This is a genomic window from Kiloniella sp., assembly GCF_965205715.1.
Classification (GTDB): domain Bacteria; phylum Pseudomonadota; class Alphaproteobacteria; order Kiloniellales; family Kiloniellaceae; genus Kiloniella.
Map to the genome: position 1 here is coordinate 1 of NZ_CBDBHW010000013.1, position 57,671 is coordinate 57,671.

A 57,671-nucleotide genomic window follows, 5' to 3' on the forward strand; every position below is an offset into this window, starting at 1 on the left:
ATCGTCGAGCACCGACACGGTAAAGGTCTGGTTCCGCTCGTCCTCGGGCGCGTCGGCCGCGAAGGTCAGCGTGCCGCTCGTTGCGGTGAAATCATCCCCCGCGGTTGCGGTGCCCGCTGCGGTGGCATAATCCACCACCACTACCGCGCCCGCTGCATCCAACAAAGTCACCGTGAAGGTGGCGTCTGCGCCCTCGTTCACGCTGCCGCCGCCGGAAATCGCCACCGTGATGTCATGTACAATGCTGACCGGGTCGCTGGTCAGGCGTTCATTGTTGCCGGCATCATCGGTAAAGCTGACCCGTACCTCAATATCCGCGCCCAAATGCGCCGACGCCAGGACCAGGGTCTGCGCGGTCGCACCGCTAATGGTCCCGCCATCCGCCAGCCATTGATAGGTGAAGGTCGCGTTCGTAAGGCCATCGGCATCCGCAATCGCCCCGGTCTCCGCCGTCAGGATCTCCCCGACCCGAGGCACGCCGCTGATCGTCGGCAGACCAACAGGCGCATCATTGGTGTTGGTGACGGCGATATCGAAGGCGGGCAGCGCGACCGGCGTGGCGATGATGCCATCGGTGACGCTGATCACGATGTCCTCGTAGTCGCCGACATCGGCGTTGACGGGCGTGCCAGTCAAGGCCCCGGTTGTGGTGCTGAAACTGGCCCATGACGGCATGTTTGTAATCGCATAGGTCAGCGTGTCGCCATCATCGTCGGCACCGGTTGGCGTGAAGCTATAGGCGCTGTCTTTGGCCACGCTTGTGGCGGGCGTGCCGCTGATGGTGGGCGCGTCATTGACATTCACCACAGCACTGGTGGCCGCACTCGTCAGGCTCTCTGGAGTGCCGCGATCATCCGTGTAGCTGACGGTGACGCGGATGCCGTTGCCAACCTCCGCCTGGGTCAGAACATAGGTGCCGGAGTCCGCGCCGGAAATATCCACCCCATCCGCCTGCCACTGATAGCTGAAGGTGGCCGATAACAGACCATCCTCATCGGTGATCGCATCGGTCACCGCCGTCAGCGTCTCATCCTCGGTCGCCGTACCGGTAATAGTCGGCAGACCAACAGGCGCGTCATTGACATTCAACACCGGCCCACGAACAAATGAACGTCTCGGTGTCTCAAGGTTACCTCCAGAATCCCTGAAGGTAACTATGACGCCGATATGCTTTCCGACCTCAGCCTGGGTCAGAGTGTAAGTCTTCGTGGTCGCGCCGGCGATTGTGCTGGGATGTCGATCCACAAGACCATCTAGGGCTTGCCACTCATAGGTAAAGACGGGCGGATCAGGCATACCATTCGCATCAGTAATCGCATCGGTCACCGCCGTCAGCGTCTCATCCTCGGTAATCGTACCGATGATGCTCGGGAAACCCTCGTGCCGGATGTTCGCTTCCCCCACTTGCGTTGGCGCACTGGTCACGCTCTCGGGGGTGCCGCGATCATCGGTGTAGCTCACGGTCACGCTGATCGTCTTGCCGACATCGGACTGCTGCACGGTGTAAAATGCGGAGGTCGCGCCGACGATCGGCGTGTCTGTTCCCTGGAAGCGTCTACTCCATTGGTAGGTAAAGGTGGCAGCGCGCAGACCATCCTCATCGGTAATAGCAGAAGTACCAGCTAAAAGTGGGTGCCCAGGTTCCGGCGCCCGACCCGCCCCCGCAAGATTCGTAATAGTCGGAAGACCAACCGGCGCGTCATTGGTGTTGGTGACGGCGATATCGAAGGCGGGCAGCGCGACCGATGTGGCGATGATGCCATCGGTGACGCTGATCACGATGTCCTCGTAGTCGCCGACATGGGCGTTGGCGGGCGTGCCGGTCAAGGCCCCGGTTGTGGTGCTGAAACTGGCCCATGACGGCAGGTTTGTAATCGCATAGGTCAGCGTGTCGCCATCATCGTCTCCGCCGGTTGGCGTGAAGCTATAGGCACTGTCTTCGGCCACGCTTGTGGCTGGCGTGCCGCTGATGGTGGGGACGCGGTTCTGCGCATTGACTGCTGTTCCCGAGATCATCAGGGAGAGGAGCGCCACCGCGCAGAACCGCACGGTGGCTATGAAGGCGGTTGCCTGATTTTGTTGCAAGCCAAGATTGCGCATGCTCTTTCTACCTATCGTTGGACAGAGTTATCGGGTACTGTTTTGGGTTTGGCTCTCTTGGAGTGCCCACCGGCCCTGAACCTCGAAGCGAGATGTCCATGTTTTGTATCCCTAAAATTTGAACACCAGCCCCAGTTGTCCTGAAATGGCCCCTTCACCGCCCGATGTCTTGGCATATTCGATGTCACCCCCCATGGTGACAGCGTCTGCGATTTTGTAACGCATATTAACCCCTGCATAGCCGCCAGGGATGGTCTCATCACCAGGTATACGGTAAGAGATTGGGGCGCCTGTGCCAAGATGTGCCCCTACACTGTCCTCTCCGTAATACGTGAACGTTGCGCCGCCGCGCAGTTCAATCTCTCCCTGAGCATCTAAAAAAGATTGCGCGACCGCCAGTTGCAGGCGACCATCAACAATATTCACGCTCCGGCTATCGAAGTTTATATTGGAGTTTGTCGTGCCGGTCTCGGTGTAGGCGCCATAATACCCATAAGTGTAGCTGATCTTTGCACTAGGACGCAATTCAGTCCCCCAGTCGCCGAGTTCCTCTGACCACTCAAGGGCCAGAGACGGGCTAATATAGGCGCTGTTGTATTCCCCGTCAGCGATTTCATATCCGACCAGATTGTCCAGCACGGTGCGGGCACTGTCATGGCGGGCATAACCGAGAACCACCGAGCCATCAAGGTTGAGCCTACCCATTGACTGTTGACCATAAGCTCCAGCAAAGGCGTAAGTGGCAGAATCCTTGATGGAAGTAACTTCGGTGGTTTTGATCTGGTCCTGACCAATTCCGGCGACTATACCAACCCTCCGGTCGCCGTCCAGAGTGGTGTCGAAACCACCTGTCGCACCATAAAGTCTATGACTCCAGGCTAACGCCAGATCGTCTTCATTACGCTCGGAACGGATGCCGAACAACGTACCCCAGCTGCCACTGCCTTCCATAGATGCGGGATGACGGGCATCCAGGCGCTGAAACACCTGCCGCTGTATCTGCCCTGTCATCGCGCCCAGTGCTATACGGGTTGCGGACGAACCAGTCGGGTCGATTACAGCCACACTATCGCCAGTGTTACTCACTAATTTGGGTAATCGAAGTATCCGCGCGTCTTGATCCGCATTCTTCAGGTTAATGGTCTCTGCCCCGCCGATAGTGAAGGTCGACGAGCTTTGGGTATCATTCACCCAAATTTTGGCGACATCATTATCACCTTCGCTGTCTCCCAGATTGAATTCCCCTTGCGTTTCCGCGCCAGCTGACAGGGTCAGAATCTGGTTGGTATCATCGCCACCGTGCACCACATAGGCTCCCTCACCGCTGACAGACACCTTGCCCTCGATGGTGATCATCGCACCATCGCCGGTTGCCTGAATGCCGTGCGCCTCATTACCCTCCGTTGAGATAGCTCCGGTTGCGCCTAAGGTGATTGTCGCGTTAGCGTCAGCTGCGCGAATGCCGTGAGCCCTCTCACCGCTCGTTGTGATCGAGCCAGTGTTGGAGATTGTCGCGTTAGCGCCAGTTGCGCGAATGCCTTCTGCGTCAACACCGCTCGTTGTCATCGAGCCATCGTTGGTGATTGTTGAGTCATCGCCATTCGAGCGAATGCCGCCCGCGTTCTCACCGCTCGTTGTGATCGAGCCAGTGTTGGAGATTGTCGCGTTAGCGTCAGCTGCGCGAATGCCGTGCGCGCTATTGCCGCTCGTTGTGATGGTTCCAGTGTTGGTGATCGTCGCGTCAGCGCCAGTCGAGAAAATGCCTTTCGCGCCAACACCGCTCGTTGTGATCTCGCCAGTGTTGGAGATTGTCGCGTCAGCGCCAGTTGCGCGAATGCCTTCTGCGTCAACACCGCTCGTTGTGATATCGCCATCGTTGGAGATTGTCGCGTCAGCGCCAGTTGCGCGAATGCCTTCTGCGTCAACACCGCTCGTTGTGATATCGCCATCGTTGGAGATTGTCGCGTCAGCGCCAGTCGCTTGAATGCCGTGAGCCCTCTCACCGCTCGTTGTGATCTCGCCATCGTTGGAGATTGTCGCGCTTGTACCTTCCGAGCGAATGCCGTAGGCGTTATTACCGCTGGTCGTGATCGAGCCCGTCGCACCAACGGTGATTATCGCGTTATCGGGGACTCCATCGTCTGACGACACGTTAGTCGATTGAACGCCGTGGCCCCCCTCGCCGGTCGTAATGATCGAGCCATTGATGGTGATTTTTGCGTTCTCGTGGGTTGACCTAATGCCGTGCGCGCCACTGCCGCCGCCTGAGAGTTCGGCGCTGGTTGTGATCGTGCCGTTTTCACCCAAGATGATTTCCGCGTCATTGCCGGTTGATCGGATACCTGCCGAACGCGATCCGAGCGTTGTGATTGTGCCATTGTTGGTGATTATCGCCTCAGCGCCATCTGCGATAATGCCGTCCGAGGTTTCATCGTTTGTTGTGATTGTGCCATTGTTGATGATTGTTGTTTTATCTTGTGTTGAGCCATCGCCAGTCGAGCTAATGCCGCGAGAGCTAGGACCGTCCGTTGTGATTGTGCCATTGTTGATGATTGTTGGACTCTCACCACTTGAGCTAATGCCTTGTTGTAAGATTCCGCTTGTTGAGATTGATCCCGACTCGGTAATGGTGATTTCCGCGTCACCGCCTGAGCTTGACACGGTGCTCGTTCTGGCATCATCGATGGTTTGTGCTGCTGCGGCCCATGGCAGGGAAAGTATAGATACTGTGGTTAAGGTGGTGAGGTATGACACACCACATCTAGTACGTTTATATTTTGGCATTTATGTTTCCCCACCATGTGTTAATTTTAGAGCATTAGCCTATCTTTAAGCCCTAATCAAAAAAAATATGTATTTTTATTAGATAATATTTGAAATGTATTAGAAAATCTGCTTATCAGCAAAAGATTATTGCCATAATTGTATGTCGAAAGTAATATTAATGGCGTTTATACGATCACACATTGTCGTATAAAGATAAAGAGGTAAATTACAATGTCCATGATGCGAAAAACAATAACCATCCCAAATGCAATGGACGGATGGGTGAAATCCCAGATTGAGAGTGGCCGTTATGGAAATGATAGCGAATATTTTCGAGATCTGATCCGACGTGATCAGGATAAGAATATTGCCGAGTTGCAGCTAGTTTCTTTGAATAAAAGACCCACGCAGAAATATCCGAAAAATAAACCCAAAAGAGTGCTGTGATCGGCTATGCCCGCGTTTCAAAAGCAGACGGCAGCCAGTCGCTCGACTTAGGGTGACTTGCAACACGATGCGCTGACCTCAGACGGCGTTGACGTTGCCAATTGCTATTCGGATCTCTTGGGAACACATCAATATGCTCGGCGAGTATGATTTCTCTGACGAAACGCTCAAGGATTCAATGAATATTCTCCTCCTAAAACGTGATCTGGATTTCGCACGTCATTTAGGAGGAACAAGAATTGATCAAACCAAGGTCAATTAAGGTTGGGTGCAAAATTCGGCACTTCTCCGCTTTGTTGAGTAGATTTAGGATTTCAAATAGAGCATAGATTGATTATCTGGAATGGATGATTGTCTAATTTTGAGTTTGAAGTATTCGGTATCCTTGATGCCTCTGGCTCGCTTACGGATCATTCCTATACTGACATTACCAGCCTCTATCCTGGCGCTTGTGAGCTTGTGTTTGGCGTAGTTGCAGATGCCCACACAATGTTTCCGTAGGGATTTCGCGAACTTTTTTAGATAGAGCATCTGTGACTGATCTGCTATCAGGCACCAACGTTCCAGTTGCTCCGCCATCGCCTCAAATGAAGCGGCACTCCACAGCAGCTGAAGCTGTTCTTTCAAGACGTAAAGTGCATTCAGGTTGCTATTGCTCTCCAGCAACCTTTGCAGCTTGTCACTTTGTTTTTCACTCAACTTATCCGCATTTTTGAGCAACAGATAATGTGTCCCTTTCATCAACTCTTTACCACTTGGATCGGCCTTTCTGAACTCAAGTCGACGCTGATTATGGATAGCTTTGCTGTAGTTTTTCATGACGTGGAAACGGTCAAATACTATGTCGGCCAACGGCAAGGACTCTCTGACAGCCTTTTGGTAGGCAGGCCCCATATCCATCGCTACGGCCTTTATTTTGCAGGCTGTATCTGGTTGCAGTTGTTTCAAAAACCTTGAAAAAACCTCGGCAGTTCGGCCTGCTTCAACCCAGATCAGATGACCGCCAACCATATCGTAGACCACCGTCATGTAGTCATGACCTTTCGCCCGGGCAACTTCATCTACACCAATATATTCCAAGCCAGTTAGCTCTGCAGGATCAAGCGTAGGGAGAGTTTCAATAAGGTATGCCCTGTCGATATTCTTGACCGTTTCCCATCGTATATCCAAATGTCTGGAAACCGCTTGAATAGACATATGCCGACATAATCCACTGATCAGTCGGCAAAATCGGTGAGTGAAACGGCACCCTTTATCAACAAAATCACACCCCTCAATGCGGCGTTCGCCCTTGTTAATATAAACCTGCGCCAGCTCAATCTCGACCACACAAGGATACCCAAAAAGGGGGATGTCGTTTACTTGTCGGCGGACATGCTGGTTGATGCTTCCCTTCTGGCCTGTAGCAGGGTCTATAGCCCTCCTACGCGCGTCTCGGCTGCAGTGAATGACAATCTTAACACCGCCGTCATCCAGTTTAATTTCATTTACACGTTGCCCTTTGAGGCCTAAAATATGCTGCGAGATGTTGATTGTCATATACCTGCTCTATGTAAAGTTATCAGAAACCATACATATCAACAGGTTACTTGGCGGTCGGCATCTTTTTCTACTCAACAAAGCGGAGAAGAGCCTCTTTACAAATCAAAAGCCCTAACCCTGTTCCGGTTTCTCCCTCAGTGCCCGTGGTTGTGAGGCTATTTTCCAACCTAAACAATTGGTCCACTTTATCCTGATCGATCCCTACTCCGCTATCTTTCACACTTATATGAACAAATTCATCAATACACTTGCTACTGATAATGATTTCACCGCCTCGCGCAGAAAACTTAATCGCATTTCCGATTAAGTTTCGCAGGATCGTTTCAGTCATGTCACGATCCCCCACGGCATGAAAGTCGTTGTGAGAAGATACAACCCTCTGGTCTTTACTGTTTAACTGAGACGACAAGTCCCCCAATACTTTGGATATGATTTGGTTAATTCCCAAGTTTACAGAAACAAATTCGGTTTGATTCATCTGAACTCGTGACCATTCCAACAAATTCTCAAGTAGTTCATAAACTTGTTGGCCCGCTGTATGGATAGAACTTGCATAGTCGACGATCTCTTCAGAGGACATATTTTGGGATTTTGTTTTTATATATTCCGAATATCCCAACAGGGCATTAAAGGGGCTCCGCAAATCGTGGGCTATAATCGAAAAAAATCTATTCTTTTGTTGATTTAAGCTCTGGAGATCATCTCTTTGGTCAAGAATTTGCTTTTGGACCATTCGTTGCTCGGTCACGTCAGTCAGCGCCAGAACAAAACCTCCCCCAGGCGTTTTCTTCGAGGTAACCTCGTAATGTTCATTCTTATTGTTCGTGAATTCACTCTTTGTTTCATCACTCTCCAAAAAGAAGTCCAACCTTTTTTGAGCCAATACTTCGGGCTTGCCTGGACCATAGACACCCTGTTTTGCAAAAAAAGTGCCCAATTTAAGATAATGTGCCCCCTTAACCACAAGCTTGCGATCAATTCCCGAGTTTTCAATATACCGGTCATTCCAGATAAGAAGGCGATTATCCTTGTCGAACAGGGTTATACCATAAGCAACGTTCTCAACGATATCTCTCAGTAACATCGCCTGTTCTGTTAGCTGTATCTCTGCATCTGATCGTGCAATTGCATTTTCGCGAAAAACCTCTAGTGCCCGCTCCATCCCCCCGATCTCATCTCGGCGTTCAGAAGATGTCAAATCGACGGAGAAATCCCTGACCGACAAGCGGGTCATTGCATTGGTCATTTCAATGATGGGACGAGATAAACTCCGAGAGATAAATATCCCAAAAAATGTGACAAAAATTGCAATAAAAACAAATCCCACCATCATGGTTTGTTTCATGTGTTGTATAGGGGCCAGGATTTCCAGTTCATCAATTTCTGCAATCAATGCCCAATGGATGTCATTGAAAATGAAAGGCTCAAATGCTGAGAATACACTATTACCATCTCGATTTACGAACGATGCAATCCCACTTTTACCTTTGAGGGCGCGATGAACACTCTCTCTATCAACGATTTCTTTTAAGATTAGGGTTTCATCAGAAAACCTTGAATCGCTACGGCGAAGAAGATCCTTACCGACGATGAAGATTTCACCAGTCTTCTCCATACCAGCATCGACCTGCATGACATCGTTGAGACGATCAATTGGAATTTGAAAAGCTAAAACGCCCATAAAATTCAAGGAATCATCATAAAGCGGACTGGCGATAAAACTTGCTGGAATATTGTTACTAGGTTCATATTTTTCAAAATCTTCAATGATCAGATTCCGTGTTAAACCAAAATCACGTGCCGTTCGAAAAACTCGGCCAAGATTTGTTTGGCTCCAGGGACCATCATTGAGATTAGTTGCAAAATCCAGCTCTTTAGTAACTGTATATATAAGGTCGCCGTGCTCATCGAAAAGGAAGATATCATAGTATCCCCGCTCTTCTTGTAACTTCCGAAATACCGGGTGGTATTTTTCATGTAGGGCGCTGTAATGAGACAGATCATTTGCTCTATTTAGCTTTTTCTTCTGCCCTGGTGGATATGGGTTATCCAAAATATACGATTTTTGAAAATATACTTGTCGGTCACCTTCAATCGCATGCCACGCTGAAGACAGATTTTCCAAGGCCTCGATAACCATAGGGTTTTGAACCTGAACCCGTAAATCTTCCCCAATCAGGCCAAAATAATTTTCCAGTGCTTTTTTACGCGTCTCAAGTAGTGCACTAAGCTTTTTCCCCGCAGAATTATGCAACTCTGCAGATGTTGTCTTATAAGCAACAAACCCGGTAATGACACTTGCCAGTAATGCCAGCGTCACAATGACAACCGGATATTTTGTTGTTATCCGGAGATTTTGAAACATCTACATCCTATTCTTCTTGATGATACATCCTTCCCCTGCACGCCTCGCCTTACTATACGAACATACTCACGTATGTCACAAGAGTACTACCTAATTACCTAAAACTTTATAACGATTTACAATTTTTTGCTTCTCAGCCAATTAATATTTATCGCGCATAAGAATAAGGCATAATTTACCAACTAAAAGATATTTCCCCGAAAGCAATTTTGATCAAGACCCGCTGCAAAGAACCATTTATTCTTGCCGTCACAGGAGTATTTATGCCGATCAATAAAGCCATTTCCTATATGGAGAAAAACCTAGAACAGCATGTTTCACTCAAAGAAATTGCTGAAAAATCTGGCTTATCTCCTTATTACTTTTCCCGACTTTTCCGTGCCTTAACAGGCGAAAGTGTCATGAGTTATTTACGCCAACGTCGCCTGACTGAGGCGGCCAGAAAGTTAGAAACCCACAAAAATATCTCTCTGATTAACCTCGCAATGGATTATGGCTTCGATAGTCAACAGGCCTTTACCCGGGCGTTTAAACGTACATTTGGAGTTCCCCCCGGCAAATACCGCACCGGTGGTCACTCAATGAGTACCAAATTTCAACAACCCCTCAAGCGACCTTATTTCCTCGACCCAGGAGCACTCCCAATGGAACCCACTATTCGTTCAAAAAAATCATTTAAAGTCATTGGGATAAGCAAGGAATTTGGTGAGGAAGCAAGTGATAATCCGGCCAATCATTGGAAATCGGTTATCAACCGAGTGGATGAGATTGAAGGGGTTAAGAAAGACCGCGCATACGGACTTTGCTTGAAGGGTTCGGTAGAAACTTTACATATATGGCTGCTTTCGAGACCGACTCTCTATCAAATATACCCAAGGGTATGGAGGGTCTAACTGTTAACCCTGCAGAATACGCCGTTTTTACCTTTTGCATAAACGACCGTTCTCCCATTGGAGACCAATTCTCAACTGTTTATCAGGGTATATGGGGAAACTGGCTTCCAAACTCAGAATATACTTACGCAAAAACACCGGATTTTGAAATCTACGATCACCGTTTCGATGGCAACAGCTGCACTGGAGAGGTTGATATCTGGATCCCCATTGAAAAGAAAATTACCAATTGAACATCTAAAACTATTTACGGGTTAGGGCATTTCGTATCATTTAATGTCATGAAGTCATGATCAACTTGGTCACGAATCCCCCTCAGAACATCATTACCGAAGGTTTCAAAGTCAGATGACCTTGGGGAATTATTACGCCAAACCAAGCCGATTTGACGGCTGGCTGCTTTCATTCGGATTGGTCGGGCAACAACTTGTGGGTCGTTGACCATTTCAGAGCGAACATAAAGTCTTGGAAAAAAAGAAATCCCCATCTTCATGCCGACCATTTGCCGTAAAGTATCCAGGCTGGTGCCTTCATAATCAGCTTGCACCAACGCCCCGAGCTCAAGGCACAACCGTTGTATTTGTTCAAATAATCGATGCCCAACACCAAGGGAGAGAACCTCCTCATTTTTAAGATCTTCAGGAGTAATTACCTCTTTATCTGCAAGGCGATGCTCTCTCGACATGCCGATAAACAAAGGTTCTTCGTACAGCACCTTAGATTGAAAACTATCATCTTCGACAGGCAGTGCGGTTAATACGAGATCATGCAAGCCTTCACGAAGAGACTGTTCTAAAGCACGGGCTCTGTCTTCGCGTATATGTAATTTTAGCTTGGGATATTTTTGGTGTAACAAAGGGATAACATGGGGGAGCAGATAGGGCCCAACTGTAGGAGCCACCCCCAAACGCAGTCTGCCGCCAAGCATTCCTTTCGCAGATTTAGCTGCATCGCATAAATCGTCGAGATCACGCAAAAGATATCTTGCACGCTCGAGAAGGTCTTCCCCCACAGATGTAAGCTGAACCGCCTGGCGTGATCTTTCCAGCAAAATAACACCTAACCGGTATTCCAACTCCTTAATTTGATCACTAAGGGTTGGCTGGCTCACATTTAGTCGTTCTGCTGCCTTTCGGAAATGAAGGGTTTCCGCAACGGCCAGAAAGTACTCTAATTGTCTAATGGTTGGTTTTGCCATACAAACACTTATAATAGATAAAAACTATCAATACCGAACAATAAAACGATTTTACTAATCAAGCAATAACCACCATTTACTGTGGACTTAAGAATAACTGTAATATCTTGGCACTTTGGGAGCCCCTGTTATGCCATCCAGAATGATTAAAAACTTTTTACAACTGGAATCAGCGGGTGGGATCACCCTCATGCTTGCTGCCTTATTGGCACTTGTCGCCTCAAATTCCCCATTGGCGTCTCTCTATACAGGCATGCTCGAGGTGCCTTTTACCATTGCGTTGGGAGAGTTAGCCCTCTCAAAACCAGTTTTACTCTGGATCAACGATGGTTTCATGGCCGTCTTTTTCCTCCTAATTGGCCTTGAGTTAAAAAGGGAAATCCTGGAGGGGCAACTTTCATCTATGGATCAGATTGCTCTACCTGCAATTGCTGCAGTCGGGGGTATGGTCATCCCAGCGCTGGTCTTTGCCGGTATAAACTGGGGCGAAGGAACAAACATGGACGGTTGGGCTATCCCCACCGCGACTGATATTGCCTTTGCCCTTGGAATTATGGCCCTTCTTGGCAACCGGGTTCCTTTGTCTCTCAAGATATTGCTTACTGCCATCGCTATTTTTGATGATCTCGGCGCAATCATTATCATTGCCTTTTTCTACACAGCTGAACTCTCACTTATTTCACTGGCTTTGGCTGCCGTGGCTCTATTCGGTTTAGTTGTCCTTAACAGATCTGGCGTAACAGCCAAAACACCTTACATTTTGGTCGGGATAATTTTATGGGTCTGTGTTCTTAAATCAGGTGTTCACGCGACACTCGCTGGCGTTGCAATTGGCTTTGCCATCCCCTTGAATGGCAAAACTCCTGAGGACAAGAGCCCGCTCAAGAACCTTGAACACAGCCTACACCCGTGGGTCGCTTTCATGATTTTACCTATTTTTGCCTTCGCCAATGCAGGTGTGTCATTGCAGGGGATTACCATGGAAACAGTCCTCGCACCCCTTACTCTCGGTATCGCGGGTGGTCTGTTTGTCGGTAAACAACTCGGGGTTTTCTCGTTTATTTGGCTCTCGGCAAAAACAAAACTATGCCGACTTCCTGAGGGAATAAACTGGAGTCAAATCTATGCCTTGGCCCTTCTCACAGGTATTGGCTTTACCATGAGTTTGTTTATCGGTGGGCTCGCTTTCGAAGACCCTGCGGTTGCTGGACAAGTTCGAATTGGTGTTTTAAGTGGGTCCATACTTTCAGCGATTGCTGGCTTCTGCTTGCTTCGTTTTGGAGCACAACAAAGATCTCCAAGTACAGCTGACAACCAACTCAAGCCCTAAGGCAAGATCAAGACTTCAGCGCTCCAGAGCCCCAAACATTTGCCTATTGTTTGGGGCTCGATTTGTTTGCAGGTATCACCACCTCACCAGAAAGATTCATTCTCCCTCAGCCCTGTATTTTTCCCAACAACAAACAGGGTAATTCCTTGCTGGATTCTCGATAAAGGTTTAAGCTCCGCATCGGTCTCAACGGGGTGCCCACCAAGGGCTGAGAGGTTTCCCAAAAGGAAATAAACCCGTCGAACCTGAACCGGTTAATACCGGCGGAGGGAATTGAAGACTGGACGTAGATTGCTAACCAATGGTTACTCTCAACACTGTATATTCCAGATTTTTCAGGTCCTTGCCCGCCCCGCACATAAATGGAGCGTCGCATGATCCTGCGAACATTTACAGCTGCTATGGCAGCAACCGCATTCGCCACAGGCTTGAGTTTATCAGCCGTTGCCGATGAGAAAAAAACACTCACCGTTTACACCTATGATTCTTTTGCATCTGACTGGGGTGCAGGTCCAAAGGTAGAGGCTGCTTTTGAAGAAAACTGTAATTGTGATCTCAAATTTGTAGCCATTGATTCATCTGTCGGCATTCTCAGCCGTTTGAAACTCGAAGGATCGGACACATCCGCAGATGTTGTCTTGGGCCTGGATACAAATTTAACTGCCGAGGCTGCTTCAACAGGTCTCTTTGCCTCTAGCAATGTATCTCCTGATGCCCTTTCTCTCCCCATAACCTGGGAAGACAAAACCTTCGTGCCATTTGATTACGGGTATTTTGCCTTTGTTTACAACAGCAAGAAACTATCCAATGTCCCGACCAGTTTAGATCAGTTGGTTGAAGGTAACTCCGATCTAAAAATCATTATTCAAGACCCCCGGAGTTCTACACCTGGCCTTGGACTTATGCTTTGGGTGCAAAAGGTTTATGGTGACAAGGCGGCTGATGCCTGGAAAAAACTCTCGCCAAAAATCGTTACTGTCACCAAAGGCTGGAGCGAAGCCTATGGCCTCTTCAAAGACGGTGAATCAGATATGGTGTTGAGCTATACCACATCCCCGGCTTACCACATCATCGCAGAAGAAGACGATACCTACAAAGCTGCGATCTTTAGCGAAGGTCATTACGCTCAAGTAGAGGTTGCTGCTCAGCTGAAGAACGCTAAAGAGCCAGAACTTGCTCAGGAATTTATAAACTTTATTGCCACAAAAGGCTTTCAAAGCGAAATTCCCACCGGTAACTGGATGTACCCGGTTATTGACCTCGGTGACAAGTTGCCTTCTACTTTTGCGACACTTCCAAAGCCAGCTAAAACACTTCTCTTTAGCCCTGAAGAAGCCCACGCAAAACGGCAGGTATGGATCGATAATTGGCTTGAAGCGATTGACCGGTAAATCGGTATAAATCCATGCGACCAGTATCAAGGTACAACCTGACAAAAAGGTGGCTCGGGCTATTATGGCCAGGGCTCCTTAGCCTGGGGTTCATTTCCTTGATACTGGGCATGGCATTTTCAGGCCTATTCAGTCAAATAAATGAAATCGATCTTAGTCAGATATTTCAAAATAAGTATCTCCTTCGTGTTATTGGCTTTACGGTTTTTCAGGCAATCCTAAGTACATTGCTGGCGACAATTATTGCGATCCCGGTTGCCCGCGCCCTATCTCGCAGACCGCGATTACCGGGCCGTAAGATCTTTCTCCAACTTGCGTCGCTTTCTTTGATTATGCCCTCCATTGTTGGTGTTTTTGGAATTGTTGCTATTCACGGCAGAAACGGATGGCTCAACCAGTTTTTATCTCTTTTTGATATTAGCGCTGGTAATTATCTCTATGGGCTTACAGGCATTTTGTTAGCGCATGTGTTTTTTAATGCCCCGCTGCTATCGCGAATATTCCTTCAAACTCTGGAATCCCTACCCAAAGAATACTGGCGTTCAACAGCTCAACTCGACATGTCTGATCGGGACATATTCCGGTTAATTGAATGGCCCATGTTGCGTCGGGTTATCCCTGCATCATGCGGCTTGGTTTTCCTGCTGTGTTTTACCTCCTTTGCCATCGTTCTTGCCTTGGGAGGAGGCCCCTCAACCAATACGCTTGAGGTTGCCATTTATCAGGCTATCCGGTTTGATTTCGATATCCCAAAAGCCGTAATTCTGGCCGTAACTCAATTATTACTGTGCTTTCTCCTCTTATTTATCGGCAGCTATTTTTCTCGCAATATTCCATTGGGTAAAACAGAAGAACGCCCTTCCGTCCGTTTTGACGCAGCAAAAATTTCAGCAAAAGTAATGGATGCCTTCGCCCTTCTCGTTATGTTTCTTTTGGTCACCCCCCTTTACTGGCAACAATCAGTAAGGCCATGTCCCCACGAATTCTTTCCGTCTTATCAGACGAAAAATTATGGAACGCAGCTTACAATAGCTTGAAAATATCCTTAACCGCAGGGACACTTACCCTTCTTCTTGCGGTTGGTATCGCTCTTATGATTCGCAGCTTTTTACTTCCCACACGTTTGGGTAAATTCAAGATTTCGAAACCTTTAGCAACCGCCTCGGATCTTTCCGGAAGTGTCATTCTGTTGCTTCCCCCCTTTGTTCTTGCCACCGGGTTATTTATTATCCTGAAAGGCTCAACCAGCCTTAATACCTTGGCGCCTTTACTTGTGATCACTGTAAACGCCCTGATGGCATTACCATTTGCGCTGCGGATCATGATTCCCAGCTTTGAAACCTCTGCTCAAAAAAGTGACCTACTCTGTAGCAATCTGGGTATAAGAGGGCTCGACAGATTTCGCATAATCGACTGGCCGCAAAACAGAAAAGCACTTGGGCTTACTCTTGGGCTTTCAGTAGCCTTATCTACTGGTGACTTAAGTGTTATTGCTCTTTTCGGAACTCAGGATTTCACAACACTCCCTTTGTTGATGTTTCAAAAAATGGGGAGCTATCGGCTTGATGATGCGGCAATTATCGCTCTGTTCCTCTGTTTGCAGAGCCTGTTACTTTTCCTTGTTATCGAAAGAGCTATCGCAGGACATTGGCTTCCCCGCTCATTATCAATAGGAAAGAGGCCCGTTATTAAAAATGCCTGATAAAAAGGACTATAATTTGGGATTACATATTTCAAAGCTCTCTTTTCAACATAACGAAGCAAGAGAGACCTTGAACTTTGACCTGAAAATAAACCCGGGCGAACTTGTTGCTTTACTTGGTCCATCTGGTGTCGGGAAATCAACGCTATTAAGCCTGATCGCAGGATTTGAAACGCCCCTATCAGGAAAAATTACCTACAGTGGACAAGACCTCCTCCCTTTTCCTCCGGCAGAACGTCCCATTACCAGCCTGTTCCAGGAGCACAATCTCTTCGCGCATCTGACTGCCGCGGAAAACATCGGCCTCGGAATAAATCCCGGACTTCGGTTATCCCAGGCAGATAAAGAAGCGGTCAATCAGGCTCTCATTGATGTTGATCTATCCGGCTTAAGCAAACGCCTTCCCTCAGAATTATCTGGAGGACAAAGACAACGCGTAGCTCTAGCGAGATGTCTCGTGAGACGGCGCCCCATCCTTTTACTTGATGAGCCTTTCAGTGCTCTTGATCAATCTCTCAGAAAAGAAATGCTCAAGTTAGTAAAAAGGCTCCATCTAGAACATAATCTCCTAACCCTTATGGTGACCCACTTATCAGAAGATGCTGATGAAATTGCAGACCGCTTTATCCACCTTTCTTAAAATGATTCTTGTGATCGTCACAAAACGTTGAAGACCATAGCCTTAAGCAATTATCGCTTATAACTGGTGATCTTTCATAATTTGTTCTACAATCGTTCCCCTAACCCTTCTTTGAAATAGCCGTAAAACCGGAATTCTCATGCTTAAAATTCGCACACTACTTGCCGCAGCGACCCTGCTTGTTGCTGGAGGTTTATCCATTGCCAATGCCGCCGAACCATCCCGCCTGAACAAAATTCTCAATGCTGGAGAACTTCGGGTCGGCACGACGGGTGATTGGAACCCAATGACGGTAAAAAACACCGCAACGGGGAGTTATGAAGGCTTTGACATTGATGTCGTGACCGAACTTGCCAAAGATATGGGTGTTGAACTTAAATTTGTTCCAACCGATTGGAAAACCTTAATTAACGGTGTCGTTGCTGATAAATATGACATGACAACCAGCGCCTCACTCAACCCAAAACGCATGGCGGTCGCAGGCTATACCGACAGTTACTATCACGTTGGTACCGTGCCCCTGACTTTGAGCAAGCATCTCCCCAAGTTTAATTCCTGGGAAGACATCAACAGTTCCGACGTCACTGTGGCAACGACTCTCGGAACGGTACAAGAACAGCAGGCAAAAGATTACTTCCCGAAGGCATCTCTCATATCCGTTGAAGCTCCTGCTCGTGATTTTCAAGAAGTCCTTTCTGGCCGCGCCTTGGTTCACATTACATCGAACGTTGAAGCCGCCACCCTGGTAAAAAAATATGAGCAAATGGCAATTGTCCCTGTGCAAGAACCCCGTTCACCGACCCCCCTTGCTATGCTCGTCGCGCAAGACGATCAGGTCTGGATCAATTACCTGAACCATTGGATTGAACTGAAGAAAACCCGCGGATTTTTCAAGCAACTCGCCCAAAAGTGGAAACTTGCTGACTAAATTCCGTATGACCAATCGTTAAACAAGAAAGCGGGCTATTGCATAAATAGTCCGCTCTTTTACGAGCAAAAATGATGATATTTTATACTGTTGCCGTGAGTAACTACTGCGCAAAAGTAGAGCTCGTACTCGCTCTAAAGGGCATAGAAGCCGACCACCGTTCTCCACCAGGTGGATATGGAGGTGACAGCTATAAAGCCATCGTACCGACAGGGACTGTGCCTGCTCTGGTCGATGACGATCTTGTCTTAAGCGAATCAGAGAGCATCAATGAGTACTTAGAAGAACAGCACCCAAACCCAGCTTTATTACCTCGAGATCTGAAAGAACGAGCGAGCACCCGAATGCTATCGCGCTTTCACGACTTAAAGGTCGAACCCCTGATTAGAGCACTCTTCAAGCACATGACACCTTCTCAACGACAGGAAAGTGTTATTCTGGAAAAGCATCAGGAATTAAACCTACAGCTCAGTATGTTGGATCAAATCGGTCGCTTCGCCCCTTACGTTGCAGGAGATAAAATTTCTCTTGCGGACTGCGGGTTTGCACCGACGCTTCTTCTTGCAAAAATGATGTTTGAGACCGTTGAACAGCCTCTTATTCTATCCGACAAAATGAGCCGATGGCATGACCAGATATTACAACATCCGCTCGCAAAGCCTGTATTAATAAAATACTCGGCTGCGGTAAATGACTGGTTATCCTTGAAGCTAAGCTCTTGAAATAAATAAAGGCGGAGGTGATTTACAACTCCGCCTTTTGTTCCAGGTACGTCAGATTGGAGATCGAACGATATATCCTAGGCTCTAATGATACTATGACCCTGGAGTCTACTGCAAATAACGCTGATCACAACTATGTGATTAACGCCTTAATGAGATGTAAGAATCTTAGTTAAAATTTATTAACCAGACAACCGCATAACTATCATTTCAGTTATGCAATTTGCTCAGGGCTAAAAAAATGGGGCCCACATAATTAAATAGTGAGCCCCATTTATTATTAGAACATAGCTTCGACGACCCGATCAGGCGGCGTATGCCCATCAACAAAGGTTTTAATATTTATGATGACTTTCTCACCCATATCATAACGCCCCTCTATGGTTGCCGACCCCATATGAGGCAACAAGACAACATTATCACTGCGTTGTAGCTTTGGATTTACGGCTGGCTCTTGCTCAAATACATCGAGGCCTGCGCCAGCGATATCCCCTGCGTCAATCAAACGAGCGAGAGCATTTTCATCAATAACTTCACCACGGCTGGTATTCACGATGATAGCACGTTCACTCAATAACTTAAGACGGCGGCTCGATAACAGATGAAAAGTCGCTGGCGTATGAGGGCAGTTTACCGAAATCACATCCATACGGGATAACATCTGATCGAGGCTTTCCCAGTAAGTTGCTTCGAGTTCTTCTTCGATATCAGGGTGAACTCTGCGGCGATTGTGATAGTGGATAGAAAGACCGAAACCCTTGGCCCGTCTCGCAACAGCCTGGCCAATCCGGCCCATCCCGATAATTCCGAGACGCTTTCCCCAAATGCGATGCCCCAACATGCCCGTCGGGCTCCAGCCGGTCCATTCGCCTGATTTAATCAGCTTCACACCCTCTGTCAGACGGCGTGAAACAGCGAGGATAAGTGACATTGTCATGTCAGCGGTGTCTTCGGTCAAAACACCAGGGGTATTTGTTATGGTAATGCCACGTTGGCGGCAGGTTTTGAGATCAATATGATCTACTCCTGTCCCAAAAGACGCGATCAACCTCAAGTTGGGTCCAGCTTGAGCAAGTACTCCTGCATCAACTCGGTCCGTAACCGTCGGCACCAATACATCGGCTTCTTTAACCGCCGCAATTAGCTCTTTTTGTGAAAAAGGTTTGTCATCTAAATTAAGCCGACAATCAAAAAGCTCCATCATCCGAGTTTCAATCGCATCCGGAAGTCGCCGCGTGACGATTACGAGGGGTTTTTTCTGAGTCATGTGCCTATGGGGCCCCGTTGCTGGTACTTACGAGCAAGCCTTATCGTTGTATTTTACTAGCCTGCATGTTTGCTGTGTTAGTTTATGCCGTGAACGAGGGTTTTGCCAAGAGACAGAAACAGTTGTTTCGATAAATTCTAGCCAGTTTGGCAATCAATAGGTAATCTCGCCGACAAGGAACCCATTGTTATTATGTACACAGAATTAACGAGATGATGAAAAGCCTGCGACCTCAGTCACTATTGAGGACAAGAAAACCAACGCCTCAACGTATAAGCGCTCTTGGAAAGACCTTAATTGGTTTACTTTTCACGGCGTCTTTATGGCTCGTAAGCCCTGCAACATTTGCTGATAATTCACTTAGTAATTCAACGATCGAACTTGATAAGCGAAAACTCGGCCCCAGCGGGCTCCCTTTACCGCGATTCGTTAGTTTCCGATCTGGCGAGGTAAACATGCGTGCTGGCCCTGGTACGCGATATCCGATCAGTTGGATTTACCATCGGCGTCGATTACCCATAGAAATTGTGGATGAATTTGATACCTGGCGCCAAATTCGCGATTGGCAAGGAACCGTGGGATGGGTTCATCAAAGTATGCTCAAAGGTCAACGTAGTATGATGGTGACCGGAGCAGTGCGAACCATATTCGACGATCCTGAACCGGGCAGCCGCCCTGTGTTACAAGCAGAAGCAGGCGTTATCGGTGAGCTGGAATCCTGTAATTCAGAAGGTTGGTGCCAGGTTGAGATCAAAGATATAACGGGTTGGCTGAAACGCTCTTCGCTTTATGGCAGCTATAAAGATGAGGTTTTCGATTAACTTAGGTAGATCAGTAAACCGTGACATAAAAACAGGGCCAAACTCCTGAGAATTTGGCCCCACTCATCTCTCGGCTCATTTTATGAGCTCTGTCGTAACATCGGATTTCTTTCACCCAATACGGCAAAGTTTACGCTCGCAATCCCCAGCCTGCAAGATTGCCAAGTACAAACTTTTCTTTTCACGCTTTGAACAAATTGTATGTGTATGAATTACAAAGGAAATAAATTCCCCAATACCTATTCAGCAGCTTGTGATTCAGATTTTTCGTCAATATCAATCACATGCACAACAACCTCAACACGGGAAATTGCTTTGCCTTCGGGTAGCTGAGGCAAGTTTTTAAACTGAACTGTATCACGTGCGATATCAATCAACTCACCGGTTTCTTCATAAAAGATATGATGGTGATCACTGATATTGGTGTCGAAGTAGGAACGCCCAGCTTCGACCAAAACTTCACGTAATAAGCCAGCGTCTTGGAATTGGTGAAGGGTGTTGTATACCGTGGCCAGTGACACACTAACTTTAGAATCCATTGCTTCAACGTGAAGCTGTTCCGCAGATATATGGCGATCACCTCGGGAGTATAACAACTTAGCCAAAGCCAAGCGTTGACGCGTTGGTCTAAGACCTGCGTTTTTGAGGGTATCGATCAGTTCTGTATAAGGGCGTATCTTTTCCATGCTTCTTAATATAAGCCAGAAACCGCTGCTTTAAAGAAAAAAAAGCTCAATTGGCACAAATAATTTAGGGTTTTTGTCTATTCCCCATATTTTCAGAACATGCAAATCACGTAACACCAAGAGATTGGCTCTTCTCCGCTTTGTTGAGTAGAAAAAGATGCCGACCGCCAAGTAACCTGTTGATATGTATGGTTTCTGATAACTTTACATAGAGCAGGTATATGACAATCAACATCTCGCAGCATATTTTAGGCCTCAAAGGGCAACGTGTAAATGAAATTAAACTGGATGACGGCGGTGTTAAGATTGTCATTCACTGCAGCCGAGACGCGCGTAGGAGGGCTATAGACCCTGCTACAGGCCAGAAGGGAAGCATCAACCAGCATGTCCGCCGACAAGTAAACGACATCCCCCTTTTTGGGTATCCTTGTGTGGTCGAGATTGAGCTGGCGCAGGTTTATATTAACAAGGGCGAACGCCGCATTGAGGGGTGTGATTTTGTTGATAAAGGGTGCCGTTTCACTCACCGATTTTGCCGACTGATCAGTGGATTATGTCGGCATATGTCTATTCAAGCGGTTTCCAGACATTTGGATATACGATGGGAAACGGTCAAGAATATCGACAGGGCATACCTTATTGAAACTCTCCCTACGCTTGATCCTGCAGAGCTAACTGGCTTGGAATATATTGGTGTAGATGAAGTTGCCCGGGCGAAAGGTCATGACTACATGACGGTGGTCTACGATATGGTTGGCGGTCATCTGATCTGGGTTGAAGCAGGCCGAACTGCCGAGGTTTTTTCAAGGTTTTTGAAACAACTGCAACCAGATACAGCCTGCAAAATAAAGGCCGTAGCGATGGATATGGGGCCTGCCTACCAAAAGGCTGTCAGAGAGTCCTTGCCGTTGGCCGACATAGTATTTGACCGTTTCCACGTCATGAAAAACTACAGCAAAGCTATCCATAATCAGCGTCGACTTGAGTTCAGAAAGGCCGATCCAAGTGGTAAAGAGTTGATGAAAGGGACGCATTATCTGTTGCTCAAAAATGCGGATAAGTTGAGTGAAAAACAAAGTGACAAGCTGCAAAGGTTGCTGGAGAGCAATAGCAACCTGAATGCACTTTACGTCTTGAAAGAACAGCTTCAGCTGCTGTGGAGTGCCGCTTCATTTGAGGCGATGGCGGAGCAACTGGAACGTTGGTGCCTGATAGCAGATCAGTCACAGATGCTCTATCTAAAAAAGTTCGCGAAATCCCTACGGAAACATTGTGTGGGCATCTGCAACTACGCCAAACACAAGCTCACAAGCGCCAGGATAGAGGCTGGTAATGTCAGTATAGGAATGATCCGTAAGCGAGCCAGAGGCATCAAGGATACCGAATACTTCAAACTCAAAATTAGACAATCATCCATTCCAGATAATCAATCTATGCTCTATTTGAAATCCTAAATCTACTCAACAAAGCGGAGAAGAGCCAAGAGATTAATCCACCAAAAAGATCGTATTTTTACACTTTTCAATTGATCTTTTCCTCTAGAGACTACACATGTCAGCCCAGATTAATGTTTCTGATAACCTGGTGTAAAAAATTCCTTAATAAAGGACCTGTTACAACTTGAAGAACATTGCCACAGCACGGTATGCATGTGTTATAGTCAGCGCGGATTCGGCCGATTAGAGCTGATGTTCGGAAAACAACATAAAAACGGTGGATAAACCTTTGAGCGAACGCCAGAATAGCTATTCCTACGAAGAAATCTTATCTTGTGGGCGCGGCGAACTTTTTGGTCCTGGAAATGCCCAGTTACCTTTGCCCCCAATGCTGATGTTTGATCGCATAACCAGCATCACAGAAGATGGTGGCGAACACGGTAAAGGCCAAATTATTGCCGAGTTCGATATTAATCCTGATCTTTGGTTCTACAAGTGTCACTTCGAAGGCGATCCGGTAATGCCAGGATGCCTTGGCCTTGACGCTGTTTGGCAAATGACCGGATTTTTCCTAGGATGGAGCGGCCTTCTTGGTCGTGGACGCGCCTTGGGTGTTGGTGAAGTCAAACTCAAAAGCATGATAACGCCCGACGTTAAAAAAGTTACTTATAAAGTAGATATGAAGCGCGTTATTAATCGCAGGCTAATTATGGGTGTATCCGATGGGATCATCATGGCTGATGACGATGTCGCTTTTGAAATTAAAGATATGAAAGTTGGCTTGTTCCAATCAGAATCTTAAACTCTATTAACATTATAATCAGCAGCGTAAATTTCTTTACGCTGCTCAACTAACAAAAGGACACTGCAGATGCGTCGCGTAGTCGTCACCGGACTTGGAATTGTTTCCAGCATCGGGAATAACAAGGAAGAAGTGATTGATTCCCTAAAGGAAGGTCGCTCTGGTATTGAATATTGTGAAACCTACGCCGAATTAGGTTTTCGCAGCCATATTCATGGGTCAATTAATATTGACCTAGATTCACTTGTCGATCGTAAACTTCGCCGTTTTATGGGCGATGGATCTGCCTATAACTATGTCGCCATGAAAGAAGCCATTGAAGATGCTGGCCTCGGCGATGATCTCGTGTCCAACGTCCGAACTGGCCTTGTAATGGGATCAGGTGGCTCTTCTACTTCTAATCAGGTAGCAGCTGCGGATATCACCCGTGAAAAAGGCCCTAAACGCGTCGGCCCATACATGGTGCCACGTTGCATGGGTTCAACCAACTCGGCAAATATGGGAACAGCCTTTAAAATTAAGGGCCACAGCTATTCCATTACATCAGCTTGCTCTACCTCAGCGCACTGTGTTGGCAATGGCTCCGAGTTGATCCAAATGGGCAAGCAAGACATTGTTTTTGCTGGCGGTGGTGAAGAACTTCACTGGACGTTAACAGTTCTTTTTGATGCCATGGGCGCTCTTTCTAGTAAATACAACGATGACCCGACAAAAGCGTCACGAGCCTATGATGCTGATCGCGATGGCTTTGTGATTTCCGGCGGAGCAGGTGTTGTTGTCCTGGAAGAATATGAACACGCCAAAGCACGTGGCGCCAAGATTTATGGCGAACTCGTTGGCTATGGCGCGACTTCAGATGGTGCGGATATGGTTGCACCTTCCGGAGAAGGTGCCGTTCGTTGTATGCAGCTCGCGATGGCTGAAACAGGCAATACAAAAGTGAACTACATTAACGCTCATGGTACATCCACACCTGTTGGTGACGGCACAGAGCTTAATGCAATCAAGGAAGCCTTCGAGGGACAGGATATTCCTTGGATTTCGTCAACCAAGTCCCTAACCGGCCACTCACAGGGCGCGACCGGTGTTCAGGAAATCATTTACTCGCTGCTAATGATGAACAACAACTTCTTGTGTGCATCAGCAAATATCGAAAACCTCGATCCTGAAGCTCAAGGAATGCCAATTCTCCTTGAAAGAAGAGACGACGAACAGATCGATTGCGTTATGTCCAACAGCTTCGGCTTTGGCGGCACAAACGCTTCCGTCGTTTTCAAACGCCTGAGCGAATAAAAGGCTTCAGACAAATAGATATAGCTTCAAATAGCAGTATTAGACGAAAGGTAGAAACGTGACGATGACAACGGCATTGATGGACGGGAAACGCGGCTTGATTATGGGCGTCGCGAACAACCACTCCATCGCCTGGGGGATTGCTCAAGCGTTACACAACCAAGGGGCAGAGCTCGCTTTCACCTATCAAGGTGATGCATTCAAAAAGCGTGTAGAACCTTTGGCAGCATCACTCGGATCAAATTTGGTTCTTCCATGCGATGTGGAAGACGGGGATGCATTAGAAAATGTTTTTGCTACTCTGAAAGAACAATGGGGTAGTCTGGACTTCGTAGTTCATGCCATCGCTTATTCTGATAAGGAAGAGCTTAAGGGACGCTATGTAGACACTACACGGGACAACTTCCGTAACACTATGTCTATCTCTTGCTACTCTTTTACAGCGGTAGCTCAAAAAGCAGCACCTTTCCTAAGCGAGAACAGCAGCCTGATTACCCTGACATATTTGGGTTCTGAGCGTGTAACGCCGAACTATAACGTTATGGGCGTTGCCAAAGCAGCTCTTGAAGCCTCAGTGCGCTATCTTGCAACAGATCTCGGACCAACAGGTACGCGTGTTAATGCGATTTCTGCAGGTCCAATGCGAACTCTCGCTGGTTCTGCTATCGCAGATGCGAAATACACTTATGGCTTCACAAGAGATAATTCCCCTCTGCAACGGAATGTTCTGCTTGAAGAAGTTGGCAATGCAGGACTTTACCTGGCCTCGGATCTTTCCGCTGGTGTAACAGGGGAAGTTCATTTTGTGGATGCAGGCTTCAATGTGACGGCAATTCCAAGCCCAAAACGTGATTAATTGACATCATTAGAGAGCTCGCACTCTTTATCGAAAAGGCTGCCTAACGGCAGCCTTTTTTTGTTATCAAAGCAAGAAACGGATAGGAATATTTCTCTCGTGAGAAACATGATGACGCTCTTGATAAGGAGCACAATATGTTACTCATCACGATCCCTCTTATCCTCTTCCTATTCCCGCTAGCCTACAGCCTAGGCCCAGGTAATATGTTTTTTGCTGCAAACGGCGCACGTTTTGGATTTCGCAGCACCCTCAAGGCAAACTTTGGTTACCATCTAGCCACATTTGTCGTAACTTATTTGCTGGGTATCGGGTTTGGCTTTGGAACGTCACACGCGCCGACCTTAATGCTAGCTTTACGCTACCTTGGCGTTTTATACGTAGCCTATTTGGCTTTCGGAATGATGCGTGCGGGCTTAGCAAACGATGAGAGCCAAGCAAAACATGCAAGTTTTATCGATGGTATTGTTCTCCTTGTCCTGAACCCCAAGGCTTACATTATCATTGCGTTGATGTTTTCCCAGTTTCAACCAAACAGTACTGGCCCACAATTTTTTATTGGCATTGGCTGGATCAGTATCATTTTCACCCTAAACAACATGATTGCATTTTGCTTTTGGGCGGCCATAGGAGACAAGATCGCAATTCATTTCCGAAGCAAAAAGAAAGCGCAGATACTGAACATTGCCCTGGGATCAATGCTCTTGCTTGTCGCAGTATGGATGGCAGTACCTTAAATGGGACCCACTCTCATAATGCAGATACGATTTTGGATTGCTTTGAACCTACCGTCCCTACGGCTATGGCTGCCAGAACCGCTGCCATACCAATAGCTTGCATCAAACTAAAGGTTTCTGACAGAAACAAAATGCCTGCGACTGCGGCAGAAACAGGCATAACCGCTGTAAAAAGTCCCGCAGTAGAAGCCGATACTCTCGCGACACCCCAGTACCAAAAATAAAATGATAAAACGGAAGCCGTGAGCGCGTAATAAGCCATCATCAACCATGTTTCTGTCGGTATTAGGCTCAGGTCCGTGTTCCAGCCCTGCCAAACACCAAAAGGCAGGAAAAGTACTAAACTAACCACATTCACCCCGGTAGCGAGCTGAACAGGAGACAAGCGATTACTGAGACGCTTTGCAAATATCGTGAATAATGCCTCCATAACCACAGCCAACATTACCAGTGCACCCCCTAGCAAGGCCGTAGAGCCGCTGTCATCAGCATTCGCCAGGTTGGTCAAAGCAACACCCCCAACAGCCAGAGCGATGGCCAGACACGTCATTACAGACAGTTTCTCTTTTAGAATCACCCAGGAAAGAACAGCAACCACAGCAGGGATCGTACTGGTAATAATGCCCGCGCTTACTGCTGTTGTGTAGCCGACCCCCAACAGCATAAAGACCGAGAAGAGGAAAATTCCTAAAAAGCTTTGTAAGAAGAGTTCACGCCAGACAAATTTATCGCGAGGGATCGTCTCGTTGTTTACAAGCCTCATCCATGGGTAGAGTACACCAACAGCAACAATGCCCCGCACTACCATAAAGACAAAGAGAGGAACTTCTTCGACAATAGATTTACCAACAGCAATGTTACCACCGACCATCGCCATGGCGAGAGCAAGGCTCAAATATACTCGGATCACGAACTTCTCCTAGGGTGTAGTGTCTTAGCTTTAATCTTCTGGATAACCATCGTGTTTAGGCAGATCATCTTCGAGATCGTAATAATCCCCTTTCGTGGCAACAAAAATATGGCTCGAAGTTTTCATTCCCGTCGCGCCATCCAGAGTGCCGCTCATAATCCCCATAAGATCCCGACCCTCTAGGTCCCAAAAAAGGCTGGAACCACACTCACTGCAAAAGCCTCTCCGGGCATCAACCGATGATTGATACCACTTCAATCCACGCATTTCTAACATCGTTAAGTCTGTTTTTTTGACTGCTGTTGCAGAAACATAATGGCCGCTGGTTTTCCGACACTGTTCACAGTGACAGCCCATAGAATCACGCAAAGGTCCATTTACTTCGTATCGCACTGCTCCACAAAGGCAGCTGCCACCTTTTACTTCCTCAACCATCATGTTTTCCTTAATATAACTCACGTTGATAGCGTTCTTCCATCGAAGCGTCATACGCCTCTGCATCTAGATCTTCTGCGATGTGATCAGCGAGTATTCTTCCCATATAAGGTAACGACTTACGATCAATGTGTTTTTCGGGGTTCCATAGATCCGAGCGCATAATCGATTTAGCACAATGAATGTAGGCTTCTTTAACCGTAACCACAAAAGCACAACGCGGACGTTTTCCATCAACGGATAAGAGATCTAACAGTTCAGGATCAATAGAAATCTCAACGTCACCGTTAATCCGCAGAGTTTCTTTCACACCGGGAATTATAAAGAGTAATCCTACTCGGGGGTTTTCGATCAGATTAAGCGGGCTATCGATCCGGTTATTTCCCGGCCGATCAGGAATAGCGAGCTGCTTATCATTAAGAACTTTGACAAAACCCGGCGCATCCCCTTTTGGAGAGCAATCAGCCCCCGAGGCTGGGCTTGAAGTTGCCATGGTCAAAAAAGGACATTGCGCGATAAAGGTACGGCAATGTTTATCCAAACGTGACAACACCTTTTTATCCGCCCGGGGACTTCTTTCTCCGTATAGGGCCTTCAGGTCTTCTACAGTCTTAATGATGTTGGACATAGTTTCTCTACTATCTGCTTATGGGCTTGAGAATTAAGCCAGAATTTTGAGCAGAATAGGTCAGAAACTGTCCAGAGAAATTTACATTTCTCTTTGGAGAAAAACCTATCGCTCTTCAGGTCTGATAGACTTTATCTGATCAGCGAAGGCTTTCAACTCTTCTTTGTTGAATTTTGTCAGGACACGCTCTTGAGATGCAGGTTGACGGCTGAGAGACAGACCTTCCCGATGCTCGATAACGGGTCGTATTGGTCGTGGCGTAAACCCACCGCCGCAATTTGGGCAGACGTTTGAGAGAATGCTCTCCACACACCCAGCGCAAAAGGTGCATTCATAAGTGCATATCATTGCATCGGTAGCTGCAGGCGCCAAATCCCTATCGCAGCACTCACAATTGGGGCGAAGTTCAAGCATGTTTCTCTCCTTTATTCAGATTGAAACAATATGCTGAACGAAGTAAGTGGCAACAATGACAGTTAGCTATCAAAAATTGCCACCTTTATCATAAGGACTACTCTTACTTTATTTTCAGAGCCTGGATTATCGAGTCTGGGTAATCAGTGATAATGCTATCGACTCCCATCTCAACCAGATTTATCGCAATCTCAGCTTCGTTTACTGTGTAAGTTGCTATGCCGTAGCCTTCACTTTTGAACTCAGCAATCAGTTCAGGCGTAAACATCTTATGCCAAAGGTGTATAGTCGAGCACCTCAAGTTCTTGGCATGTATTTGCCAATCACTTAAATCATCATATAGCAACAATCCCCGCGGATAATCAGGTGCAATATCGCGAGCCACTTCCAGAGATTCGCGTTTAAAGGAGCTAAACAACGGCTTTGCAAGATCCTTTGGCCAAATTCGTGCCAGTAAATCGACAACAGCTCTTGTTGTTTCCCTCTCTTCTCCATCGGAAGGTTTCAGCTCGATATTGGCATGTAATCCGTTATCGATATGAAACTGTAATACTTCTTCCAAGGAGGGGATTTTTTCTCCCTTATAAGATTCATCAAACCAAGCGCCAGCTTCGAAGGCCTGAAGCTCATCAAAGGTATAATCCTTAACAAGCCCATCAAGACCAGATGTCCTTTTGAGATCCTGATCATGATAAAGAACAGGAATCCCGTCTTTTGATAATTTTACATCAAATTCTGTCCAAGAAGCACCCTGCGCAAGAGCCTCGCGCAAGCTCGCCATGGTATTCTCAGGCCGGACACCCTTAGCACCACGATGGGCCTGAACCTTTGGCAATATAACTTTCGGAGTGGCGTCAGCCATGCTCCTTCTCCCTGTCACAAAAGGGTACGATACCCAAACAAAAAACGGACAATCCCATGGGGATCATCCGTTTCTTAATACCTGCTTTTTATGACAGGTCAATTACCAGTTTAACCGTTGTAATGAGTCCAGTTTACAACTGTTAAAAAAAATTTTATTCCGCGTCGTCGTTGGCTTCGAGGTCTTCACCAGTTTCCTGGTTCACACGCTTCATGGAAAGTTTAACTTTACCACCGCGCTCAACACCGATGCACTTAACTTTAACCATGTCGCCTTCGTTCACAACATCGGTTACTTTGCCGACACGACGATCTTCCAGTTCAGAAATATGAACAAGACCGTCACGAGCACCCATGAAGTTCACGAATGCACCGAAATCAACACAACGAACAACTTTACCGTCGTAAACAACGCCCACTTCAGGCTCAGCAACGATAGACTTGATCCAGTTAACAGCGGCATCACCAGCTTCCTGGTCAACAGCTGCAACTTTGATTGTGCCGTCGTCGTCGATGTCGATTTTAGCGCCAGTTTCTTCGGTAATTTCACGAATAACTTTACCACCGGTACCGATCACTTCGCGAATTTTTTCCTTCGGAATGCTGAACGTTGTAATACGTGGTGCATGTGCAGACACACCTTCACGGCCAGATGTCAGTGCTTTCGACATTTCACCTAGAATGTGGATACGACCTTCATGAGCCTGCTCAAGAGCAACCTTCATGATTTCCTGTGTGATGGATGTAATTTTAATATCCATCTGTAGAGCAGTCACACCGTTTTCAGTACCTGCAACTTTAAAGTCCATGTCACCAAGATGATCTTCATCACCGAGGATGTCAGAAAGAACAGCGAAATCGTCGCCTTCTTTAATAAGACCCATTGCGATACCCGCAACTGGAGCGCCGAGAGGAACACCTGCGTCCATAAGGGCGAGGGAAGAACCACAGACAGTCGCCATAGAAGATGAACCGTTTGATTCAGTAATCTCAGACACAACACGCATTGTGTAAGGGAAATCTTCTTTGGTTGGAAGCAGTGGGCGGATCGCACGCCATGCAAGCTTACCGTGACCGATTTCACGACGGCCTGGGCCACGAAGGAAACCAGCTTCACCGACTGAATAAGGAGGGAAGTTATAGTGAAGCAAGAAGTGCTCACGATAGCTGCCGTCGAGCTGATCGATGATCTGCTCGTCCTGGCCTGTACCCAGAGTAGAAGTCACAAGTGCCTGAGTTTCACCGCGGGTGAAAAGCGCAGAACCGTGTGTCAGTGGAAGTTTACCAACTTCAGCGACGATTGGGCGAACCTGTTTGGTGTTACGACCATCAATACGCATGCTTGTTTTCAAAATAGAACCACGAACAACTTCGGCTTCCAATTTCTTGAACAGACCACCAGCGATGGATACTTCGTCTTCTTCCAGGCCTTCGATTGCAGCTGCTTTAACGGCCGCAATATTTACCTGACGCTGAAGCTTTTCTTGCTCACCGTATGCTTCGGCAAACTTATCGAGGATACCGCCAGAGATCAGTTTTTCTTTAACAGCTGCAACAGCTGGATCAACCGGAGCGATCTCACGTGGATCTTTTGCACATTCTTCAGCAAGTTCGATAATCGCGTTAATTACCGGCATCATCTGCTCGTGACCATAAGCCACAGCACCAAGCATTACTTCTTCAGAAAGTTCCTGAGCTTCTGATTCAACCATCAACACACCTTCGTGTGTACCAGCCAGAACTAGATCAAGGTCCATTTCTGGATAATCAGGCATCAATGGGTTCAAGAGGTATTCGCCATCTTTGTATCCAACGCGGCAACCACCGATTGGGCCAAGGAAAGGAAGACCAGAAATAGTCAAAGCAGCAGATGCACCGATCATCGCAATGATATCTGGATCATTTTCAAGATCGTGACTGACAACAGTACAAATGACCTGAGTTTCGTTCAGATAACCATCAGCAAACAATGGACGCAATGGACGGTCAATCAGACGAGAAACGAGTGTTTCTTTTTCTGAAGGGCGTGCTTCACGCTTGAAAAAACCGCCTGGTATTTTACCGGCGGCGTATGTTTTTTCTTGATAGTTAACTGTCAGTGGGAAGAAGTCCTGACCAGGTTTCACGCTACGTGCGCCAACCGCAGTACAAAGAACAACGGTATCGCCATAGGTCGCGAGTACAGCACCATCAGCCTGGCGTGCAATCTGACCTGTTTCCAACTTAAGGGTACGACCACCCCATTCAATTTCTTTAGTATAGATGTTAAACATCAGTTTTCCTTAAAATAATGGGCCGGTTTCATTTTGCCGGGCCTACGAAAGCTGTTCGCTCTAAACAGCTTTCGCAGGACCGGCTCAGACTTGATATTGCCCCGACCCCCGAAACAACATCAAAGAATTATTCACGTATTAGCTGGTAGCCATCTATTACGTCAATATAGGTACACCCGCCCCACAGGAATGATATTCGCTGTAGACCGGGTGTCACATGAAACTTCCTTTGCCTTAGCGGCGAAGGCCGAGACGTTTAATCAGAGCTTCATAGCGGCTCTGATTTTTCTTTTTGGTGTAGTCCAACAGACGACGACGCAGACCAACCATGCCCAGAAGACCACGACGGGAGTGGAAATCCTTTTTGTGATCTTTGAGGTGTTCAGTCAGGTTGTTGATACGCTCAGATAGAATAGCTACCTGTACTTCTGGAGAACCAGTATCACCTTCGATAGTAGCGAACTCTTTGATGAGTTCCTGCTTACGCTCAGCCGTAATCGACATCGCTTTTCCTTCTTTAAAAGCTATCTAGGACAAACCCTAGAGATTTAAAACACGTACCGATCTCACCTCACCTTTTTCAAATCGGGCCAAGGCAACGGGCTTTCCGCTTTCTGTTGCCAGAAAAACTTCTCCGTTTACAAGGTCACCAATACGCTCCAGATCATGCCGAGCTATCATTGATAGCGGCTGACCATGTCGCAGGCGGGTTACTTCGGCTTCTGATAAGGCCAACGCCGAGATGTCGTCCAGCGCGGTCTCTACCGGGAGCAAGTGCTCTTCGGCAGCGGGACTATGCCCGATCTCTTCAAGAGATTCCAGTGAAATCGCATGCTCTAGGGTGAAGGGTCCTACGCGTGTACGGCGTAGCTCCGTCACGTGAGCACAGGTGCCAAGTGTTTTGGCAACATCACGACCAAGGGATCGAACATATGTTCCCTTGCCACAGTCGACTTCAAATACAGCTTCATCCTCATTGCGCATCTCGATTAATTCAAATCGGTCAATGCGTACAATTCTGGATTTTAATTCAAATTCTTCATCGCCCCCTCGGGCCAAATCATAGGCTCTTTTACCATCAACCTTGATTGCAGAATAACGAGGAGGGACCTGGCTTATTTCACCTTGAAAACAGGCAAGAGCCTGGATTATATCATCTTTTTCAGGACGATGATCGCTTGTTTCTATCACGTCGCCTTCGAGATCTTCCGTAGAGGTCGCTTCACCCCACTTTACAGCAAAACGATAGCTTTTCCGTCCGTCCATGGCATAGGAAACCGTCTTAGTGGCCTCGCCAAAAGCAAGAGGTAATAGACCAGAGGCCAGAGGATCAAGTGTCCCGCCATGTCCTACTTTTTGTGCATTGAGAAATCGACGCGCCTTGCCGACAATTTGCGTCGATGTAACGCCAAGGGGCTTATCGATGACCAGCCACCCGTGTACGGGAAGGCCTTTTTTCTTACGGGCCATTATTCGTCCGCTTCGCCATCCTTAAGGTGCGACTCGATATCCAGTGAATCATCAGGGTATGAATCATCATCATGATGAAGATCCTGCTGAACATTTTCACTTTGTAGAATAGTGTTTATCTTGGCAGCTTCATCAAACGATTTATCTGCTTCAAAACCAATCCGGGGGCAGCTACGCAAGCGCAGCATGTGGCTCAATTCACGGCGAAAAAAGCTCGATGCTTTATTCAAAGACTTGGTCACAGCGTCCAAATCTGCACCGCCCAAAGGCACAACAAAAGCAGTTGCATTCTTTAAATCAGGACTAATGCGAACCTCGGAAATCGTAATAATGACCCCCTCAAGATGGGGATCATTAAAACTCGTTCGATTGAGGATTTCAGACATACCGTGGCGAATTTCTTCACCTACACGCAATTGTCTTTGGCTCCTCGGTGTGCCACTGCGGTTTTTAGAATTTGCACTCAACAGAAATCATCCCTTCATCGCTGGCGAGAGCTTAATCAAGCTCTCGTGCGATTTCTTCGATGATATAACACTCAATTTGATCGCCAACTTGAATGTCAGAATAATTTTCAAAGGCCATACCACATTCGTAACCCTCTTTGACTTCTTTCACTTCGTCTTTGAAGCGACGCAAAGTCTTGAGGTTACCATCGTGAATTACGACGTTATCACGAAGCAGACGGACTTTAGAACCACGTTGAACGAGGCCTTCCGTAATCATGCAACCCGCAATTTTACCTGTTTTGGTAATATTGAAAATTTCACGGATCTGGGCGTACCCAAGGAATTTCTCACGCTGTTCAGGCTCAAGCATTCCGCTCATCGCCGCTTTCACATCATCGACGACATTGTAGATAATGGAATAGTAGCGAATATCAACGTTCTCACGGCGTGACATCTCACGGGCTTGTGGATTGGCACGAACGTTAAAGGCGATCACAAAAGCACCAGTAGACTGGGCAAGAGTAATATCTGATTCGTTGATCGCACCAACACCTGTATGAAGAATGTTCACCTTAACTTCTTCGGTGTTCATTTTCTGCAGGCTTGTCGCAATCGCTTCCATAGAACCGTGAACATCAGCTTTAATAATAACTGGTAGCTCTTCCGCCTGACCCTCTTTGAGTTTGGCAAGCATCTGCTCTAGAGAACCACGTCCTTCCGCAGCAGCAGCAAGATCTTTTTTCTTCTGCTCACGGTATTCGGCGATTTCACGGGCTTTGGCGTCATTTTCAACAACGATGAAATCATCACCAGCATTTGGCGTACCGTTTAGACCAAGCACTTCGACAGGAAGGGCTGGACCAGCCTTTTTAACCTGTTGACCACGTTCGTTTGTCAAAGCACGAACACGGCCCCACTCGCTACCCGTTACAAAGATATCACCGACATTCAGGGTACCTTTTTGAACCAATACAGTCGCAACAGAACCACGGCCTTTATCAAGCTTGGCTTCGATCACTGCACCAATAGCAGTTCGGTTCGGGTTGGCTTTAAGCTCAAGCAACTCAGCTTGAAGCATGATAGCTTCTTCAAGCTTATCAAGCCCGGTTTTGTTTTTCGCAGAAACCTCAACCGTCTGAACATCACCGCCCATGTCCTCAACAACGAGTTCATGTTGAAGAAGTTCTTGTTTCACACGATCTGCATTTGCACCCGGTTTGTCCATTTTGTTGATCGCAACAATAATTGGAGCAGAGGACGCTTTTGCATGGTTAATCGCTTCAACTGTTTGTTCCATGATGCCGTCATCAGCAGCAACAACGAGAACAACAATATCAGTTACAGTAGCACCACGAAGACGCATTTCAGTGAAAGCAGCGTGACCAGGAGTATCGAGGAAAGTAATTTTATTCCCGGATTCGAGGTTCACCTGGTAAGCACCGATATGCTGAGTAATACCACCGGCTTCGCCGCGCACAACATCCGCAGAACGGATCGCATCCAGCAAGGAAGTCTTACCATGGTCAACGTGTCCCATGATTGTAACAACAGGAGAACGGTTCTCCATTGCACTATCTTCATCGATATCTGTGCCAAGAATGCCCTGCTCCACATCCGCGTCTGTAACACGTTTGAAGGTGTGGCCTAATTCAGTAATAACCAATTCAGCGGTATCAGCGTCGATCGTTTGGTTGATCGTCGCCATTACACCCAATTTCATCAGTTCTTTAATAACATCCGTGGCGCGCTCGGCCATTCTGTTACCAAGTTCTTGAACTGTAATTGTTTCAGGTAGAGTAACTTCGCGCAAAACCTTCATAGGAGCAGCGCGATTACCGCCACGTTCTTGCTGAAGTTTCTTCTGACGACGGCGTTTAACCGATGCCAAAGAGCGCTGACGACCATCATTATCAGAAGTCGCGCTGGAAATAGTCAGCTTACCTTTATTGCGACGATCGCCAGCAGGCTGGTTTTTATCTGTCGCTTGTTTAGGGGTAAAGCTAGGCTTGTTACCTTGTTTAACACGTCCACCAAGTTCCTGAGCAATAGCATCACCAACACTGGTAGGAGCTGCAGCAGGTTTTTTCTTTGGTTTCGGTTTGTCCTGGCGCGCAGGGCGTCTTTCAGGTGCGCGCTCAGCTGCTTCGCGCTTTTTACGCGCTTCAGTCGTTGCACGTGCAGCAGCTTTAGCTTCGTCTTCTGCTTTCTCCATTGAGCTTTTGGCATTCTCAATACGAGCAGCCTCTTGTTCCTGCTTAACTCTTTCAGCTTCGTCAGCCTTAAAGCGCGCCTCTTCTTCAGCTTTAATCTCAGCTTTACGACGGGCGTCTTCTTCTTGGCGAATGCGTTCAGCTTCAGCAGATTGACGTTTCACTTCTTCAGCTTCACGTGCCGCAGCAAGAACCTGCATACGTTTAGCTTTTTCAGCGTTTGTCAAACTATCCTGTGTCGGCTTGGGCTTAAAAGCTTTCTTCGGAGCCGGGGCTTTTTTAACAGGTGCAGCCTGTTTTGGCTCAGGCTTCTCAGTAAGCTCAGGCTCAGGAGTTGTCACTTCAGCCATACGGCCACTTTCACCACGCTCAAAAGTACGGCTACGCTTGACTTCCACGGTAACGGACTTTGACCGCCCATGGCTAAAGCTCTGCTTAACCTGTCCGGTTTCAACAGTCTTTTTCAACTCAAGCGAATTTGGCCGACTCAATGTCAGCGGCTTTTTGCTCTGCTTGGTGTCCTTGCTCGAGGTCATGTCTTTCAGGCGTCCACTTACTCTTTGGCGGGGTGTCCCGCAATTCCTCTTACAGCTAACAACCGCGTCGTATCCACGACGAACCTATCAGCGATTCCACTTGGCCTAAGCGCTATATGAACCCAACTATCACGGCCCAACGCTTGCCCTAGTTCTTGCGTAGTAAAAATTTCGTTCGTTAGCATGTCAGGGTCTATAGCCCTAGCTAAAGCTCGAATTTTACCACGCCCATCTTCTGCCGCATCAACGGCTTGAACCAGCACCTTGACTTTCCCAGAGGAAAGCCAAGCTTTAGTCTTCTCAAACCCTGCTACCAAATGTCCTGCACGTTTTGCCAGACCTAAGGCATCAAGGCAACGTTTCGTTAGCTGCGCGTCAAGTTGATCGATCAAATCGTCAGCAACTTTTACCTTCGCTTTAGCCGAACGAGCGAATAATTGTTTTTTACACGCCTTCTCTAGCATATCCCGGCTTGGAGACAACCAGATTCCGCGTCCAGGCAGTTTTCCAGACAAATCTGGGACAACAAACCCATCTGGTCCAACCACAAATCGTAGCAAACCAGATTGGGGGAAAAGGTCTCCGGAAGCTATGCAACGCCTTTCGGGATCGCTTTTACGCTTCTTTCTAACCTTTTTCTTTCCCCCATATTTTGATGCAGATACAGACTTCACCAAAGTATTGATCCTTTGGGCTAGGCTTTGTCAGCACCTTCAGAAGCTGTCGCTTCGGAGTCTGTCGCTTCGTCGTCAAACCAATGCGCACGTGCCGCCATAATAACTGCGTTCGCCTCATCTTCAGTAATCAAAAGCTCTTCACCAAGCATTTCAACCAGTTCATCACCAGCGAGATCAGCGAGATCATCAAGAGTTTTAACCCCTTGTTCGCCAAGGTGAACCAATTGTTCGCTCGTAAGCCCTTCAGCGGACATAAGATCGTCGCTTACGCCCAGATTTTGACGGGATTCTTCAAGCTCTTTTTCATGAACTTCTAGATGACTTCTTGCGCGATTACGGAGCTCTTCAGCAATTTCTTCATCGAAACCCTGAATTGCAGCCAATTCATCTACGGGAACAAAACCAACCTGTTCAACGCTTTCAAAACCTTCTGCGACAAGAAGATGCGCGATAACATCATCCACATCCAATGCATCAATAAAGTTTTGTGAACGCTGTTTTGTCTCTTCCTGACGACGACGAGATTCCTCATCATCTGTCATGATATCGATATCCCAACCGGTCAGTATCGACGCCAAGCGCACATTCTGACCACGACGACCGATTGCCAAGGACAACTGGTCATCTGGCACGACAACTTCAATGCGGTTTGTATCTTCATCAAGAACAACTTTTGACACTTCTGCTGGCGCCAAAGCGTTTACAACGAAAGTCGCTACATCTGGAGACCAAGGAATAATGTCAATTTTCTCACCTTGAAGCTCTGTAACAATCGCCTGAACACGGCTGCCACGCAAACCAACGCAGGCACCAACCGGATCAATTGAAGTATCTTGAGATTCAACAGAGATCTTGGCGCGACTACCGGGATCACGAGCAACCGCTTTGATATCAATAACACCGTCATAAATTTCAGGAACTTCCTGAGAGAACAACTTCGCCATGAATTGTGGGTGCGAGCGTGACACAAAAATCTGAGGGCCACGAGGTTCTTCGCGGACATCATAGATATAAGCGCGAACACGATCACCATTACGAAAGTTCTCACGTGGCAATGTTTCGTCCCGGCGCATAATGGCTTCCGCCTTACCGAGATCAACTGTCACGTTACCAAACTCGTTCCGTTTCACAACGCCATTGATAACTTCACCAACGCGATCTTTGTATTCACGGAATTGACGTGCGCGCTCTGCATCACGAACTTTTTGTACAATAACCTGCTTTGCAGTCTGAGCAGCAATACGGCCCAAATCAATTGGCGGCAATTCGTCAAAGAGAAACTCACCGATCTCGATATCTGCCTGACGAAATCTTGCATCCTTTAAAGTAGTTTGAGTTAGTTCGTTTTCAACTTCCTCAACAACTTCCGTATAACGGCGCAATCGAACTTCGCCTGTTTTACGGTCGATCTCTGCACGAATATCGCGTTCATGACCATATTTAGCGCGCCCAGCTTTAGAAATAGCCTGTTCCATAGCATCGATCACTTCATCGCATTCGATGCTTTTTTCCCGCGCAACAGCAGCGGCAACTTGAAGAAGTTCAGTTCTGTAAAGAGCAGTCGTTTCCATTTGCCCTCAAATCCTTAATCTATACTGAAACCCGGTACTGGTTAACCCAGATGGTCAGTTCACTATGTTCATTCTATAGCGATGGTACTAATCACCAACGCTACGCCATATTCGTTACAAACGACGGAATTATCCGCCTGCCTGCGCTGCTGCGATCAGATCATCAGTCAATATGAGCTTAGCTCGCGACATATCCTGAAAACGCAAATAAATTTCTGCTTCTTCGTCTTCTAAATCCAAATGAATAGCTTCATCTTCAACCCCAAGAAGTTTGCCCTTAAACCTTCTACGGCCTTCGATGTTCATAGCCATTTCAATTCTGGCATCAAAACCTGCAAAACGGGCAAAGTCAGCCAACCTTGTTAAAGGACGATCAATCCCTGGCGAACTCACCTCCAACCGGAAGGCGCCTGAGATCGGATCTTCAACTTCAAGAATGGCCTCAATTGCACGGCTTATGTCTGAACAGTTATCAACAGTCATAATCTCTTTGAGATCACTGTGCTCAGCCATAACCTGCAGAGTTTTTCGTTCTTCTCCACCTGTAATCATAACACGAACGATATCAAAACCCATAGATGCCAGAGTCGGGGCAATAATCTGCTCAATTTGAGCAGCCTTACCATCACTCGTTTTAGCAAGAAGAGGTATTGAACCTCCTGAAGAGTCTGACAAAAATCTATCTCCGTTTGTGTAGTGCGCCAACTCACTTCCCTATACATAAAGGCCGAAAGTAAATAAAAACGCTGATTTTAGGTACAAAAAATGGGCCTTAAGGCCCGCTGTCAAAACTTCGATGTAGCGGGCTACAACAAAGTGTGTCCCGGGCGCACTGTACCTCCAGCACATTTTAAGCGCAAGTGGTTTTCTCAACTCGGGCTGGATCCATAGATTCCAGCCTTATTGGAAGAGTTTTGCCCTACCAGAAAAAAGAAAAACGAGGTATAGTTTTAGCTACGCGGCAGCCGGGTAAATCGAAGATATCCAGGCTTACAGCCCTTTTTTATCCCTTTTTCTTCGTACCTGGTTTTTGGCCAATCCTCGGTACGCTGGTTCCAGTCCTGTTTAGAACTCGCTATCCACTCAAATTCCGGATGAGGAACGGTTCTTTCCAACATCCATCGCAAATATCCCATATCATCTGTCGCCATACGCAGCTCACCACCATCAACGAGGAGTTCCGCCAAACGGTCGAGAGTTTCACGCTGAACGATGCGGCGCTTATTATGGCGTGCCTTATGCCATGGATCAGGAAACAGAATAAATACTTTGGAGAGAGAGTTTGCAGGCAGAAATGGCATCATGTCACGAACATCGCCACGATAGATGCGGACGTTCTCAGCGCCATTATCATCAAGATGCCCCAGCAAACTGGCGACACCATTTATGAAATACTCGGCACCAATCAAATTGACGTCAGGATTGTGTTCGGCCTGCCAGGCCAGGTGTTCACCTCCACCAAACCCGATTTCAAGCCAAGTCTCTCGGCTAGAATTGCCAAAAAGCTTATCTAGGTCTAGTGGCTTAATATTATCCAAATTCCCAAGCGGGACTAGAATTTTTGGCAGAACTGTCTCAACGAGCTCAGTTGCCTTTTTTCGTAGAGGGCGACCCTGTCGGCGGCCATAAAAAATACTACGCTTAACAGGATCGCTCATTACTTTTCTCTACTGATAACAGCTTTTACAGATTAAAAGCTGATTTAAGACCATCAACAAGATCCAGGCGCTCCCACGAGAAGCCACCATCATCTTCTGGACGACGACCAAAATGTCCATACGCAGCAGTCCGCGCATAAATCGGTCGGTTCAAATTCAGATGCTCTCTGATACCGCGAGGAGAAAGATCCATAATATCCATAAGGATACTTGGGAGTTTCTGCTCATCAACCTGGCCCGTGCCATGAGTATTCACGAACAGAGACAATGGCTTGGAGACACCGATCGCGTATGAAACCTGAATAGTGCAACGTTCAGCAAGGCCAGCACCAACAACATTCTTCGCCAGATAGCGTGCAGCATATGCCGCAGAACGATCCACCTTGGTCGGGTCTTTACCAGAGAAAGCGCCACCACCGTGAGGCGCAGCCCCACCATAGGTATCAACAATAATCTTACGCCCGGTAAGGCCAGCGTCCCCATCAGGACCACCGATAACAAATCGACCTGTTGGGTTTACGTAAAATTCTTCTTCAGGGCACATCCAGCCTTCAGGAATTTCTTTAACAACATGGCGACGAACGATCTCGCGAATTTCTTCAGGAGAAACACCTTCGGCATGCTGGGTAGAAACAACGATGGATGACGCGCGAACCGGCTGTCCATCCACGTATTCAAGAGTTACCTGACTCTTCGCATCAGGGCCCAGTCCTAGCTCTTCACCAGAATGACGCACATCTGCGAGTGATCGCAAAATATTATGAGACAAGTAGATCGGCGCAGGCATAAAACCTTCGGTTTCCCGACAGGCATACCCAAACATAATGCCCTGATCACCAGCGCCTTCGTCTTTATTGCCTGCGGCATCAACGCCCTGAGCAATATCCACTGACTGCTCGTGAATGTAGTTCTGGACTTCCATATTTTGCCAATGGAACCCGTCTTGCTCATAACCAATGTCACGAACAGCCTGGCGCGCTACTTCTTCGATAACTTCAGGAGTCACCTCAGCAGGGCCACGCACTTCACCGGCCAAAACAATACGGTTTGTAGTCGCCAGTGTCTCGACGGCAATACGTGATTGCGGGTCATGAGAGAGATAAAGATCTACAATTGAATCTGATACTCGATCACAAACTTTGTCAGGGTGTCCTTCAGACACGGACTCGCTTGTGAAAAGATAGCTGCCAAGTCGCACGACAACCCCTTCCTATAAAAATTATGAAATGCTTGATCAAGACACCGGATTAAAACGATATGCGACCCATGTCAGATCAATTGCAAAGTAAAATGCAAAAAGCGCGACCAGCAATGCCCGATCGCGCCCTATTATGCAACGGTTAAATGTCAAATTCGCAAGAAAGTGACGGTTAACCGTTTAGAAAACTCTATTTAAAGAATTTATTCTGCAGCAACATCGCTAGATGAAGCTTCCGCAGCGGTACCAAGTGCCTTCGTCATTTCGAAAAGACGCTTCCGTACATGAGGATCAACGATTTTATAATAAGCACGTACCAACTCAAGAGTTTCGCGCTTCGCCATCGGATCCGCTTCATGAACAAAAGTATCAACTTTTTCTTCACTCATTTCACGTAGGCGCACTGGAGATTGTGAAGCCACCTCATCTGGCATATCCGCAAAGAAGTAGCCAACAGGCACTTCCAATACACGCGCAAGATCATAAAGCCGGCTCGCACCGACACGGTTTGCACCGCGTTCATATTTTTGAACCTGCTGAAAAGTAAGCCCGATAGCTTCACCTAATTTTTCCTGGCTCATACCAAGAAGAGTCCGGCGCAATCGCACACGGCTACCAACATGAACATCTACTGGGTTAGGTTTACCCTTACCACGCACTGGTACATTTTCTTGTACTCGTCCCATAATATTACTCTCTCTAACTACACACACAAGCAACCATCTATACGAGTATAGTTATGCATACGATCGTATGCCGTCAACTTATTTATGCAAAAAAGTGTATTTATTTTAGTTTTACACGGTTTTTAGATTTGATTACCAGTGGTAGCAACATCAAAACCATCAGAAAAAGCACTGAAAAATTCCCAATCCTAGAAAATACAGTACTTGAGGGTGTTTTCTTTGGAAGGCCTGTATCCAAAATTCCAGCCACGCCCAATTCAACACTTTCAACCACTCTTCCATAGGCATCTATCGAGGCAGAGATCCCAGTGTTGGCAACTCGAATTACAGGAATCCCCTCTTCAACAGCTCTGAGTTGTGCCATCCCAAGATGCTGATAAGGACCACTTGAAATGCCAAACCACCCATCGTTTGTTAAATTCAGTATCCACTCAGGGCGGTTAAACGCATCAACGACAGCACCAGGAAATATAATTTCATAACAAACCAGGGCACTCATCGGCGGCACCCCTGGTAAAGACATCGTGAGAGGACCAGGCCCAGGTGAGAAATCAGAGCTCCCTGCCGTTAGCTTTTCAATAAAAGGCAGCCAGTCTCGCAAAGGCGCATACTCCCCAAAGGGAACCAAATGAAACTTATCGTAAGTCCCAACGATATCCCCGCTTCGATTCAAGACATGTACAGAATTTTTAAACTTGCGCTCAATTCCACCACCATCGGGTAGTACTTTTTCTTCAATTCTCGGCGCCCCGGTAATTAAAAACCCTGGGGGAGGCACCACCCGAGCTATCTTGGTTCGCAACGCTTTGACAGAGGACAATAGAAACGGGACGGCTGTTTCTGGCCAAATCACATGAGTTATATCCTTAAACCCCTCACTCACACTCATGCTCATCTGTTTGTCGACATGACCTTCCCTTAACTTGGGCTTCCATTTGTCTGCTTGCGGGATATTTGGCTGCACCAACCTTAGGTTCACATTTTCCACAAAGGATTCAGCCTCAGGAGATAACATCCCCAGGCGCAAGGCGCCGCCACCCCAGACAAAAAGAGGGAGAGAAAGAGCAAAGAATACAAACGCAACCCGTCGCTTCATCTCTGAAAGATTGAGATCATTTCCTGAAAACAAAACTGCGGGAGCTGCTGCAGCAAAAAGAGTGAGGACACTTAAGCCCCAAACTCCCGTTACGCTTGCGAGTTGCAACATGGAATCAGAAAAGGTCCAAACAGCTCCGATTAAATTCCAGGGAAATCCAGTAAATATCCAGGAGCGCAGCCACTCGACCGCCAACCATATGGCGACAAAAGCAATAAGCCGATCAATTCCACGAAACTTTAGCCGGGCAAGAAGATACCCCACCAGACAATGAAACAGGCCCATGCCAACAGCCAGACCCAGGATGGCAAAAGGCATCATCCAGGCATGCCGCGCACTGTTAACAAGGAAAGCGGAACCGACCCAATACAACCCAATGGCAAAATGGCCGACACCAAAGGCCCAACCTATGAATGCAGCTTTCTTAGGACTTTCCGCCCCTTGAAACAGCCAAAGTAATCCCGTAAAGGCCGGAACCAAGAGAGGAATAAGAAACAAAGGCGCAAAGGCCGTAGCTGATACAGCTCCAAGAGACGCCGCAACGACATAACGCTGCCACCCCGTTAGAGCACGCAGCTTTACACTCAGACCATATAAGCCAGCAAGACTCCGCCCCAAAATCATCGCGAACTAATCCTCGACTTGTTCTTCAGCTTTTTCCTCGGCCTTAACAGCCCCGCTCTTCCATATTCGTAAGCGTTTAATCCGTCGTGGGTCCGCCTCAAGAATTTCAAAAATAATTCCCGTGCCTTCGTGTTCTATCAATTCACCACGCGCAGGTACTCTATCAGCAAGCCAAAAGACAACCCCACCCAGAGTATCGATATCTTCCTCGCGCTCATCATCTTCTAGAATTGCCCCGATTTTTGCTTCTAGCTCTTCGATTTGGCAACGTGCATCAGCGATATAGGAACCGTCAGGCCTAGGATAGAGCCGCGGCCCCTCATCAGTATCATGCTCGTCTTCGATTTCACCGACGATCTCTTCAACAAGATCCTCAATGGTGACAAGCCCATCAATTCCACCGTACTCATCAACAATTAAGGCCATGTGGACCCGCGACATGCGCATTTCCAAGAGCAAATCAATCGCGCGCATTGACGGCGCAATAATCAAAACGCGTCGAACAATACTGGCAAGATTAGGGTTTCTTGCTCCCTTGGAATACTCCAAAACATCTTTGATGTGTACCATACCAACGACATCATCGAGTGTCTCTCGATAAACAGGCAGTCTGGAATGACCAGCCTCGCTCATCATATCAATGAGATCACCAATAGATGTGTCGATATCTACAGCGACAATGTCTGCCCTAGGAACCATCACATCAGAACAGGCAAGATGTCGAAGCTTGAGGATATTCCCCAGCATCATCTTTTCATCTGCACCGATAGGGGTAGAAGATTCAGCCTCATCCTCGCTCCCCTCAATCTCATCAATGATCTCTTCCATAGTTTCACGAACAGAAGAGTCACCATTTTTGAGACCCAGGCTACGGGTTATCCAATTCCATATTCCGCCGCGTGATGATGCCTCTGCATCCTGATCACGCAGCACTTTACTGTTGCCAGATATTTCACTCATCAATAGCTCCCTTTAGGAGCCTATCGCCATCCAGCTCATAGGGATTTTCTACACCGAGCCTGCTCAATATTTCGACCTCAAGACTTTCCATTTCCAATGCTTCATCATCCGACAAGTGATCATAGCCCAATAAGTGCAGGACTCCATGCACCAACAGATGAGTAAAGTGATCTTCAAGCCTTTTAGATTGCTCTTTTGCTTCGCGGATCAAGGTCTCGCGTGATAAAACAATGTCTCCAAGAGATAAAACACCTCTTTGATGAGCCAATTTTTCTTCAGAAGGGTCATCCAGCGTAGAAAACGACAGCACGTTTGTCGGTTTGTCTTTCCCCCGATATTCAAAATTTAGTTTTTGAACATCAGCGTCATTTGAAAGCACAACAGACAATTCTGTCTCTGAAATAGAAGAGGTTTCAACACTAGAAGCTTCCGAGGAGAAGCCACCAAGAACATACCCCAATAAAACGGCCCTGTGGATTAGAGCGCGATTATGCGGCAAATCTTTAGGCCAAAGTGCGTCGCGTGTTTCAACACCGATTTCGAGCCCTATCGCAGAAAAGGCTTCGTTATCCAAATCGAGAGAGCGCTCCATAGCCTCTGTCATTATTAAGTCAGACACCGTTAGAACCTATGCATTTTGTCAAATCAGGCGAATCAGCCATCAAAAAAATCACGTTCTTTGGCCACGCCCTTATTTGAATTAGAGCGGTTATCGTAGGCTCGAACGATTTTTGTCACGAGTTCGTGGCGCACAATATCTGCATGCGCGAACTGCACAAACCCGACCTCTTCAAGTTTAGCAAGCGTCTCGGAAGCATCTCTCAATCCCGATGGCTGCCCATTAGGAAGATCCACCTGGGACAAATCACCAGTAACAACCATTCTGCTGCGCTCACCCAGACGCGTTAAAAACATCTTCATTTGCACAGGCGTAGTGTTCTGAGCCTCATCGAGAATAACAAAGGCATTTGAAAGTGTGCGCCCCCGCATAAAGGCCAAAGGGGCGATTTCAATTTCGCCATTTTCCAAGCGACTAAGGACCTGATCAGATGGCAGCATATCGTGCAAGGCATCATATAGGGGCCTGAGATAAGGATCGACCTTATCCTTCATATCACCAGGAAGAAAACCCAGTCTTTCACCGGCCTCAACCGCGGGTCGGGAAAGAATAATGCGTTCGACTTCACCATTGAGTAAAAGCGAAACCCCATAAGCAACAGCCATATAGGTTTTACCCGTACCAGCAGGCCCGACACCAAACACCAACTCATGGCGCTGCATTGCTTTGATATAATCGGCTTGCCCAGGTGAGCGGGGGTTCAGACGACGTTTGCGAGTAACAATTGCAAGCTCGTCACCATGGGTGGTTTCCACCGCCTTCTCCGCCTCTTCAAAGTCCGGCGTCACTTGGGCCATTCGAACGACAGCATCAACCTCGCCATCCCCGACATCCAAGCCTTTTTGCAGACGCTCGTACAAGGCCTTCAAGACAACTTTTGCTGTCGCAACGGAATCTTTATTACCGCTGATTGAAACCTGATTTCCTCGCGATGCGAGATCTACTCCAAGGTGCTGTTCCAGGCGAACTAGATGCTGATCATGCTCACCATACAACATGGGGAGAAGACTATTATCATCAAATTCTAGTAACTTATTCTGCCGTGCACCACGGGCGGCTTGTCCGTTGCGAGCTCTGGCTGTCAAATGCGTGCCTCCATAGCGGTTATTGCGTCATCACCATTATGCGCGTCCAAAACACCAAAGTCACCTGTTACGACAGATCCGGTTAATGAATTTGGCCTTGCGGTTTCGATTCTGACATCAACGATCTGTCCCATCAAGCGTTCTGGCGCCTGAATAAATACGGATTGCATATAGGGGCTACGCCCCCCCAACTGCCCTTCTTCACGCCCCTTACGCTCAACCAAGACAGATAGAGTTTTACCAACCATACTCTGATTAAACGAAATTTGTTGAGCGTTTAGAAGCTCTTGCAACATAGCAAGACGTTTGGATTTAACATCTTCAGGAACCTGGGCATCAATTCCAGCAGCAGGCGTACCTGGGCGCGGGCTATACTTAAAAGAATAAGCCTGAGCATAATTGATGTCTGTAACCAAGCGAAGTGTATCAGCAAAATCTTGATCAGTTTCGCCAGGAAATCCAATAATAAAATCAGAAGATAGAGCGAGTTCAGGGCAAGCATCACGGAGCTTACCGATGACACGTCGATAGTCATCCCCTGTGTGTTTCCTATTCATCATCTCCAAGATACGATCAGAGCCGCTTTGAATTGGGAGATGCAAATAAGGCATCAGTTCTGAAAGATCACGGTGAGTTTGGATAAGCTCATCATCCATATCATTTGGATGCGAAGTTATGTAGCGCAAGCGCTCTATTCCATCGACCTCAGCTAGCTCACGGAGGAGGCGACCAAGGCGCCAAGACTTGCCATCAGGTCCTTCGCCGTGGAAACCATTTACATTTTGTCCAAGCAAGGTGATTTCACGAGAGCCGTTTGCTACCAATCTCCTAGCTTCATCTACGATTGCAGTTACCGGCCGAGAAAATTCAGCACCGCGCGTATAAGGGACAACACAGAAGGTGCAGAATTTATCACACCCTTCTTGAACGGATAAAAAGGCCGAAGATCCGTGTGCCTGACTTTCCTCGGGTAAAAAATCGAATTTTGATTCAACCGGAAAATCCGTATCCGATATGCCCCGACCGCTGGTATTTCCAAGAGCCTCTGCAACCATCTCTGGCAAGCGATGGTAGGTTTGTGGACCAAAAACCATATCAACGTGCTTAGCCCGGCGAAGTATCTCTTCTCCTTCAGCCTGGGCGACACATCCCGCAACACCTATCAGCATCCGATCCCCACCCTCGGATTCGCGGCGGTCTCTCAACTTGCGGAGTTGACCAAGTTCAGAAAATACCTTCTCTGAAGCCTTTTCCCGGATATGGCAGGTATTAAGGATGACCATGTCCGCCCCGTCTGGGCGGTCAGTGGTTTCGTATCCCAAAGGAGCCAACACATCTGTCATACGAACCGTGTCGTACACATTCATCTGACAGCCATAGGTCTTGATATAAAGTTTTTTAGCCACTTGATTACCAACTCAGCCTAATGTTGCGTACAAAAATAATCCCGTCACAACATCATGTTAAATTACCATTTGTTGGGATTAGAAGCCATCTGTGATTGTGATCCAGAAAGTGCACTGGAAACTCCCCTTGAAACCAACCCATGGCAGTGTGCCGCCATATCTTTCCGGTTAGCTAAAGATTTTGCTTCTACTGGCTCAAGAAACTCGACCTCAACAGTCAAAGTACCCATTGCTAGCGCGTGCCACAAATGACCAGGTAATTCCATATCCCCGTACCAGGCATAAAAAGGGCGCCATAAACGCCCTATGGGCATACCATCCAACCGGGTGTATGTAATGGAGATTGGCTGAACCATCAAGGGGCTATCGCCCTCAGCGACTTGAGCGACAGAGAAGAGGGCAGATTTAAAAGGTAAAACACGCGTTCCATCGCTCGATGTTCCCTCCGGGAAAAGAATGAGGTCTCGCCCATCTCCCAGCCGTCGCGCCATATTTGCACCGCTCTCTTTGGATTTATGTCTTCGACGCTGAATGAAAACGGTACCTGAAAGCTTGGCTAGAACGCCAAAGAGTGGCCAGCTCCCGACTTCAGACTTAGCAACGAAGTGACCATCAATCAAACTGCCTAAAACAGAAATATCCAGGTACGACACATGGTTAGAGACAAATAGTGTTGGACGCCTAGAGCACCTTTTGCCTCGAGTAACAACTTTAATACCGGTAAGAAAACAGGTCGCCCCATGATACCAAAGCGGCAATCTATAACGCCCGGGCAATCGTAATAAAAGTAACAACATTTGGAGGGGAATGAGGCTCAACGTAAAACTCAGGTAGGCCAAAAGCCTATAAAAAGCCCTGAAGTTAGAGCCTAATCCTGATGCTACGGTGATATCTGACATTTCAAGCCACCTGCTTCGCAGCAGAATCCACTTCACGCTTGTAATGCTTAAGATATTTGTCAGTGACCCCGCTGGTTTCAACAATCACACAAACATCCGTCGTGCCAAATTGCTCGTCAACTACCGCACCATCCCCCACTACACCGCCTAAACGTAAATACCCTTTAATCAAGGGAGGAAGCTCCCTCAAAGCAATCCGTGGATCGACTTTATCTGCAGACATCAGATTCATTGAACTATATCTATCGGGAAGTGCTTTTGGACAAATCTCAGGATCAGCAAGATGATTGTGATACAAATAAGAGAGCGGTAGCTTTAGCTGATCAGGATCAATTCCCTGTAAGCTCGCACAGCCAAACATATATTTGATATCAAAATGAAAGACGTACTGTGCAATCCCCCGCCACAACAGCTGCATGGTAGAACCGCGTCGATAATTCGCATTAATGCATGAACGGCCTAGTTCAAGGATTTCACCTTTAAAATCGAGCAGTCTTTTCAGATCAAATTCATCTACTGAATAAAACTGCCCCCGTGCCTTTGCACCTTCCCTGCGCATCACACGATAAGTGCCAACGACGGCTTCAGGCCCCTCGCCAAGCTCTTTATCAAAAACGAGAAGATGATCACAAAATGAATCAAAACTGTCGAAATCTCGACCACTGGATTCCATTTCAAGTGTTGGCTGTGCAGAATTCTCACGGTAGAAAATATCATACCGTAATCTTTGTGCAGCAAGAACTTCCTGTTCGGTCTCTGCCAATCTTATCGTCAGAGAACCCGCAGTTACATCCACGGGCCGCTTCGCACCTTCAATCATACTCAGCATGTTCCTTAATATTAAACATGGCGAGGACTTTGCCAGATAATTGTGTCTATTTTATTGCACTGCAGCCTTCGCGAACCGCATAAATCTCTAACCGGTGATCAACCAGACGATAACCGAGTTTTTCTGCCATTTTCGAAAGAAGAGAATGGATTTCGGCATCGGTAAATTCAAGCACATCTCCTGAATTAACATCAATCAAATGATCATGGGCCTGTTCCGTCGCTTCCTCGTAACGGGACCTCCCGTCACCAAAATCATGGCGTTCGAGTATCTCAGCTTCTTCAAATAACTTTACAGTACGGTAAACTGTCGCAATTGATATTTTAGAATCAAGTTTAGAAGCCCGATGATATACCTGCTCTACATCGGGATGATCGATTGCATCTGATAGAACCCGCGCAATAACACGGCGCTGTTCCGTCATTTTTAGCCCTCTTTCGGCACAAAGAACTTCCAATTTTGATGTCATGACAATCCTGAAATCGTGGTTAATGCAACGGTAATCTAATTTTGAATAATTCTAATGTACACAGAAACGCGCTACGGAGCAAATACCCGTAGCGCATTTTTTATAGTCAATTAAAACAAAATAATAGATGCCTTATTTGGTTCTATTTGCGCGGGTTCCAAGTCCTATTTGCTTAGCAAGAGAACTGCGTTGCTTAGCATAATTTGGCGCAACCATTGGGTAATCCTGAGGCAAGTTCCAACGTTCACGATATTCCTCTGGCGTCATATTGTAAGCGGTCTTTAAATGCCTTTTCAGCATCTTCAGCTTCTTACCGTCTTCCAAACAAATGATGAATTCGGGTGTGATCGATTTTTTAACAGAAACAACAGGAACTGGGCGCTCAGGCTCTTTTTTCTCTTCCTGGCCAAGTGAGGATAGCGTTCCATAAACCTCACGAATAAGCTGAGGCAAATCAGCCATGGCAACAGAGTTATTGGCAACATGCGCCGATACGAGGCGTGTTGTGAGATCCACGAGCTCTAATGAGGATTTTTCTTCAGACATAAATGACTGTTCTTTCAAAATATAAGGTTATCTTCAACTTTAAAGAATGATTACTTGCTTTATAGCATACTCAAATTCGAATTAAAGTCATTTCCACTAATTTCCAAGAGTGAAAACTTACAGAGAGTAAGATATACAGTCATAGAAACTAAAATTTTGCATTTTCATGTAATATCTAGTTGCATAACCAGCGCATCAACTAAATTACCACAGGGTTTATGATAATATTTTTTACGTCGCCCTATTTCTTTAAAACCTACATTTGAATAAAGGGAAATTGCAGCAATATTGTCTTCAGCCACCTCTAAGAATAACTTACTTACTTGATTTTGACTTAAATAAGTCACAATTTCAGCAACTAATAGGCGTGAAAACCCATTACCACGCCACTCAGGATCAATGCATATGGTTAAGATTTCAGCCTCGCCGGCGACATTCTGCCATAGAGCAAAGCCAATCGGCGTGCCTTTAATACAATAAATAAATCCATTATTTGGAACTTGTGAAAGTATTTGAGAAATGGAGTTCGCATCCCACATTGCATCCGGGAAAGAACGTGCATGCAGTTCAGCCAACACTTCTGTATGCTCAAGACCAGCTTCTAAAATAGATTTAGCTTTATAGTCAGCTTCCGACATCCGGTATTAGCTCACGGGTGATTTATTTTTAGGCAACGATACATCAGGGGCCCTTAAATAAAGAGGACTTACGCGCCCCTGATCACTTTCAAACAGTTTATTTTCAAGCGCAAGAAGTAACAGATATTGTGCCTCAGCACGGGGGTTACAGGCAGAGACCTGAATACCTCTCCCATTTAGCTGCAAACAATCAACTGCCTGATCAACTCCATCGCCAACCAATAACAAATTCCCGTCCGGTAATAGAGAATCTATCTTATCAGGAGAAGCGGCGAATGCCTCAGAGTAAGACTTTAAGTTGGGCCTAAAGCACTGAACAAAAAGATCCGCCCTCTTCGCATCAATCAAAACTGTTATCACCTGCCCCTGCTGTTTTTCACTTTCAGGAACAGATCTGGCTAAAACATCAAAGTTACTCACACCAACAAGTGGCTTACCACAAGCCAGAGAAAACCCCTGAGCAGCAGCGAGACCAATACGAACCCCGGTAAACCCCCCAGGACCCGTTGTTACAGCAAATCCATCCATATCCAATAACGCCAAACCCGTCTCATCCAAGACCTCTTGAACCATCGGCAACAGACGCTCGGATTGCCCCCTACGCATTTCTTCCTGGCATGTCGCAATAACTTCGCCGCCTTTCATTACGGCAACAGAACAAGATGAACCAGCGGTATCCAATCCAAGTAAAGTTGGTTTTTCAGGAAATGTCATAGTAACTCAATCTATTCTCTTCGACGTTAGTGCGCATTACGCTAGTATACCCTCGATAGACAGTAGCTATCAGGATACCCAGCAGTTCGAGGGCAATCGCGACTACTCTGCCTGTAAAATCAATCAGCATAAACGTTTTGGCAAGTCAGTTAACTTAAAGTCGCTATATATCTTTATAGCTGTATTTGCACTTTAAACTTAAAATATGCCTCGCTTATGGCTTTCGTTCTATAGCTTAAAAAGCTAGAAGGCTCCAAATTCAAATAAGAACTGATACTATTATGATCAAAGAAACTCTCTCCGTACTCCTTTTTTCAATGTTGGTTTTCAGCTTAAATGTCGGCTTTTCACAAAGGCCCACTCTCGCTGAAGAACTTACAGCCAACAACGGTGCCGTGGTGATCATGTATCATCGGTTCGATGAACAAAAATACACTTCAACCAATACAAGTCTGGACACATTGCGCGCTCATATAAAAGAGCTCAAAAGCGGCCCGTACAACGTTTTACCTTTATCAGATATTGTTGACGCCATTTCAAACAATAAGCCTCTTCCCGATAGAACGGTAGGTATCAGTATAGATGATGCTTTTCTTTCTTTTTACAAAAAAGCCTGGCCTGAATTCAAAAATGCCAACCTTCCAGTCACGGTTTTCACCTCCACTCAACCAGTGGAACAAGGTCTTCCTGATTATATGAGCTGGTCACAGTTAAGAGAAATATCGGCAGACCCACTCATTACTATCGGAAATCATGGCCATCAACACACCCATATTATTAATTTTAGCCTAGAGGCTCAAAACACTGATATAGATACTGCAAATCAGCTATTTAGACGTGCACTCGGCAAGCAGCCTAGCCTATTTGCCTATCCTTACGGTGAAATTAGCCAACAACTCAGCAACATCATCCGCGCCAAGGGCTTTAAAGCTGCCTTCGGTCAACATTCTGGAGCCGTATCCAGACAACACGACTTGATGCGTCTTCCCAGGTTTCCATTTAACAATCGATTTGGAACTTCGGACCGCTTCAACTTGGCGGTTAATAGCTTACCTCTGCCCGTTTCTGCTATTTTACCAGAGAATCTAAAGCTGAACAGTTCAACCAATCCGCCCCCCTTTGGCTTCACCATATCTGAAGAGATCAAAACAAGAGAGGACGGCACTTATCGAGGCTTAAATTGCTACAGTTCTCAAAACGATCTATCCCTTCTTCAATTAGGGGCTGGTCGCGTAGAGGTACGCATTTCAGCGGCCTACAAACCGGGGCGCGCAAGGATTAACTGCACGATGCCTGGTCCCAATGGACGTTGGCGTTGGTTTGGCCAGCAGTATTTTATTCCAAAGTAAATAAGATCTAAGATCCATTTCCCCTAAAACTAGAGAAAATGCCGATCTAGATTTTCAATCAGGAACTTAGGTCATTTCCGCTGCGAGCGTCAGATAGTTTTGCGCCATCAAATTCCTGCAATCGATTGGTTTTGATAACGGCCTGAATAGCGGCAACATATTCTTCCGCTTCTTCAGAATAGGCGAGAAGTGTTCCGGCAAGAACATACCCATTTAGAGGATGGCTGTTACTTCTCAACGCCTTTCGGCGTGCTCTAAAATATTTATAAGAGCGGTTTGTATTTAGGTTATGCGCATAGCCTTGAATAGAATCCAACAGCCCGGCAAAACTCTTTACTTTAAACGAAGCCCCATCTTCCCGTTTAACGGGGACCATACCGCTCCCCTCACTTGACCAGGTCCGTTGGCCAAAGAGAGCATTTCCCTCACGTGCAAATCTTGACGTGCCCCAGCCACTTTCTTGAATAGATTGAGCTAAGGCTAAACTTACAGGTATGACATCCAATTTAAGAAGCAGCTTATTGGGCTCATTATAGGTGAAACCGTATTTTTTGGAGAGTTCCGTAAGCCAGACAATGTCTTCTTCAGGCACAGAAATACCACGTTCCAAGCTTTTGGAAATTGCGATCACTCTATTTCTGTCTGCTAAGATCGTTTCATTAACACTTAAAATAAGAGGAAGAACAGTCCGGATAAAAAGACTCTTTTTAAGCTGAATATTCTTCTCTTCATTTAAATCCTCGGGAAGGCCGCGAAGAAAAATGCGAGGGACGTCTCGGCCGTGGGATCGTATTTGAGGCAGAAGATAATCTGCATTACTGAATAAGAGCTCCAGGTCCTTACGAGACTTAAGTTCAAGACCCTCTTTGGCCTGTTGCCTCGGAGCACCTACCCCAGTTAAGGCAGGCTCAACACTTCCAGGAATTAAATTGAAGGCCAGATAAGCTGGAAACACGATTACCAAGGCCCACGCGAACAGCGGGGCAAAGAAACTAAATGAGATATATTTGTGTGACCCGTTTGAGATCATTTCTTTAGCAGAAATAATTAACAGGTTTATTCGCTGGCCCGCACTTCAGTGACTTCGGGAATGTAATGCCTCAGCATATTTTCAATACCCATTTTCAAAGTCGCTGTTGAACTTGGGCACCCTGCACAGGCCCCTTGCATACGAAGGAAAACGACACCGTTTTCAAATCCATGAAAAACAATATCTCCACCATCTTGAGCAACGGCAGGACGAACCCGCGTATCCAGGAGCTCTTTGATTTGAGAGACAACTTCATCATCGTCCCCGTCTGCTGCTTCCGCATGGCCTGACAGGCTCTCCGCACCATCAACCATCACAGGACGGCCAGCAGTGAAATGCTCCATAATCGTGCCAAGAATAGACGGCTTCAGGATATACCACTCTTTGTCTTCAGATTTGGTAATCGTGATAAAATCTGCCCCAAAAAACACACCGGTAATGCCTTCAACATCAAAGAGACGTTGAGCAAGCGGTGAATTGCCAGCAGCTTCTTTAGCTTCAAAAAAAGCGGTTCCACCGTCCAAGACAGGACATCCCGGAAGGAACTTTAAAGTAGCGGGATTAGGGGTCTGTTCTGTCTGAATAAACATAGTTTGCTCGTCTTACATCGATGTTAGGTTCTTGTTCTTATATGTAATCTTGTCGTACGCATTCAAGCCCCAAGTGACAAGACATATATTATATCAGGGTTTGGTTAGCTAATTTCGTCGATTTCAGCTGGCTCAAGGTTGTCAGGTACGACCGTAATAGGCACCCTTAATTTGCCAATATGTTTGCCCATTAGGGCTGTTAATAGAGGCCCCGGACCACCCGATCCTGAACTTGCCCCTAACACCAAAATCGAAATCTGATCGTCTTCGTTCACGAGCTTAACCAACTCGTCACGACGATCACCTTCACGCATATAAAGCACCGGAATTTGCCCAGAATATTCAAGCACTTCTTCGCCCAGTTTCTGCATAAGTCGCTCGGCTTCAGCACGAGCTTCTTCTTGCATCAAATCGCCAACAGCGGCCCAATGATTGAATTCGGCAGGCTCAATCACATAAAGCAGCGCAACTCGCCCCCCGGTATGCAGGGCACGCCGACAAGCAAACCGCATTGCCTGTAGCATTTCATCACTGTCATCAACGACAACAAGGAAGATACGATCCTTAGCTCCGTGATCTCTGCATATTCTTTCTTCAGTTTCCTGATCTGTCGATTCTATTTCACTCAATGTATTACCCTTTACGGAAAGCAAGATGACCGATCCAGCCGGATATCAGTGCAATAAAAATAGCAATGACACCATACATCGCTCCATGGAGATGTGCATAGTCATAAATTTCGGCTTCTACACCAATCTTCGAAACAGAAAGCGGAGTCGTCCGAGCATCAACGATCTGGCCATTGCGCAAATGATAGACACTTACAAAGTAGGTCCCCGTTGGTACATTTGAGGGTAATTCGAATTCAGTTTTAAATAAATGTTCACCTAAAAAGATGATTTCAGCACTCTCTAGCTGATAATTTCCAGAGCGCATTAAATTTCTAATTAAAGAATCTTTCCATTCCTTGGCCAAAGAACCAGCAGCTTTAATGATAGGAAGATCTAGCCCGATATTATCAAACCCAATATTATTGAGAGCACGGGTCGCTGAAGACGTGATCTCTTCTAAAGGGCCCGTGGAAGCAATGGCATAAAAACTTGGTACCTTTTCAAAGGTCATCGACGCCGTATTCATCCAAATACCGGCTACCTGACTTTTCCTGAGCATTTTGAAGTCGGTATCAGGCCCACGCATGACAACCAGAACTTCTCCCGGCGTGTTAATACTGCCGTATAACTGAATCCGGTCACCAGAAAAATCAGCTCTGATTGCAACCAGATGGCTTGATAGATCTGCTTCGATGGCTTCAGCGCGCTTTAGATCAGCAATAATCAAAAAGAACGCAGCACTTAAAATCGACATTAAGCAGAAAAGAGAACGACCCATTGCAGACATCACTAGTTTGCCTCCAACGAAAAGAGGTCTGCCGGTGTCACAAGCAGGTCAAGGAAGAGCTTTCCACAAACCATAACAACCAGAATACCCAAAAGTAACCGGAGCCAATCCCCCTGCATCTTGGCCCCAATTCGGGTGCCCAGTTGCGCACCTAGAACGGAACCCACCAAAAGCAAAAGAGCGAGAACAACATCCACGGTCTGATTTTGTGCTGCTTGTAAAAAAGTAACGTTCGCTGCAACAAAGATAATCTGAAAAAGGGATGTGCCAATGACCATTGCTGTCGGCATGCCCAGTAAATAAATCATGGCTGGAACGAGAATAAATCCGCCTCCAACACCCATAATGGCTGAGAGGACACCAACAAAGAAGCCGATACTAAAGGGAAGCAGAGCTGAAATGTATAAACGGGATTTTCGGAATCTGATTTTAAGTGGCAAGCCATGAAACCAGTTATGTTCATGTAGCTTTCCGCGACTAGCGCCGCCAGATCTGCGTCTGCGGAAAACAGCCTTTAAGCCTTCCAGCATCATCAGCAAGCCAATGGTACCAAGGAAAACCACATAAGATAAATTAATAACGAGGTCGATTTGTCCCAAGCTTTTTAAAAACGTGAAAAGCCCAACGCCAATTGTTGATCCGATAAAACCGCCAACCAGCAAAATCCAGCCCATGAGAAAATCGACATTTCCTCGACGCCAGTGTGCGAAGACACCAGAAACGGAGGCTGCAATAACGTTATTAGCTTGAGTAGCGACTGCCACAGCCGGGGGAACACCAATAAATATCAGTAGGGGTGTCATCAGGAACCCGCCCCCTACACCAAATATCCCCGATAACAAACCAACGCCACCTCCCATCGCAAGTAAGAGGATGATGTCTACGGATATTTCAGCGATCGGCAGGTATACTTGCATTTCGATCAGCCGTTAGTGCAGCAGGTTTGCATATGGCTTTACTCTATTTTGGCCCTGTTTTGGCGATAAACCTTTTTGTGAATCTATATTAGCTCACTCCATAAAGAATCTAGCCTTATTAGCCAAAAAGGAAAAGGGGGCAGTTACGAATTTTTTGTTGTATTTCAACTTTCTGGTTAAGGGTATTTTAATTTTGATTGATCCCCAAAAGCCCTACTCACATAGCTTACTCTTACGAGAGGCATTTAAAAAAGGCACCTAACCGAAGTTAAGTGCCTTTAGTAGAATCAAATTTGGTACCAGAGTATTTTAATTCTGGAGTTACCTTCCCTATGGACGAAGGAACCCGACAGCATTGAATACTTCTTTCATAACTGGCGCAGCAAGCGCCGCAGCACGGTCCGCGCCGTCTTTTAGAACAGCATCCACATGAGATTTATCGTCCATTAGTCGTTTCATCTCTTCACCCATCGGGCCCAACTTGGTTACCGCAACTTCTGTGAGTGATTTTTTGAAATCAGCAAAACCTTTGCCTTCAAACTCGTTCAGGACATCAGACAATTCTTGATCCTGCAGCGCTGCAAAAATGGACAGCAGGTTGAAA

Annotated in this window: 59 protein-coding genes, 1 pseudogene and 1 riboswitch (1 of these 61 running past the window's edge); of the genes and pseudogenes, 19 read left to right on the top strand and 41 right to left on the bottom strand. The window is 46.8% G+C overall.

The annotated features are described in order from the left end of the window. Both ACOGW3_RS11130 and ACOGW3_RS11135 read right to left on the bottom strand, forming a co-directional pair. The coding region (locus tag ACOGW3_RS11130; RefSeq protein WP_419903038.1) for a putative Ig domain-containing protein at window positions 1–2,100 on the bottom strand (2,100 nt) is incomplete at its 3' end. A 111-nt stretch (window positions 2,101–2,211) separates the two neighbouring features. Beyond that, window positions 2,212–4,884 (bottom strand): autotransporter outer membrane beta-barrel domain-containing protein, encoded by a 2,673-nt coding sequence (locus ACOGW3_RS11135; RefSeq protein WP_419903039.1) that lies wholly within the window; start codon window positions 4,882–4,884, stop codon window positions 2,212–2,214. A 222-nt stretch (window positions 4,885–5,106) separates the two neighbouring features. Between ACOGW3_RS11135 and ACOGW3_RS11140 the strand changes: the two genes are divergently transcribed. Next, window positions 5,107–5,313, top strand: a complete 207-nt coding sequence (locus ACOGW3_RS11140) for a ribbon-helix-helix domain-containing protein (protein ID WP_419904038.1) — start codon at window positions 5,107–5,109, stop codon at window positions 5,311–5,313. Continuing rightward, a pseudogene (locus tag ACOGW3_RS11145) lies at window positions 5,310–5,430 on the top strand (transposon DNA-invertase); the annotation flags it as partial. The gene ACOGW3_RS11140 and the pseudogene ACOGW3_RS11145, both read left to right, overlap by 4 nt. 189 nt (window positions 5,431–5,619) lie before the next feature. Here ACOGW3_RS11145 and ACOGW3_RS11150 read toward each other — a convergent pair. Further along, window positions 5,620–6,852, bottom strand: coding sequence for an ISL3 family transposase (locus ACOGW3_RS11150; RefSeq protein ID WP_419901077.1), 1,233 nt, complete (start codon window positions 6,850–6,852; stop codon window positions 5,620–5,622). On the opposite strand from ACOGW3_RS11150, the gene ACOGW3_RS11155 reads away from it, so the two are divergent. After that, window positions 6,839–6,970, top strand: coding sequence for a hypothetical protein (locus ACOGW3_RS11155; protein WP_419903040.1), 132 nt, complete (start codon window positions 6,839–6,841; stop codon window positions 6,968–6,970). The genes ACOGW3_RS11150 and ACOGW3_RS11155 overlap by 14 nt on opposite strands. Here the strand turns inward: ACOGW3_RS11155 and ACOGW3_RS11160 are convergent. Further along, window positions 6,923–9,220, bottom strand: a complete 2,298-nt coding sequence (locus ACOGW3_RS11160) for a PAS-domain containing protein (RefSeq protein ID WP_419903041.1) — start codon at window positions 9,218–9,220, stop codon at window positions 6,923–6,925. The two genes, ACOGW3_RS11155 and ACOGW3_RS11160, sit on opposite strands and share 48 nt — an antisense overlap. Before the next feature lie 263 nt (window positions 9,221–9,483). Between ACOGW3_RS11160 and ACOGW3_RS11165 the strand changes: the two genes are divergently transcribed. Further along, window positions 9,484–10,113, top strand: a complete 630-nt coding sequence (locus tag ACOGW3_RS11165; RefSeq protein ID WP_419903042.1) for a helix-turn-helix domain-containing protein — start codon at window positions 9,484–9,486, stop codon at window positions 10,111–10,113. Then, a complete protein-coding gene (locus ACOGW3_RS11170) occupies window positions 10,056–10,346 on the top strand; it encodes a GyrI-like domain-containing protein (protein WP_419903043.1) in 291 nt (96 codons plus the stop codon). The genes ACOGW3_RS11165 and ACOGW3_RS11170 overlap by 58 nt, the downstream gene beginning before the upstream one ends. A 14-nt stretch (window positions 10,347–10,360) precedes the next feature. Here the strand turns inward: ACOGW3_RS11170 and ACOGW3_RS11175 are convergent, their stop codons facing one another. Next, entirely contained in the window at window positions 10,361–11,311 is a 951-nt protein-coding gene (locus ACOGW3_RS11175; protein WP_419903044.1) for a hydrogen peroxide-inducible genes activator, read from the bottom strand. A 130-nt stretch (window positions 11,312–11,441) separates the two neighbouring features. Here ACOGW3_RS11175 and nhaA point away from each other — a divergent pair, with 130 nt between their 5' ends. The 7 genes from nhaA to ACOGW3_RS11210 all read left to right on the top strand — a co-directional run bounded on the left by nhaA (window position 11,442) and on the right by ACOGW3_RS11210 (window position 18,024). After that, window positions 11,442–12,641 carry a Na+/H+ antiporter NhaA gene (nhaA, locus tag ACOGW3_RS11180; RefSeq protein ID WP_419903045.1) on the top strand — a complete coding sequence of 400 codons (1,200 nt, stop codon included), beginning with the start codon at window positions 11,442–11,444 and terminating at the stop codon, window positions 12,639–12,641. Window positions 12,642–12,821: 180 nt separating this feature from the next. After that, a riboswitch (TPP riboswitch) is annotated at window positions 12,822–12,931 on the top strand. 84 nt (window positions 12,932–13,015) lie between these two features. Further along, window positions 13,016–14,032 carry a thiamine ABC transporter substrate binding subunit gene (gene thiB / locus ACOGW3_RS11185; protein ID WP_419903046.1) on the top strand — a complete coding sequence of 339 codons (1,017 nt, stop codon included), beginning with the start codon at window positions 13,016–13,018 and terminating at the stop codon, window positions 14,030–14,032. 110 nt (window positions 14,033–14,142) lie between these two features. Next, window positions 14,143–15,069 (top strand): ABC transporter permease subunit, encoded by a 927-nt coding sequence (locus ACOGW3_RS11190; protein ID WP_419903047.1) that lies wholly within the window; start codon window positions 14,143–14,145, stop codon window positions 15,067–15,069. After that, window positions 15,066–15,734 (top strand): hypothetical protein, encoded by a 669-nt coding sequence (locus ACOGW3_RS11195; protein WP_419903048.1) that lies wholly within the window; start codon window positions 15,066–15,068, stop codon window positions 15,732–15,734. The genes ACOGW3_RS11190 and ACOGW3_RS11195 overlap by 4 nt, the downstream gene beginning before the upstream one ends. Beyond that, window positions 15,727–16,374: a thiamine ABC transporter ATP-binding protein gene (gene thiQ, locus ACOGW3_RS11200; RefSeq protein WP_419903049.1), complete on the top strand. Its 648-nt coding sequence runs from the start codon at window positions 15,727–15,729 to the stop codon at window positions 16,372–16,374. The genes ACOGW3_RS11195 and thiQ overlap by 8 nt, the downstream gene beginning before the upstream one ends. 139 nt (window positions 16,375–16,513) lie before the next feature. Continuing rightward, a complete protein-coding gene (locus ACOGW3_RS11205; RefSeq protein ID WP_419903050.1) occupies window positions 16,514–17,302 on the top strand; it encodes a transporter substrate-binding domain-containing protein in 789 nt (262 codons plus the stop codon). Window positions 17,303–17,373: 71 nt separating this feature from the next. Next, window positions 17,374–18,024, top strand: a complete 651-nt coding sequence (locus tag ACOGW3_RS11210) for a glutathione S-transferase family protein (RefSeq protein WP_419903051.1) — start codon at window positions 17,374–17,376, stop codon at window positions 18,022–18,024. Between the two features lie 280 nt (window positions 18,025–18,304). Here the strand turns inward: ACOGW3_RS11210 and ACOGW3_RS11215 are convergent, their stop codons facing one another. After that, a complete protein-coding gene (locus ACOGW3_RS11215; protein WP_419903052.1) occupies window positions 18,305–19,291 on the bottom strand; it encodes a 2-hydroxyacid dehydrogenase in 987 nt (328 codons plus the stop codon). Between the two features lie 374 nt (window positions 19,292–19,665). Between ACOGW3_RS11215 and ACOGW3_RS11220 the strand changes: the two genes are divergently transcribed. Continuing rightward, the gene (locus ACOGW3_RS11220) at window positions 19,666–20,112 is read left to right on the top strand and encodes an SH3 domain-containing protein (protein WP_419904039.1); all 447 of its coding nucleotides are present in this window, start codon (window positions 19,666–19,668) and stop codon (window positions 20,110–20,112) included. Window positions 20,113–20,351: 239 nt separating this feature from the next. On the opposite strand, the gene irrA is transcribed toward ACOGW3_RS11220, so the two are convergent. Together irrA and ACOGW3_RS11230 are read right to left on the bottom strand one after the other, a co-directional pair. Then, entirely contained in the window at window positions 20,352–20,798 is a 447-nt protein-coding gene (gene irrA / locus ACOGW3_RS11225; protein WP_419903053.1) for an iron response transcriptional regulator IrrA, read from the bottom strand. 106 nt (window positions 20,799–20,904) lie between these two features. Further along, the gene (locus ACOGW3_RS11230) at window positions 20,905–21,033 is read right to left on the bottom strand and encodes a hypothetical protein (RefSeq protein ID WP_419903054.1); all 129 of its coding nucleotides are present in this window, start codon (window positions 21,031–21,033) and stop codon (window positions 20,905–20,907) included. Between ACOGW3_RS11230 and ACOGW3_RS11235 the strand changes: the two genes are divergently transcribed. The 5 genes from ACOGW3_RS11235 (at window position 21,020) to ACOGW3_RS11255 (ending at window position 25,922) form a co-directional block, all read left to right on the top strand. Further along, window positions 21,020–22,252, top strand: a complete 1,233-nt coding sequence (locus ACOGW3_RS11235) for an ISL3 family transposase (RefSeq protein ID WP_419901077.1) — start codon at window positions 21,020–21,022, stop codon at window positions 22,250–22,252. The genes ACOGW3_RS11230 and ACOGW3_RS11235 overlap by 14 nt on opposite strands. 271 nt (window positions 22,253–22,523) lie before the next feature. Continuing rightward, window positions 22,524–23,036, top strand: a complete 513-nt coding sequence (gene fabA, locus ACOGW3_RS11240; protein ID WP_419903055.1) for a bifunctional 3-hydroxydecanoyl-ACP dehydratase/trans-2-decenoyl-ACP isomerase — start codon at window positions 22,524–22,526, stop codon at window positions 23,034–23,036. Between the two features lie 69 nt (window positions 23,037–23,105). Continuing rightward, window positions 23,106–24,329 (top strand): beta-ketoacyl-ACP synthase I, encoded by a 1,224-nt coding sequence (gene fabB, locus ACOGW3_RS11245; protein ID WP_419903056.1) that lies wholly within the window; start codon window positions 23,106–23,108, stop codon window positions 24,327–24,329. Window positions 24,330–24,408: 79 nt separating this feature from the next. After that, the gene (locus ACOGW3_RS11250; RefSeq protein ID WP_419904040.1) at window positions 24,409–25,185 is read left to right on the top strand and encodes an enoyl-ACP reductase FabI; all 777 of its coding nucleotides are present in this window, start codon (window positions 24,409–24,411) and stop codon (window positions 25,183–25,185) included. A gap of 137 nt (window positions 25,186–25,322) precedes the next feature. Beyond that, window positions 25,323–25,922, top strand: a complete 600-nt coding sequence (locus ACOGW3_RS11255) for a LysE family translocator (protein ID WP_419903057.1) — start codon at window positions 25,323–25,325, stop codon at window positions 25,920–25,922. Between the two features lie 13 nt (window positions 25,923–25,935). On the opposite strand, the gene ACOGW3_RS11260 is transcribed toward ACOGW3_RS11255, so the two are convergent. The 27 genes from ACOGW3_RS11260 to tsaB form a co-directional block, all read right to left on the bottom strand. Next, complete coding sequence (locus ACOGW3_RS11260; protein WP_419903058.1) at window positions 25,936–26,832, bottom strand: DMT family transporter; 897 nt, start codon at window positions 26,830–26,832, stop codon at window positions 25,936–25,938. Between the two features lie 30 nt (window positions 26,833–26,862). Further along, window positions 26,863–27,267 (bottom strand): GFA family protein, encoded by a 405-nt coding sequence (locus ACOGW3_RS11265; RefSeq protein WP_419903059.1) that lies wholly within the window; start codon window positions 27,265–27,267, stop codon window positions 26,863–26,865. Between the two features lie 10 nt (window positions 27,268–27,277). Further along, window positions 27,278–27,895 carry a pyridoxamine 5'-phosphate oxidase family protein gene (locus tag ACOGW3_RS11270; RefSeq protein WP_419903060.1) on the bottom strand — a complete coding sequence of 206 codons (618 nt, stop codon included), beginning with the start codon at window positions 27,893–27,895 and terminating at the stop codon, window positions 27,278–27,280. A 105-nt stretch (window positions 27,896–28,000) separates the two neighbouring features. Further along, window positions 28,001–28,309, bottom strand: coding sequence for a DUF1272 domain-containing protein (locus ACOGW3_RS11275; RefSeq protein WP_419903061.1), 309 nt, complete (start codon window positions 28,307–28,309; stop codon window positions 28,001–28,003). A gap of 103 nt (window positions 28,310–28,412) precedes the next feature. Continuing rightward, window positions 28,413–29,171, bottom strand: coding sequence for a glycerophosphodiester phosphodiesterase (locus ACOGW3_RS11280; protein ID WP_419903062.1), 759 nt, complete (start codon window positions 29,169–29,171; stop codon window positions 28,413–28,415). A 154-nt stretch (window positions 29,172–29,325) separates the two neighbouring features. After that, a complete protein-coding gene (gene pnp, locus ACOGW3_RS11285; RefSeq protein WP_419903063.1) occupies window positions 29,326–31,443 on the bottom strand; it encodes a polyribonucleotide nucleotidyltransferase in 2,118 nt (705 codons plus the stop codon). Window positions 31,444–31,677: 234 nt separating this feature from the next. Further along, window positions 31,678–31,947 carry a 30S ribosomal protein S15 gene (rpsO, locus tag ACOGW3_RS11290; RefSeq protein ID WP_419903064.1) on the bottom strand — a complete coding sequence of 90 codons (270 nt, stop codon included), beginning with the start codon at window positions 31,945–31,947 and terminating at the stop codon, window positions 31,678–31,680. A 36-nt stretch (window positions 31,948–31,983) separates the two neighbouring features. Then, window positions 31,984–32,913 (bottom strand): tRNA pseudouridine(55) synthase TruB, encoded by a 930-nt coding sequence (truB, locus tag ACOGW3_RS11295; protein ID WP_419903065.1) that lies wholly within the window; start codon window positions 32,911–32,913, stop codon window positions 31,984–31,986. Beyond that, window positions 32,913–33,380, bottom strand: coding sequence for a 30S ribosome-binding factor RbfA (gene rbfA / locus ACOGW3_RS11300; RefSeq protein WP_419903066.1), 468 nt, complete (start codon window positions 33,378–33,380; stop codon window positions 32,913–32,915). The genes truB and rbfA overlap by 1 nt, the downstream gene beginning before the upstream one ends. Before the next feature lie 31 nt (window positions 33,381–33,411). Continuing rightward, window positions 33,412–36,108, bottom strand: coding sequence for a translation initiation factor IF-2 (gene infB / locus ACOGW3_RS11305; RefSeq protein WP_419903067.1), 2,697 nt, complete (start codon window positions 36,106–36,108; stop codon window positions 33,412–33,414). 17 nt (window positions 36,109–36,125) lie between these two features. Beyond that, window positions 36,126–36,782 (bottom strand): RNA-binding protein, encoded by a 657-nt coding sequence (locus ACOGW3_RS11310; RefSeq protein WP_419904041.1) that lies wholly within the window; start codon window positions 36,780–36,782, stop codon window positions 36,126–36,128. Between the two features lie 20 nt (window positions 36,783–36,802). Next, window positions 36,803–38,356 carry a transcription termination factor NusA gene (gene nusA / locus ACOGW3_RS11315; protein ID WP_419903068.1) on the bottom strand — a complete coding sequence of 518 codons (1,554 nt, stop codon included), beginning with the start codon at window positions 38,354–38,356 and terminating at the stop codon, window positions 36,803–36,805. Between the two features lie 129 nt (window positions 38,357–38,485). Next, window positions 38,486–39,031, bottom strand: a complete 546-nt coding sequence (rimP, locus tag ACOGW3_RS11320; protein ID WP_419903069.1) for a ribosome maturation factor RimP — start codon at window positions 39,029–39,031, stop codon at window positions 38,486–38,488. A 275-nt stretch (window positions 39,032–39,306) separates the two neighbouring features. Beyond that, window positions 39,307–40,014, bottom strand: a complete 708-nt coding sequence (trmB, locus tag ACOGW3_RS11325; RefSeq protein ID WP_419903070.1) for a tRNA (guanosine(46)-N7)-methyltransferase TrmB — start codon at window positions 40,012–40,014, stop codon at window positions 39,307–39,309. A 25-nt stretch (window positions 40,015–40,039) separates the two neighbouring features. Then, window positions 40,040–41,212, bottom strand: a complete 1,173-nt coding sequence (gene metK, locus ACOGW3_RS11330) for a methionine adenosyltransferase (protein ID WP_419903071.1) — start codon at window positions 41,210–41,212, stop codon at window positions 40,040–40,042. Window positions 41,213–41,415: 203 nt separating this feature from the next. Next, a complete protein-coding gene (locus ACOGW3_RS11335) occupies window positions 41,416–41,898 on the bottom strand; it encodes a helix-turn-helix domain-containing protein (RefSeq protein WP_419903072.1) in 483 nt (160 codons plus the stop codon). Window positions 41,899–41,998: 100 nt separating this feature from the next. Further along, entirely contained in the window at window positions 41,999–43,618 is a 1,620-nt protein-coding gene (lnt, locus tag ACOGW3_RS11340) for an apolipoprotein N-acyltransferase (protein ID WP_419903073.1), read from the bottom strand. A 6-nt stretch (window positions 43,619–43,624) separates the two neighbouring features. Beyond that, complete coding sequence (locus tag ACOGW3_RS11345) at window positions 43,625–44,578, bottom strand: hemolysin family protein (protein WP_419903074.1); 954 nt, start codon at window positions 44,576–44,578, stop codon at window positions 43,625–43,627. Then, complete coding sequence (gene ybeY / locus ACOGW3_RS11350; protein ID WP_419903075.1) at window positions 44,571–45,152, bottom strand: rRNA maturation RNase YbeY; 582 nt, start codon at window positions 45,150–45,152, stop codon at window positions 44,571–44,573. Before ybeY ends, ACOGW3_RS11345 begins: the two co-directional genes overlap by 8 nt. Before the next feature lie 80 nt (window positions 45,153–45,232). After that, window positions 45,233–46,195 (bottom strand): PhoH family protein, encoded by a 963-nt coding sequence (locus ACOGW3_RS11355; protein WP_419904042.1) that lies wholly within the window; start codon window positions 46,193–46,195, stop codon window positions 45,233–45,235. Window positions 46,196–46,278: 83 nt separating this feature from the next. Continuing rightward, the gene (miaB, locus tag ACOGW3_RS11360) at window positions 46,279–47,688 is read right to left on the bottom strand and encodes a tRNA (N6-isopentenyl adenosine(37)-C2)-methylthiotransferase MiaB (protein ID WP_419903076.1); all 1,410 of its coding nucleotides are present in this window, start codon (window positions 47,686–47,688) and stop codon (window positions 46,279–46,281) included. 62 nt (window positions 47,689–47,750) lie between these two features. Beyond that, window positions 47,751–48,587, bottom strand: coding sequence for a lysophospholipid acyltransferase family protein (locus tag ACOGW3_RS11365; protein WP_419903077.1), 837 nt, complete (start codon window positions 48,585–48,587; stop codon window positions 47,751–47,753). A 1-nt stretch (window position 48,588) separates the two neighbouring features. Next, window positions 48,589–49,407, bottom strand: coding sequence for a GNAT family N-acetyltransferase (locus tag ACOGW3_RS11370; protein ID WP_419903078.1), 819 nt, complete (start codon window positions 49,405–49,407; stop codon window positions 48,589–48,591). Between the two features lie 55 nt (window positions 49,408–49,462). Continuing rightward, complete coding sequence (locus tag ACOGW3_RS11375; RefSeq protein ID WP_419903079.1) at window positions 49,463–49,885, bottom strand: Fur family transcriptional regulator; 423 nt, start codon at window positions 49,883–49,885, stop codon at window positions 49,463–49,465. A 132-nt stretch (window positions 49,886–50,017) separates the two neighbouring features. After that, the gene (locus tag ACOGW3_RS11380) at window positions 50,018–50,431 is read right to left on the bottom strand and encodes a MucR family transcriptional regulator (protein ID WP_419903080.1); all 414 of its coding nucleotides are present in this window, start codon (window positions 50,429–50,431) and stop codon (window positions 50,018–50,020) included. A 164-nt stretch (window positions 50,432–50,595) separates the two neighbouring features. Beyond that, window positions 50,596–51,069 (bottom strand): ribosomal protein S18-alanine N-acetyltransferase, encoded by a 474-nt coding sequence (rimI, locus tag ACOGW3_RS11385; protein WP_419903081.1) that lies wholly within the window; start codon window positions 51,067–51,069, stop codon window positions 50,596–50,598. A gap of 6 nt (window positions 51,070–51,075) precedes the next feature. Further along, entirely contained in the window at window positions 51,076–51,783 is a 708-nt protein-coding gene (gene tsaB, locus ACOGW3_RS11390; RefSeq protein ID WP_419903082.1) for a tRNA (adenosine(37)-N6)-threonylcarbamoyltransferase complex dimerization subunit type 1 TsaB, read from the bottom strand. A gap of 281 nt (window positions 51,784–52,064) precedes the next feature. On the opposite strand from tsaB, the gene ACOGW3_RS11395 reads away from it, so the two are divergent. Then, entirely contained in the window at window positions 52,065–53,132 is a 1,068-nt protein-coding gene (locus tag ACOGW3_RS11395) for a polysaccharide deacetylase family protein (RefSeq protein ID WP_419903083.1), read from the top strand. Between the two features lie 58 nt (window positions 53,133–53,190). Here ACOGW3_RS11395 and ACOGW3_RS11400 read toward each other — a convergent pair whose 3' ends face one another. The 6 genes from ACOGW3_RS11400 to trpS form a co-directional block, all read right to left on the bottom strand. Next, the gene (locus tag ACOGW3_RS11400) at window positions 53,191–54,087 is read right to left on the bottom strand and encodes a glucosaminidase domain-containing protein (RefSeq protein WP_419903084.1); all 897 of its coding nucleotides are present in this window, start codon (window positions 54,085–54,087) and stop codon (window positions 53,191–53,193) included. A gap of 101 nt (window positions 54,088–54,188) precedes the next feature. Continuing rightward, entirely contained in the window at window positions 54,189–54,752 is a 564-nt protein-coding gene (locus ACOGW3_RS11405) for a NifU family protein (protein ID WP_419903085.1), read from the bottom strand. Window positions 54,753–54,856: 104 nt separating this feature from the next. After that, window positions 54,857–55,381: a universal stress protein gene (locus ACOGW3_RS11410; RefSeq protein ID WP_419903086.1), complete on the bottom strand. Its 525-nt coding sequence runs from the start codon at window positions 55,379–55,381 to the stop codon at window positions 54,857–54,859. Window positions 55,382–55,385: 4 nt separating this feature from the next. After that, window positions 55,386–56,150, bottom strand: coding sequence for a TIGR02186 family protein (locus ACOGW3_RS11415; RefSeq protein ID WP_419903087.1), 765 nt, complete (start codon window positions 56,148–56,150; stop codon window positions 55,386–55,388). 2 nt (window positions 56,151–56,152) lie between these two features. Beyond that, a complete protein-coding gene (locus tag ACOGW3_RS11420) occupies window positions 56,153–57,067 on the bottom strand; it encodes a sulfite exporter TauE/SafE family protein (protein ID WP_419903088.1) in 915 nt (304 codons plus the stop codon). A 330-nt stretch (window positions 57,068–57,397) separates the two neighbouring features. Further along, window positions 57,398–57,671: the final stretch of a tryptophan--tRNA ligase gene (trpS, locus tag ACOGW3_RS11425; RefSeq protein ID WP_419903089.1), read on the bottom strand. Its footprint extends 755 nt past the window's final position; only the last 274 of its 1,029 coding nucleotides appear in the window; its start codon lies beyond the right edge, outside the window; it ends in the stop codon at window positions 57,398–57,400.

What these genes read in the sequence shown, in the direction of transcription:
- ACOGW3_RS11135 (WP_419903039.1), bottom strand. Translation starts at nt 4,884, where the DNA reads ATGCCAAAATATAAACGTACTAGATGTGGTGTGTCATACCTCACCACC.
- ACOGW3_RS11140 (WP_419904038.1), top strand. Translation starts at nt 5,107, where the DNA reads ATGCGAAAAACAATAACCATCCCAAATGCAATGGACGGATGGGTGAAA.
- ACOGW3_RS11155 (WP_419903040.1), top strand. Translation starts at nt 6,839, where the DNA reads ATGTTGATTGTCATATACCTGCTCTATGTAAAGTTATCAGAAACCATA.
- ACOGW3_RS11150 (WP_419901077.1), bottom strand. Translation starts at nt 6,852, where the DNA reads ATGACAATCAACATCTCGCAGCATATTTTAGGCCTCAAAGGGCAACGT.
- ACOGW3_RS11160 (WP_419903041.1), bottom strand. Translation starts at nt 9,220, where the DNA reads ATGTTTCAAAATCTCCGGATAACAACAAAATATCCGGTTGTCATTGTG.
- ACOGW3_RS11165 (WP_419903042.1), top strand. Translation starts at nt 9,484, where the DNA reads ATGCCGATCAATAAAGCCATTTCCTATATGGAGAAAAACCTAGAACAG.
- ACOGW3_RS11170 (WP_419903043.1), top strand. Translation starts at nt 10,056, where the DNA reads ATGGCTGCTTTCGAGACCGACTCTCTATCAAATATACCCAAGGGTATG.
- ACOGW3_RS11175 (WP_419903044.1), bottom strand. Translation starts at nt 11,311, where the DNA reads ATGGCAAAACCAACCATTAGACAATTAGAGTACTTTCTGGCCGTTGCG.
- nhaA (WP_419903045.1), top strand. Translation starts at nt 11,442, where the DNA reads ATGCCATCCAGAATGATTAAAAACTTTTTACAACTGGAATCAGCGGGT.
- thiB (WP_419903046.1), top strand. Translation starts at nt 13,016, where the DNA reads ATGATCCTGCGAACATTTACAGCTGCTATGGCAGCAACCGCATTCGCC.
- ACOGW3_RS11190 (WP_419903047.1), top strand. Translation starts at nt 14,143, where the DNA reads ATGGCATTTTCAGGCCTATTCAGTCAAATAAATGAAATCGATCTTAGT.
- thiQ (WP_419903049.1), top strand. Translation starts at nt 15,727, where the DNA reads ATGCCTGATAAAAAGGACTATAATTTGGGATTACATATTTCAAAGCTC.
- ACOGW3_RS11205 (WP_419903050.1), top strand. Translation starts at nt 16,514, where the DNA reads ATGCTTAAAATTCGCACACTACTTGCCGCAGCGACCCTGCTTGTTGCT.
- ACOGW3_RS11210 (WP_419903051.1), top strand. Translation starts at nt 17,374, where the DNA reads ATGATGATATTTTATACTGTTGCCGTGAGTAACTACTGCGCAAAAGTA.
- ACOGW3_RS11215 (WP_419903052.1), bottom strand. Translation starts at nt 19,291, where the DNA reads ATGACTCAGAAAAAACCCCTCGTAATCGTCACGCGGCGACTTCCGGAT.
- irrA (WP_419903053.1), bottom strand. Translation starts at nt 20,798, where the DNA reads ATGGAAAAGATACGCCCTTATACAGAACTGATCGATACCCTCAAAAAC.
- ACOGW3_RS11235 (WP_419901077.1), top strand. Translation starts at nt 21,020, where the DNA reads ATGACAATCAACATCTCGCAGCATATTTTAGGCCTCAAAGGGCAACGT.
- ACOGW3_RS11230 (WP_419903054.1), bottom strand. Translation starts at nt 21,033, where the DNA reads ATGTTGATTGTCATATACCTGCTCTATGTAAAGTTATCAGAAACCATA.
- fabB (WP_419903056.1), top strand. Translation starts at nt 23,106, where the DNA reads ATGCGTCGCGTAGTCGTCACCGGACTTGGAATTGTTTCCAGCATCGGG.
- ACOGW3_RS11250 (WP_419904040.1), top strand. Translation starts at nt 24,409, where the DNA reads ATGGACGGGAAACGCGGCTTGATTATGGGCGTCGCGAACAACCACTCC.
- ACOGW3_RS11255 (WP_419903057.1), top strand. Translation starts at nt 25,323, where the DNA reads ATGTTACTCATCACGATCCCTCTTATCCTCTTCCTATTCCCGCTAGCC.
- ACOGW3_RS11265 (WP_419903059.1), bottom strand. Translation starts at nt 27,267, where the DNA reads ATGGTTGAGGAAGTAAAAGGTGGCAGCTGCCTTTGTGGAGCAGTGCGA.
- ACOGW3_RS11270 (WP_419903060.1), bottom strand. Translation starts at nt 27,895, where the DNA reads ATGTCCAACATCATTAAGACTGTAGAAGACCTGAAGGCCCTATACGGA.
- ACOGW3_RS11275 (WP_419903061.1), bottom strand. Translation starts at nt 28,309, where the DNA reads ATGCTTGAACTTCGCCCCAATTGTGAGTGCTGCGATAGGGATTTGGCG.
- ACOGW3_RS11280 (WP_419903062.1), bottom strand. Translation starts at nt 29,171, where the DNA reads ATGGCTGACGCCACTCCGAAAGTTATATTGCCAAAGGTTCAGGCCCAT.
- pnp (WP_419903063.1), bottom strand. Translation starts at nt 31,443, where the DNA reads ATGTTTAACATCTATACTAAAGAAATTGAATGGGGTGGTCGTACCCTT.
- rpsO (WP_419903064.1), bottom strand. Translation starts at nt 31,947, where the DNA reads ATGTCGATTACGGCTGAGCGTAAGCAGGAACTCATCAAAGAGTTCGCT.
- truB (WP_419903065.1), bottom strand. Translation starts at nt 32,913, where the DNA reads ATGGCCCGTAAGAAAAAAGGCCTTCCCGTACACGGGTGGCTGGTCATC.
- infB (WP_419903067.1), bottom strand. Translation starts at nt 36,108, where the DNA reads ATGACCTCGAGCAAGGACACCAAGCAGAGCAAAAAGCCGCTGACATTG.
- nusA (WP_419903068.1), bottom strand. Translation starts at nt 38,356, where the DNA reads ATGGAAACGACTGCTCTTTACAGAACTGAACTTCTTCAAGTTGCCGCT.
- trmB (WP_419903070.1), bottom strand. Translation starts at nt 40,014, where the DNA reads ATGAGCGATCCTGTTAAGCGTAGTATTTTTTATGGCCGCCGACAGGGT.
- ACOGW3_RS11335 (WP_419903072.1), bottom strand. Translation starts at nt 41,898, where the DNA reads ATGGGACGAGTACAAGAAAATGTACCAGTGCGTGGTAAGGGTAAACCT.
- lnt (WP_419903073.1), bottom strand. Translation starts at nt 43,618, where the DNA reads ATGATTTTGGGGCGGAGTCTTGCTGGCTTATATGGTCTGAGTGTAAAG.
- ACOGW3_RS11345 (WP_419903074.1), bottom strand. Translation starts at nt 44,578, where the DNA reads ATGAGTGAAATATCTGGCAACAGTAAAGTGCTGCGTGATCAGGATGCA.
- ACOGW3_RS11355 (WP_419904042.1), bottom strand. Translation starts at nt 46,195, where the DNA reads ATGTTGTATGGTGAGCATGATCAGCATCTAGTTCGCCTGGAACAGCAC.
- ACOGW3_RS11365 (WP_419903077.1), bottom strand. Translation starts at nt 48,587, where the DNA reads ATGTCAGATATCACCGTAGCATCAGGATTAGGCTCTAACTTCAGGGCT.
- ACOGW3_RS11370 (WP_419903078.1), bottom strand. Translation starts at nt 49,407, where the DNA reads ATGATTGAAGGTGCGAAGCGGCCCGTGGATGTAACTGCGGGTTCTCTG.
- ACOGW3_RS11375 (WP_419903079.1), bottom strand. Translation starts at nt 49,885, where the DNA reads ATGACATCAAAATTGGAAGTTCTTTGTGCCGAAAGAGGGCTAAAAATG.
- ACOGW3_RS11380 (WP_419903080.1), bottom strand. Translation starts at nt 50,431, where the DNA reads ATGTCTGAAGAAAAATCCTCATTAGAGCTCGTGGATCTCACAACACGC.
- rimI (WP_419903081.1), bottom strand. Translation starts at nt 51,069, where the DNA reads ATGTCGGAAGCTGACTATAAAGCTAAATCTATTTTAGAAGCTGGTCTT.
- tsaB (WP_419903082.1), bottom strand. Translation starts at nt 51,783, where the DNA reads ATGACATTTCCTGAAAAACCAACTTTACTTGGATTGGATACCGCTGGT.
- ACOGW3_RS11395 (WP_419903083.1), top strand. Translation starts at nt 52,065, where the DNA reads ATGATCAAAGAAACTCTCTCCGTACTCCTTTTTTCAATGTTGGTTTTC.
- ACOGW3_RS11405 (WP_419903085.1), bottom strand. Translation starts at nt 54,752, where the DNA reads ATGTTTATTCAGACAGAACAGACCCCTAATCCCGCTACTTTAAAGTTC.
- ACOGW3_RS11415 (WP_419903087.1), bottom strand. Translation starts at nt 56,150, where the DNA reads ATGTCTGCAATGGGTCGTTCTCTTTTCTGCTTAATGTCGATTTTAAGT.
- ACOGW3_RS11420 (WP_419903088.1), bottom strand. Translation starts at nt 57,067, where the DNA reads ATGCAAGTATACCTGCCGATCGCTGAAATATCCGTAGACATCATCCTC.